Origin of the sequence: Mariniflexile sp. (assembly GCF_041583155.1) — a bacterium.
GTDB lineage: Bacteria > Bacteroidota > Bacteroidia > Flavobacteriales > Flavobacteriaceae > Mariniflexile.
The window spans coordinates 1-52,217 of the sequence record NZ_JBFHGK010000029.1 but is presented as its reverse complement, the minus strand read 5'-3'; the positions used below and the strand labels follow the sequence as shown (position 1 = coordinate 52,217).

The following is a 52,217-nucleotide window of genomic DNA, read 5'->3' as shown; positions in this document are numbered from 1 at the left end:
TAACTTAGCAGTCTTACTTTTTGCTTTTATTACGAAAAGAGGTCTTTATACTATGACTCCGGAAAAACAATGGAGTAAGAATACTAATGAGTTTGATAAAAATTTCAAATCAATTGAAGATATTGACCTTTCAAATTATAAACTAGGTTCTGGCCACGTCTATGATAACAAAAGTTAACCCCATAATATTATAAAATTTTATATAACCTACATTTTTCTATTGTTTCAAAATGTAATACCTGATGAGCAAAATATAAACCAATTAATTAGTATGTTATCTATAGGCATTATAACTTTACTTTTATTACTAATTATTAGCTTAATAAAGTAAGTAAATTAAAAAAGAAAATAAATTCTTGGAAGAAAATAATAAATAACAACAAAAGCCTGCAAATGCAGGCTTTTGTTGTTTTAGACTAGTACATAATTAACGTACTAGTTTTTTATACTTAATACGTTTCGGCATTAAATCGCCACCCAAACGTTTCTTTTTATTTTCTTCGTATTCACTAAAGCTACCTTCAAAGAAATACACTTGACTATCGCCTTCAAAAGCTAAAATGTGCGTACATATTCTATCTAGAAACCATCTATCATGCGATATTACTACCGCACAACCAGCAAAGTTTTCTAAACCTTCTTCTAATGCACGCAGCGTATTCACATCAAGGTCATTCGTAGGCTCATCCAATAACAATACGTTTCCTTCTTCCTTTAGTGTCATAGCTAAATGCAAGCGGTTACGCTCACCACCGGAAAGCAGTTTCACTTTTTTATTTTGCTCACCTCCAGAAAAATTAAAGCGACTTAAATAAGCACGAGAATTTACTTCGCGTCCGCCCATCAAAATAAGCTCTTGCTCATCACTAAAGTTTTGCCATATTGTTTTTTCAGGATCAATATTTGAATGAGACTGATCAACGTAAGCTATTTTTGCAGTTTCACCAACAATAAACTCTCCTTTATCAGGCGTTTCTTCACCCATTATCATTCTGAAAATAGTTGTTTTACCAGCACCATTCGGCCCAATAACCCCAACAATACCTGCTTGTGGCAATTTGAAATTTAAATCTTCATATAATAATTTATCTTCAAACCCTTTGCTTACACCAACAGCTTCAATTACGTTCGTTCCCAAACGTGGACCGTTAGGAATGTAAATCTCCAGCTTCTCATCTAATTGTTTTTGGTCCTGACTCAATAACTTATCATAATTCTGTAAACGTGCTTTTTGCTTGGTTTGACGTCCTTTAGCTCCTTGACGAACCCATTCTAACTCGCGTTCTAAGGTTTTCTGACGTTTAGAGGCAGTTTTACTTTCTTGTGCTAATCGCTTCGATTTTTGATCTAACCAAGACGAATAATTCCCTTTCCAAGGAATACCTTCTCCTCTATCTAATTCTAAAATCCAACCCGCTACATTATCTAAAAAATACCTATCATGCGTTACTGCAATTACGGTTCCTTTATATTGTGCTAAATGCTGCTCCAACCAATGTACAGATTCTGCATCCAAGTGGTTGGTTGGCTCATCTAATAATAATACGTCTGGTTCTTGCAACAATAGTCTACATAATGCTACACGTCTGCGTTCACCACCAGATAACACGCTAATTTTCTTATCGCCATCTGGTGTTCTAAGGGCATCCATTGCTATTTCTAGCTTAGTATCTAATTCCCATGCATTACTAGCGTCAATTTTATCTTGAAGCTCTGCCTGGCGTGCCATTAGTTTATCCATTTTATCTGGGTTAGAATATACTTCCTCCAAACCAAACATATCATTTATTTTGTTGTATTCATCAAGAATAGCAACGGTTTCCGCAGCACCTTCCTTTACAATTTCCAAAACGGTTTTAGTCTCATCAAGATTTGGTTCTTGCTCCAAATAGCCAACGGAATAATCTTTTAAAAAGGTAACATCACCCTGAAAATTCTTTTCAACACCAGCTATAATTTTAAGCAAAGTAGATTTCCCTGAACCGTTTAATCCTAGGATACCAATTTTAGCTCCGTAAAAAAAGCTTAAATAAATATTTTTTAATACTGGGGTATTAGCTCCCGGAAATGTCTTGGTTAAACCAGACATGGAAAAGATCACTTTCTTATCGTCACTCATTTTTGTTTATTGTTAATATGTTTGTAATTAAAAAGTTTTAAACTCGCCCTTTAAGCGCATTAAAAACCCATGCAATAGCAAAAAAACCAATACCAACCGAGGCAAACCCCCAACCTGCTACATCATTATATCTAAATGCTCCAAGAGCTATTAAAATTAATCCTACTACAATCATAATCCATGTAGCCCAAGCTAATACCGTATTTTTGTTCATTGCCATAATTAAAATTTTGTTTTTTAGGGCGCACCCTTAAAAGTAAGGTCGGGCTTTTCGCTATATCTTTTTTATGTGTTCATGTTCCTAAAAAATAAAAGCAGATGTTAAGGAAACACATAAAAAAGGATGTCACTTCAATCCCTTGCGCAAATTTACAGCACAAATATCGTATTTTTATATATAAAAGCATCTTTTTAGAAATTTAAATTTTGCAAAACACTAGCGATTCATTAAATGAATTCAAAAGCATTTAATCCGAAAAAAGGTGCGTTTTATCTGTATTTTTTATACAAGGATTTAATTTCGTGTCATTATATTATTTAAATTTACGGGATTTTTTTAATTGTTTTATTTTTTGTAAATTAAAAAGCGGACTTTTTAACTACATAACAAAATTTAACCTTTTACGTTTAGACCTTATAATAAATGATTTTTAAATCTAATGAAATGAAAATAGTATTCCTTTTTCTTATGTTTATTTGTACAGCTTTACAAGCGCAAGTTAGTAAGGAGGATACACACTTAAAGTTTGCCTTAAACCAAGCCGAACAAAATACTTTCATTAGTGAACAGGAGCAATTAGCTTTTTTAAAATCAAATAACCCAACAAATACCGATATGGTAATTGGTGCCGAACTAAACAAAGCTACGCCAAAAAGAGACCTGAGAGGTGTATTTTTGCCTTCAGTTTCTAACTTGTCTTGGCCAACAAATCGAAAAGCAACACCTGCACAACAACAAGCAGAATTAATAACAATTTTTGATGATTTAAAGGCTAATGGTTACAATACAGTTTTTATGCAGGTTCGTCCAGAAAGTGATGCCTTATATGCTTCTACAATCGATCCTTGGTCCTACTGGTTAACGGGTCAACAAGGAAAAGCACCTTCTCCATTTTGGGATCCGTTAGAGTTTGCTGTTAAGGAAGCACATGCTCGTGGTTTAGATTTACATGCTTGGCTAAATCCCTACCGAGTTAAACAAACACCTAACATGGAGTTATCTCCTAATAATGTGGCAAATCTACACCCAAATTGGACGTTTCAGGCCAAAATTAATAATACCGATAAGGCGCTTTCTTTAAAAATGCTTAACCCTGGTCTTCCTGAAGTCAGAGATTATATTGTTCGTGTTGTGGAAGACATAGCCAACCGTTACGATATAGACGGTATTCATTTTGACGATTATTTTTATCCATATTCTGGAATGAATGTAATACCTCAAGATGCTAAAACTTTTATTGCACATAACCCAACTAAAATTGCAACAATTGAAGATTGGCGAAGAAATAACGTAAACCTAATGATTGGAATGGTTTATGATGCCTTACAAACCATAAATACTACTAAAAATAAAAATATTGTATTTGGTGTTAGCCCTTTTGGAATTTGGAAATCTGACACACCTGCAGGCATAAAAGGAACATCATCATATAGTTCCTTGTATTGCGACCCAATTACTTGGTTAAATACTGGAAAAGTAGATTATTTAGCACCTCAATTGTATTGGAAAATAACCAAGGCACAAGATTATGTAGCTTTATCAAAATGGTGGAACGACCAAACAAAACTGTATGGTAAGCAATTGTATGTTAGTCAAGGATATTATAGAATGGATTTTACAAATCCTTGGGATCATACTGAAATTCAGAACCAAATAAACCAAAATAGACAATCGCATATGGATGCTACTTTTGGTCAAATTGCATACAGTTATAATTCAATAAAAAACAATTCAAAAGGAGTGAATGAAGCTTTAAAAACGAATCATTTCAAATACAAGTCTTTTGCTCCACCTGTATTAGGTGTTGGTAAAGACAACATATATCCAAACAAACCAACAAATGTTCGTTTTGAATCTTCAAAAATCTTATGGGACAACCCAAAACCAGCTCCTGATGGTGATTTACCTGTAAAGTATGTTGTGTATGCATTTGATAATCCCTCTGAAGCGATTACCAATATGAATGACGGCTCAAAAATTTTAGATATTGTTGTGGGGAATGAATTATCTTTAACCAAAGAGCAATTAAACTCAAAGTTTTTTGTTGTAACCTCTTTAGATAAAAATAACAATGAAGCTGGTGATTTTACCACTACAAACAAATTTGGAGTTTCAAAAAGAAAGGTAAACGAGTTGGTAGTAAACCCAATAGTAGAAGACGTTCAAATAACTATTGAAGATCCTAATATTCAAATTAAAAAATCTATTTAAATCAAATAAATAAATATTTGAAATTCTAGGATAACTATTTCCAAAATAGCAGATAATTAAACCACTTAAGTTTTACAATGAGAAATAAAAAAGGCTGTTTCAACTAATGAAACAGCCTTTTTTGTAAAACTAAAAAGTTTAAATATTTGTCAATAAATTAATGACTGATTATTTTTATATCGGACCTTCTGTTTTCTTGATGTTTGATTTCAGAACACTTGGTGTTATCATCACACTCATTAATTAATTGCTCTTCACCAAAAGCTTTACCTTCTACCCTACTAGTTTCTACACCTTTACCAAATAAATAATCTAAAGTGCTTTTCAATCTTCGTTCAGAAAGTTTTTGATTGTAAGACGCAGCACCTCTAGAATCCGTATGTGAACTTATTTCTAATAATAATTTTGGATGTTCATTTAGAATAATAATCAAGTTATTTAACACATTCCTTGATTTACTTGATAAATAAGAAGAATTTAATGCAAAATAGATATCATCCAGGTTATCTATTTTACTTTGAATTTTATTTTTCAATTCTTGCTTTTCTTTTTCAATTGCAGCAAGTCTTTGCGCTTCTTTCTCTTTTTCTAATTTTTCTCTTTGCAATCTAGCATCCTCTGCCAATTTGTTGGCTAAAGCGATAGAATCACTCACTCGTAATTTTTCTTTTTCTTCAGCTTTAATTAGTTCTAATTTCTTCTTGCCTTCTTCATTTAATTCCTTTTCATAATTGAATCGATAAACTACTCCTATAGCATGTTGTAAATGGTTAGTGAAATTTGTATTCATAGTCCACTTTCCTGAAGAATTAACATCTAATCCTAACCTATCAGAAAACCAAGTTCTAAAACCTAAAACAGCATTATAAGTTCCACGATCGTTATCGTTTGAATGCGTATAGCCAATACCAACACCAACATAAGGATCAAACCAGCCTGTATCTCCTACAAGTTTATTTAAATCGTAGCTTAATCTAGAATCAATTGAGTAATACTGCTTGTCTTCTAGAAGAGGAAAACCATCCACTATTTTATCCTTCTTATATTTGTTATAAGCTGCAATAGCCTCTAGGCCAAATCCACTTTTAAAGTACTTTCCAACACTAATACGCGATGGAAACGGAACTACATTCCATCCGTCTTCAAAATCTAATAATCTTCTAATGCTATCGTCGGAATCATCTACCGCATTAAAGCCGATACCGAACATCCAAGTACTAACAATCGTTGAATCCTTCTTTGTAAGCTCTGGAGTTTGAGCGTTAATTGTTAAAATATTGGCAACAAGACATAGTAATAAAAACTCTTTTTTAAATATCATCTCAATTTGGGGTTTTAATTTTGGTCGAAAGTATGTTACTTCTAGCTACACTTAAAATTTTTACTTTGAATTGTTAAAATAATCGATAATAGGACTTAATTATTTTTATTCTAGAATATTTAAAACAAAAATGAATAAACGAAGCTAATAAACATCAATAAAAAAATCACCCTTTAATTGGAGTGATTTCTTAACATTATTATTTTAAAATTCTAATTAAAATTCCATGGGAACCTCTATGAATAAAAGGCTTGAGTCTTCTGTTGCAGTAATTGTAAAAACATTTGATTCAGAAATTCCGATAGCATCTCGAGGTTCTAAAATCTGATTATAGATTTCCGTTTTTCCATAAATATTCATTACATAAACACCATGATTTGAAGATTTCAGAGTGTATTCAAATTTGTTATCCTTATCTAAATCAATTCTTGAAATTACAGCATCCTGATGAATTTTCAAACTTCCTACATGCGTATCATCCAAAGATGTAACAAGTATTTGAAGTTTGTTTTTTCTTTCAGCCTCTTCAAATTGCTTTTGATCGTATCTCGGTTTAACATTTTGTTTGTCTGGAAAAATCCATATTTGAAATAAACTTAAATGTTCATCCACCGAACCATTTATTTCAGAATGCTGAACACCCGTTCCAGCGCTCATAATTTGGACTTCATTAGGTAATACGGGAATCCAAGTATCTCCCATATTATCTTTGTGTTTTAAAACACCCTTTAATGGAATAGTAATAATTTCCATATTATCATGTGGATGTGTACCAAAGCCCATTTTAGGCGCAATTATATCATCATTTAAAACACGTAAAGCTCCAAAATGTACTCTCTCTGGGTTATTATAATTAGCAAAACTGAATGAATGATTTGCTTGTAGCCATCCGTGGTTTGCATAACCTCGTTCGGAAGCTTTATGTACAATTGTTTTCATGTTGTATTTGTTTTTATGGTTAGGACTTCACCCACCATACATTAATATTTACCGCATCTTATCAAGTAAATTACTTAATTGTTCAGCTTCTTCTTCACTTATTTTTTTTAATAAATCTTTATTAAAATCTTCTGGAATAGCCTTTAAAAGATCGTTTCCTTCTTCTGTTATTGCAATTTTAACTACACGCCTATCTTGCTCGCTGGGTAAACGTTGAATATAATTTTTTGCACAAAGCTTATCCATTAATCTAGTGGCATTTGGAGAACGCTCAATCATTCTATCTTTAATAATTTGAACATTTACAGGTTTACCTGCTCCTTTTAATATCCTTAAAATATTGTACTGTTGCGGTGATATTCCGTAGGATTTAAAAAACTCATTTTGAAACCCTGAAATCCAACTAGAAGTGTACAAAATATTCAACAAGGCTTTAACCCTGTTGTTGGGGAATATTGAATTAATTTCTTTTGATAAATCTCCCATTGTTAAATAATCAATTTAATACATCAGCATATTCGGCATGTTTTTTCTTAAAAATTGCATCTGCATACGAACATTTTGGAATAACCTTCAAATTGTTTGAACGCATATAGTTTACAGAAGCTTCAATTAATTCGTAACCAATACCTTTTCCTTTGAAGTCTTCACTAACCACCGTATGTTGTAAAATTAACTTGTTAGGCTTTTCATGCGAATAGCTCAATTCAGCCACATTCCTACCTTCTACTTCAACATAAAAGGCGCCGTCTAATCCATTATCTTTTTGATTCACTTTCATTTTTATAGACTATCCTCAAATTGTTTGACTAATTTCTTTAATTGCACATCTAATTCTTGGTCGGTTATTTTATTTTCAGAAAAATGTTTTTCAAAAGATGGTAAGGAAAATACTCCCTTAATATTAGCATCGTGGTACGGAAATCGTCCTTGAGCAATTTCTAAAACCGATGCCCCACCTCTAGCACCTGGTGAAGTTGCCATTAAAAGCATTGGTTTATTTGCAAATATTTTGCTTTCAATACGCGTCATCCAATCAAATATATTTTTAAATGCTGAAGTATAAGCTCCATTATGTTCTGCCAAAGACAAAAGAATACCGTCTGATGCTTTTATTAATTCCAAAAACTTATGAGCATTTTTAGGAATTCCTTTATCATTTTCTAAATCAATTCCATAAATAGGCAACTCAAAATCATTTAAATCTAAAATTGACACTCTTCCTTTTTCAACCAAAGTTGAAGCATATGTAACCAATTGTTTATTTATAGATTTTTTACTATTTGAACCTGCAAACGCTATAATGTTTTTCATAATTTTTTTTTAAATTCAAATATACGAGAAATAAATTTATATTCCAAGGAAACTATTTCCATGTTAAATTTTTAATAAAAGATTAACAAAAGCTATCAATAATTTGAATCTTTTGTATTTTAGCTTCAAACAAAACTGTAATGGATTTAAACTTTAATAAAAACGAAGATCACAATAAACTCTTAGTATCTGAACTGAATAAACGATTAGCAAAAGTTCATCTTGGTGGCGGCAAAAGTAGTATTGAAAAGCATCGTGCTAAAGGTAAAATGACCGCCCATGAACGTATTGATTATTTATTAGATAGTAATTCAAAATCCATTGAAATTGCTGCTTTTGCAGGTGAAGGTATGTACGAATCGCATGGTGGATGCCCTTCTGCAGGTGTGGTGGTTAAAATCGGTTATGTTAAAGGAAAACAATGTATTGTGGTTGCTAATGATGCTACCGTTAAAGCTGGTGCTTGGTTTCCAATTACTGCCAAAAAGAATTTAAGAGCTCAGGAAATTGCAATTGAAAACAGGTTACCTATCATCTATTTAGTGGATAGTGCTGGTGTTTATTTGCCATTGCAAGACGAAATATTTCCTGATAAAGAACATTTCGGACGTATATTTAGAAATAACGCCATTATGAGTAGTCTTGGAATTACTCAAATAGCTGCCGTAATGGGTAGCTGTGTCGCTGGAGGTGCTTATTTACCAATAATGAGTGATGAAGCCTTAATTGTAGATAAAACGGGCAGCATCTTTTTAGCAGGGAGTTATTTAGTGAAAGCTGCTATTGGAGAAACCATTGATAATGAAACTTTAGGTGGAGCTACCACTCATTGCGAAATATCAGGTGTTACAGATTATAAGGCTAAAGATGACAATGACGCCTTAGATACCATAAAAAACATAATCGATAAGATAGGTGATTATGATAAAGCTGGCTTCAACCGAATTGATGCAATTAAGCCTAAAGAAAAACCAGAGGATATTTATGGTATTCTGCCTAAATCTAGGGCAGACCAATATGATACTTATGAAATAATAAAGCGTTTAGTGGATAACTCAGAATTTGATGAGTATAAGGCAGGCTATGGAAAAACAATAATTACTTGTTATGCCAGAATAGACGGTTGGGCAGTTGGTATTGTTGCGAATCAACGTAAATTGGTTAAAACCGCAGGTGGTGAAATGCAATTTGGTGGTGTTATTTATAATGATAGTGCAGATAAAGCAACACGTTTCATAGCAAATTGTAATCAGAAAAAAATACCCCTCGTATTTTTACAAGATGTCACCGGATTTATGGTAGGCAGTAAAAGTGAGCACGGAGGCATTATAAAAGATGGTGCTAAAATGGTTAATGCTGTTAGTAATTCGGTAGTACCTAAGTTTACAGTAATAATTGGTAACAGTTATGGCGCTGGAAATTATGCCATGTGTGGAAAAGCTTATGACCCAAGACTTATTGTGGCATGGCCTAGTGCCGAATTAGCTGTAATGAGTGGAAATTCTGCCGCTAAAGTATTATTACAAATTGAAAAAGCCTCTTTGGAAAAAAAAGGCGAAAAGATAACTGCAGAAAAAGAACAAGAACTTTATAACAAAATAAAAGACCGTTACGATGCTCAAGTATCTCCTTATTACGCTGCATCTCGTATTTGGACTGATGCCATAATAAATCCATTAGATACTAGAAAATGGCTAAGCATGGGTATAGAAGCAGCAAATCACGCACCTATTGAAAAAGCTTTTAATTTAGGTGTCTTACAAGTTTAAGTTAAATTCATATATCTTTTAAATATACTATTAAAGAGCGACCTTCGTCACTCTTTAATAGTATACAATCATGGTTACCTTTTATGTATCTTCTTTGTTAATACACTTCCATCATCATTCGTAATATTCACAAAATATACACCTGTTTTCAAAAAGGATATATTAAACTTATTTTCTTTACTAGCAAAGACATTACTTCCTAACGTATTGTAAATTTCAACTGAATTTCTTGTTCCATCAGAATTTAAAATAGTAACATCGCTTGATACGGAATCCACTATCAATCTTATGTCCTTTTTAGTAGTAATCGAATCATTTATTCCGAGTACAATTTGACTGTTATAGTTAGCTGTTGTTCTATAATTTGTACCCGATGTATAACTTTCAATTTTATTATAAAAAGGAAAATCATCTAATATAAAATCCAATCCAGTTTTATCTTTAAATGGGTGGGCATAATTAGACATAAGTTCAGTCATATCATAATAGTAAATATTTTCATTTGAACCACCATCATATGTGTAAGTTTCTTTTATCCTATTGAAGGAAGTATCTAACTCGTACTCTATTTTTTCATTTTCAACATAAGTTATACCGTTCCATTTTTGAAAAGACTTCTCTGCTAATTTATTATTAACATCATAAGTAAATACATCTCTTCCATCTGTAGTCCAACTTATACTGTTATCCATGCTTGTTTGTATTATAATACTAGAAACTCTGTTGTTTCCATTATAACTTAAGTTATAGCGTTCTTGTAAATTCCATTCTCCACCTATCCAATAATAATCTTCTGATGCTTCTATTCTATTATTATCATAAATAAAGGTGGTTTTATATTTGTTTTCCCAAGATCCATTATCCCATTCTTCTTCCTTCCATTCTATTATATTTCCGTTACCATTATACGTGTATGTGGCTCTATATTCATTTTCAAATTGTTCTGTTAGAATATTCCATTTCTTATCCGTTTCTGAAGTAACCTTGTTATTGGCATTGTAAGTGTAATTAATTGTGTAACTATTCTTCCAATTATTTTCTAAATTATCCCAGAAAAATTCCGTTTCAAAAATTAAATTATTGTTTGAATCATATTCATAATTAGAACCATAACTATTTATCCAAGTGGAACCATCAGAATACTCACTTACAGTAGACAACAACTTATTTTGCCCATGTAAGGTAACCGTAATAATAAATAATAAAAATGTAATTGTTTTCATAATGTTATAATTGAATTGGTTTATACTAATTTAAGCAAAAAATACTTACAAAAACCATTTATTATCTGATTTACAATTAGATAACAATTAAATAACAATATGTACTTTGAAGGATGAACTACAATTTTTACGAAACAAACGTGCTTAGGTTAATTTAGTTTTATTAAATCTAGAGTTTTTGCACGTTGAATTTTTCCAGATTTAGTTTCAATAAATTTAGAGACAGCAAATACGGCTTTAGGCTTTTCATATTTGTCTAGGCCATCAAAAATGCTAGAATCAATTTTATTTGTTTCATCTTCTATTATAAGCACCACTTTATTTCCTAAGGTATTATCTGGCATCGATGTTATAAAAAACTGTTTATCAATTACCTTTTTTAATTTCTTTTCTATTTGTTCAGGGTATAATTTAATACCACCCGAATTAATAACATTATCAAATCTACCTATCCATTCAAAACTAGTATCAGAATGTATTTTTACAATATCGTTGGTAACTATTTTTTCTTCTGACAGGTATGGCGCATTAATTACTAAACAATCTCTATCATCTGTAGTTACTGTAATATTTGGTAAAGTTTTAAAATGATTGAAGGTAGAACTGTCTGTATCCTTAAAATTATTTAACTTTTTTACAGCAATATGAGTAACCGTTTCAGTCATACCATACGTTTCATAAACTTCTGGTTTTTTATCTTTAATAGCTTCAATAATAGCCTCAGAAACATAACCTCCACCAACAATAACTGTTTTGATATTATTTAAATATTCAGCGAAATTTTTAAGTTGCATTGGCGTAAAGGCACAAAACGCATAGTCTTTTTCATAATCTATTTTTGGTAAAGCTGTTGGTTCTACCATATCTAGCTCTAAGCCTAAAATAATAGCTCTTACCATCATCATTTTACCTGCAATAAAATTAGCTGGCAAACAATGTAATACTTTATCACCTGGTTTTAAATTAAAAAAATCGCCTGTAGCTAGGGCTGAGTTAACCATAGCTTGCTTTTTTATTTTTATATTTTTTGGTTTTCCAGTTGATCCTGATGTTTTAGTTATTATATAATCTTTATAATCTAACCAATCAAGTAAAAAATTACCTAATTCCTGCTGATAACTTACGCCTTCTTTAACGTAGCTGTAAGCAACTTCCATAAGTTCTTCATGATTATAACTTATATTATCTAATTTAAACTTTAAGTGAACATTGGTGTAATTAGGTGTCATAACTCGTTTTCTATTTTAAGGTTAGTAGTAGATGGTTCCGTAATTTTTCCGAATAATTTTTCTTTCCAATTTGTCCATCCATAAATTTTAGATAAAATTAATAGAAGTACTGGAAAAATAATAAATACAGGTAAAATTATCTCACTTAAGGCCATTTCAGTTGGATCGGACATATCTTTTAAAATGGAGTGCGATTGAAACGCCGTCCAATCGGCAGTTACTAATAGTACTGTAAAAAGGTTATTTGCGGCATGAAACCCTAAAGAAAGCTCCATACCCTCGTCCATAAGAGTCATAATACCTAAAAATAAACCAGTACCTATGTAATAAATCATAATTATATAACCCAATTTTTCAACTTCCGGATTTGCAATATGTAGCAAACCAAAAACTAAAGACGTGGTTATTAACGGAACCCATTTATTTTTAAATATAACTCCTAATCCCTGCATTAAATAGCCTCGAAACAAATATTCCTCAAAACTTGTTTGTAATGGCACAAAGATAATGGCAATAACACAGAGAATTAAAAATGGTATTAATTTAAAATTATAAACATAATTTTCTGGAGACATTACATAATCTACAACAACAAAACTACTTGAAATGATACCCCAAACAAAAAACACAAACCAAAAGCGTTTCCAATCTATCTTTTCCCTAGAGGTTGTTAAATGAACAACAGATTGTTTATGTAAGTATTTAGCAACCAATAATAAAGTAAATAATCCTGCTGCAAATGATAAAAGCATTAAAAACAACCCCAGATTAGGTTCCAGTAAAGACATCATATTGGCTTCATTCATCCCCTTTATATTCACATCTTCTTTAAAGGATTCATAAAAAACGGCAATTGCTAATGGTATTTGCCCTATCGTAACGCCAATAATCACTAACACCACACCTACTAAATAGCGCCACCATTCGTGTAACACATTAAAAGCCTGAGCTATATACATACTTTATAAATTAAAATTCCAACTTGTTTTATTATTGTACTGCAAAGTACCATTTTTTACTTGTAATGGACAATCAAAATTATTAGTAAATAACCCACCTGTTCCTAAACCTTGAGGTAATTTACTTTGCTTTGTGTAGGTGTACTGAGCAATGGCATTTAACCCTACATTACTTTCTAAAGCACTGGTTATCCACCATCCTATCTGGTTTTGTTTAGCTATATCAATCCAAGTTTCAGTCCCTTTAAAACCACCAACCAAACTTGGTTTCAAAATAATATATTGAGGCTTTATAGTTTGTAACAACTTTTGTTTTTCCTTTATGGTAAATACACCAATTAATTCTTCATCTAAAGCAATTGGTAATGGTGTTTCGGCACAAAGTTTAGCCATAAATTCAACCTGACCTTGCTTTATGGGTTGTTCAATAGAATGAACATCTAGTTCTGATAAAATTTTAAGTTTTTCCAAGGCTTCGGGAGGATTAAAAGCCCCATTTGCATCTACGCGAAGTTCAATGTCTTTTGATGTAAACTCTTTTCTAATAGATTTCAACAGATTGATTTCAGATTGAAAATCGATAGCGCCAATTTTCATTTTGATACATGAGAACCCTGCTTCAATTTTATCCTGAATTTGTTGTTTCATGAAGGGTTCCGTTCCCATCCAAATTAAACCATTAATAGGAATAGTATCTTCACTTTGTGTAAACTTTGAAGGAAATATTTCAAAAGGATTAGTGGCTTTTAAAGATTTTAAAGCCATTTCCAAACCAATTTGTATACTTGGGTATTCTAACAATTCATCCCACAAAAAATCACCATCTAAATGAATATTATCACAAAGCCATTGTAATTTTTCTTCATAATCTGGCCTATCATCAACAGATAAACCTCTAAAAATACCACATTCACCTATCCCTACTTTTTCTTTATAATTTAAAATGAGAAAAAAAGTCTCTTTGGTATTTAAAACGCCTCGAGAAGTACCACTAGCTTGTTTAAAATTTAAAATATATTTTTTGTAAACGGCTTTCATTTACAACTCTATACTTTCACCTATTCCTAGTAACATTAAATCTTTACCTTTATCAAAAAATTTACGTTTTGCTTCTTCGTGATCTATTTCAATGTAGCCAAATGTATCAAAATGATACCCCAATACTTTATCACATTTTACAAAATCACTTGCAATTATAGCATCATCAATGCCCATAGTAAAATTGTCGCCAATTGGTAAAATGGCAAGATCCAAATCCGTTTTCATTGGAATTAATTTCATATCATAAGTCAAGGCTGTATCTCCTGCTATGTAAATGTTTTTGTGTTCTCCTTCTATTACAAATCCTCCTGGTTGACCGCCATATTTTCCGTCTGGAAATGAGGAGGTATGAATTGCATTTACATATTTCACAGTTCCAAATTCAAAATCCCAACTACCTCCATGATTCATCGGATGCCCCTCTAGTCCTAGGGCTTCAAAATGAGATACAATTTCAAAATTAGAAACAATAACAGCATTACAACGTCTTGCAATGGCCTCCACATCTACAATATGGTCTTGATGTGCATGTGTAAGCAAAATATAATCGGCTTTTAAAGATTCAATATCTATATGTGATGCTTTAGGATTTGGAGATATAAAAGGGTCTACCAAAATATGAACATCATTAACTTCAATTCCTAAACTTGCATGGCCGTAAAACGTTATTTTCATGTGGTTATATTTATTTGTTAGAACAATTACTCAATGCTTATTTTAGCAAAAATGAAAAAAATAAGCACTCATTTAATAAAATTCAAATGAAAAATTAAAATACAAAAAAATTACATTAAATACCCAATTCCCATAAAAATTGCTAAAAGAAAAGTGGTTAAAGCCACTTTTTTTAATTCAGGATCAAGCAATTTAGAATCTGTATTTTTTATAACAGTTTTTAAATGAATTATTAAAGGAATGTATGTGATAAAATAAATTAAATTAAATATCGACGCGTAATATAAAACTCCGAACAGAGCGGATAATAAAATAGCTAATAGAATAAGTACAATATGATATTTTCTAGCATTTTCAATACCCATTTTAACTACTAATGTGACTTTATTAGACTTAGAATCCGATTCTACATCTCTCATATTGTTCAAGTTCAAAACAGCCATACTTAATAAACCAATAGTACATGCTGGCAATAAAACAATATGGTGAATGGTTTTTGCATACAATACATAACAACCTATAACACTCACTAAACCAAAAAAGATAAACACATAAACATCGCCCAAGCCCTTATAACCATAAGCATTACTTCCAACAGTATATCGAATTGCCGAGACAACTGCTGCAACGCCTAATAAGAAAAAAAGAAATCCTAAAAAGAAATATTGCTCACCAAAAGCTGTAAAAATTAAAAATAAAGCTAAGCCAACAGATATTATAACATTTATTACAATAGCTTTGAACATTTGCTTAGGTGAAATTTTCCCTGATTGAATGGCGCGTTCTGGCCCAATCCGATCTTTGTTATCGGTTCCTTTTACACCATCTCCATAATCGTTAGCTAGATTTGAGAGCACTTGAAAACTGATTGTTGTTAGGATAGCTAAAACACAAATAAGCCAATTAAAAAAACCAGTAAAAGCTGCGAAACAGGATGCCAAAATAATACCGGATATCGATAAAGGTAGCGTACGTAAACGCATTGATGAAATCCAGACTGAAAAGTTTTTCATACTACGGAATCCATTTCTTTTGAAAATTAGGCTTACGCTTTTCTAAAAATGCATTTCTGCCTTCTACAGCTTCTTCTGTCATATAAGCAAGTCGTGTTGCTTCACCTGCGAATACTTGCTGACCTACCATGCCATCATCGGTTAAATTCATTGCGAATTTTAACATTTTTATTGAAGTTGGGGATTTTGCTAATATTTCCTGAGCCCATTCATAAGCAGTAGCTTCCAGTTTATTATGGGGAATAACAGCGTTTACCATACCCATTTCAAAAGCTTCTTGGGCGTTATAATTTCTTCCTAAGAAAAAAATCTCACGAGCCTTTTTCTGCCCTACCATTTTTGCCAAATATGCCGACCCATAACCACCATCAAAACTAGTTACATCTGCATCAGTTTGTTTAAAAATAGCATGTTCTTTACTGGCAAGAGTTAAATCGCAAACAACGTGTAAACTATGGCCTCCGCCAACCGCCCAACCTGGAACCACTGCTATAACAGCTTTAGGCATAAAACGAATTAAACGTTGTACTTCTAATATATTAAGGCGATGATAGCCATCTTCTCCTACATAACCTTGTTTACCTCTTGCCTTTTGATCGCCACCTGAACAAAAACTCCAAATTCCATCCTTACTTGAAGGTCCTTCAGCAGAAAGTAAAACCACTCCTATATTTACATCTTCATTTGCATCATAAAATGCATCATAAAGTTCGCTTGTTGTTTTTGGTCTAAAAGCATTACGTACATTTGGTCTGTTAAAAGCTATACGGGCCACACCATTACATTTTTTATAAGTGATGTCTTCGTACTGTTTTACGGTTACCCAATTAATTTGCTCCATATTTTGAATTTTGCTCAAAAATAAATTATAATTCAAGAACACAGCAGCCTTGGTAATAAAAAAACATGTTAAAATCGATATTTTTGAAAATGATAAAGTAATCATTACTTATCATTTTAGTAATTGCTATAGTTTCTTACAAATTTTATTTCTTAAAAAAATTTATTTAATTCAAATTTATTCCATAATAGCAAACGAATCTTTAAAAATTAATTGCCTTTCCTTAAATTTTCATAATAAGTAATAGTAGTTGTAAAACTGTAGTCTTTTATTTGTTAATTTTGCTTAAATTTAACTTATGACTGATTTTATTATACATTTCAACATTATTTAAAGTATATTGTCGGCAATTAATACCCCAATGCTTATGTTAGTTAATATTACTATTATCATTTTTTCTTTAGTATTTATTAATCTTTTGCTACTTAAATTTAGTGTCAATAAAACGGTAAAAAAACCTAGATTAAGCAAAAAACCAGTTGTTCTTAAACCTGAAGTCACCACAAAATTTGAGGAAGAAAGGCTTGCTCCAACAGGGAGTTAGTTTTACTAAAATGGCCATTTCCAAACCAAAATCCTCTATTAGCACTTAAAGGAGATGGATGTCCTGATGTTAGAATGTGATGCTTCTTATCGTCAATTAACTTGTCTTTTTGTTTGGCAAAACCACCCCACAACAAAAAAATAACTTGTTCTTTATTATTACTTATCGTTTTTATAACGGCATTTGTAAATTGTTCCCATCCTTTTTTTTGATGACTCCCAGCTTGATGAGCTCTAACGGTTAAAGTGGCATTTAGCAACAAAACCCCTTGATCTGCCCAACGCATTAAATTGCCGCTTTTCGGATAAGGAACTCCTAAGTCATTTTCTATTTCTTTAAAAATATTTATTAGTGAAGGTGGGTGTTTTATGCCATCATTCACCGAAAAACATAAACCATTGGCCTGACCAACATCATGATATGGATCCTGACCAATAATTACTACCTTTACATCATCGAAATGACAATGATTGAAAGCATTAAATATTTGGTTTTCTGGTGGAAAACAAGTGGTCGTTTCATATTCAAGTTTTAAAAAATTCACCAAAGAATTAAAATATGTTTTTTTTAATTCGTCTTCCAAATAATATTTCCAACTATCGTGAATGTTTATATTCATCTAATTATTTTAATTGTTTTTTTTTATGTTTATTTCCTGTATAAAATTATAACTATGCGTTTTCAGATTTCGATTGTGACTGTTTCATACTTATAAATTTAATACAGAACTAAAATAATATTATCTTTATTCTTAATAAAATATTTTAAGATTGAAAAAATTAAAATTCCCTACAGCACAAACCATCCTTTTAATAATTGCTGGTTTGGTAGCTATTTTGACTTGGATTATACCTTCTGGAAAATTTGATTCATTACAATACCATAAAGCTGAAAATGTTTTTATAGTAACAACTTTACAGAGCAACCAAACTTTAAGCGCAACACAAAACACGTTAGATTCCCTTTATATTAAAATTCCTTTAAATAAATTTACAAGTGGTGATATTTGGAAACCAATTAGTATTCCAAACACCTATCACAAAGTTGAAGCAAAACCTCAAGGGATAATTGCTTTTATTCAATCACCAATTAAAGGTATTATTGCTGCAGCAGATATTATTTTTTTAGTATTATTTATTGGAGGTTTGATAGGAATTATGAATTATACCGGAGCTTTTGATGCAGGTATTTCCTGGCTTGCAGAAACCTTAAAAGGCAAAGAATTTGTTTTAATAATTTTAGTAACCGTTTTAATAGCTATTGGAGGCACTACTTTTGGTTTAGCAGAAGAAACCATTGCTTTTTACCCCATTTTAATTCCTATATTTTTAGCAGCTAAGTATGATGCTATGGTGGCTTTGGCTTGTATTTATTTAGGATCTTCCATTGGAACTATGTGCTCCACCACAAATCCTTTTAGCACCATAATTGCTTCTGATGCTGCAGGTATTAATTGGACAACAGGACTAACAAGTCGTTTCATTATGTTGGTCCTTGGGACCCTTATATGTATCATCTATACGCTAAGATACGCACAACAGGTAAAAAAAGACCCTTCTAAATCTGTAATTTATAGTCAAAAAGCCGCTATTGAAACTATGTTTGGGAACTCTACCAATTCTACCGTTAAACTATCCACGCGTTTACGAATTATTCTTTTTGTTTTTGCTATGAGCTTTGTTATTATGATTTATGGCGTATCTCAATTGGAATGGTGGTTTTTAGAAATGACAGTTGTGTTTCTAGTAGGTGCCGTACTGATTGGATTTTTAGCAAAAATTGATGAATATACCTTTGTTGATCTTTTTGTTAAAGGTGCTAGCGAATTACTTGGTGTTGCCATTATTATAGGTATTGCAAGAGGTATTACGGTTTTAATGGAAGATGGTCAAATTAGTGATACCTTATTATATTATGCAAGTAACGCCACAAATGGCATGAATAAAGGTGTATTTATCAATGCCATGTTGTTTATATATAGTGGCTTATCGTTTTTTATTCCATCATCATCAGGAATGGCTGTATTAACAATGCCTATTATGTCTCCATTAGGTGATGGTATCGGAATAGGACGAGAATTAATTGTTAATGCATATCAATACGGAATGGGGTTATTTGCGTTTATTAACCCAACAGGATTGATTTTAGCCTCATTAGCTATTGTAAAAGTTGGTTATAATAAATGGTTAAAATTTGTGATGCCTTTGGTTATTATTTTATTAGCCTTTACAATGCTTGTATTAACAATTTCAGTTTATTTATAATCAATTTTATAAGCAACTACCGTATTACCATAAAAAGTTGGAATTAGAAGCATGTTTTCCTCTGGAATGATACAAATATCGGCAGCGTTTAGTTTTTCATCTTGTGTATCTAAAAGTTTTATTGCTGAAGCGCCAGGCTTATTTTTATTAACAAAAAACACTTCACCTGGCCAAGAGGACACTAAATACCCATCATTTATAGGTACAATTCCGTCTCCTTTAATAATGCCAGTAGCAATTAGGGTCTGCGCTTTTGTTTTTTTATCTATGGCTATAAAATCACCTTTACTAAACGATACTACAAGAACTCTGTCTTTTTCAACAAAAATACCATTCGGATTTAATCCTTCTAAATCTAACCATACGGATGCTTTATCATTAACTATTTTGTAAACCTTGCTGTCTCTAGAGTCTGTTACATAAACATCTCCATTAGTGTCAATATCTAAATCATTTAAAAAGATAGCATTGTCAACAACAATGGTTTTATCAACGTTACCCGATTTCATATCAATTTTAACAATGGCATCAATATCTGCTACATAAAGTTTTGATTTGTAGAAATTCGAACCTTTTGGGGCGTTCAGGCCTGTAACCCAATTCTGTGTAATTATTTTTCCTTCTGAATTTATAATGGACATGCTACCATCACCATCCTTTGCATCGGTAGGTACATTACCCATATTAGAAACATAAATAATTTTATTATTCTGATCATACCTTACCGCTTCACAGGTTTTTAATAAAGTATCTGTTTCCCATAACTTTGTTAAAACAACTTCTTTATTGGGTTGTGTAATTGAAGTCACTTCCTTTTTAATTTTACAAGAATTGAATACTAAAAGGCTTAAAATAAAAGCAAGTACATAAGATTTTATTAATGTATATTTCATAATTTTAAACTTAAAAAATAAACAATCATTGAAGTAATATAAGTTATAACAAGGTTGAAATCAGATAGAAAAACAACCAACTAATTTTATGATTACTAAGATAATATTTTTACCATTAACTCTCTAAGCAAATCGCCCTGAGAAACGGCGTTGGCACCAACCCCCTTACTTTTAACATCAAATTCTCTGAGTGTAGAAATAATTTCGCTTACCTTTTTCATGGGGTAATTTCTTGCCGCTAAAACATATTCATTTACAAAATAGGGATTTATTTTTAGAACTGAAGCCACATTTCTAGGCGATTTATCACCTAAACCATGATATTGAAGTAGTTGTGAAAAAAAACCAAACACCAATGAAACTGTTACAACAATAGGGTTGTCTTTAGGGTTCTCTGCAAAATAATTTACTATTTTAAAAGCTTTAACACTATTTTTTTCACCTATTGCTTGACGAAGTTCAAAATTATTAAAGTCCTTACTGATACCAATATTTTCCTCTATATGTTCTGGTGAAATTTGAGTGCCTTTAGGTAAAATAATTTGAAGTTTATCCAACTCGTTACTAATTTTACTTAAATCGGTACCCAAAAACTCAACTAACATTTGTGCAGCCTTAGGTGTTATGGTATAATCTTTTCCAGATAAAATACGTCGAATCCAATCAGCTACTTGATTTTCATATAGTTTTTTACTTTCATAGACTACACCTGTTTTTTGAAGTGTTTTATATAAAGCTTTACGTTTATCTAATGTTTTATATTTATAATTAAACACCAAAATTGTAGAGGGTTGTGGCTGTTTTGCATAGTCCGCCAACTTTTCAATACTGCGTGATAAATCTTGTGCTTCCTTAACAATAATTACCTGATATTTAGCCATCATAGGGTAACGTTTAGCGTTACTAACTACATCTTCTATAGTAACATCCCTTCCATAAATAACCATTTGGTCGAATCCACGATTTTCTTCGGCTAATACATTTTCTTCAATGAAATCCGAAATTTTATCAACGTAATAAGGTTCTTCACCCATTAAAAAGTAAATAGGTTTTAACTTTTCGTTTTTTATATCGGTAACTAATTGTTTTACTTCGTCCAAAGAAAAAAATTTAAAATTTAAAAAAGGTAAACACCAAAATTCAAAATAAGCAACTAATAATTTATAATTTGGTACTACTTTATTGTGTGATCAATTTTTGAACCTTAACTTTGAAAATTAAATGCATGTATGTTACCAGCCCTTAATTTTCCAAAGTTTTCATTTCGATTCAAAAATAGCGAAAATAAAATTTCTATATTCGATTGTATTCGCAAAAAATTTGTGATTTTACAACCTGAAGAATGGGTTCGTCAGCATTGTATTTTGTATTTAATGCAAATGAAACATTATCCCATTTCACTAATAAATATAGAAAAGGAACTGATTGTTAATGGCCTGAAAAAACGTTACGACATTGTAGTTTTTAATCCTAATGGAAGTATTCATTTAATTGTGGAATGTAAATCGCACGAAATAACCATAAATCAAAATACATTCGATCAAATTGCGCAGTACAACCGCACTTTACAAGCTACTTATTTAATGGTTACAAACGGTTTAAATCATTATTATTGTCAAATGGATTTTGAAGAACAACGTTACATTTTTTTAAAAGACATACCTTGCTACAATTAATAAGTATAAATTTATAATGATACGATGCCGGAATTGAAAATTGCTATAGTGATATTAAATTGGAATGGAAAAGCACTTTTAGAGCAGTTTTTACCTTCAGTTATTACTTATTCACAAGAAGCTGAAATTTATATTGCTGATAATGCTTCAACCGATAATTCTATTGAATTTTTAAAAAGCAAATACCCTTCAATAAAAATAATTAAAAATATTGAAAATGGTGGTTATGCGAAAGGGTATAATGATGCCTTAAAACATATTGATTCTGATATTTTTTGTTTATTAAATAATGATGTTGAAGTTACCCAAAATTGGCTTGTCCCTATAATAAAAACCTTTGATGAAAATCCAAAAACTGCAATAATTCAGCCGAAACTTTTAGATTTTAAAAATCGGGAGTTTTTTGAATATGCAGGCGCTGCGGGCGGATTTATAGATAAGTTTGGTTATCCTTATTGCAGAGGAAGAATATTTGATACCGTAGAAAAGGACAACGGTCAATATGATGATAAAGCGGAGGTTTTTTGGGCTTCTGGTGCTTGTTTTTTCATTAGAAGCCACATTTTTAAAAAACTCAATGGATTTGATGAGGCCTTTTTTGCCCATATGGAGGAAATTGATTTATGTTGGCGGGCAAAAAATTTAGGATATAATGCAATGTATGTTGGAACGTCTGCCATTTATCATGTTGGTGGAGCAACGCTTAACAATTCCAATCCTAAAAAAACCTATCTCAATTTTAGAAATAGTTTATTTACAATTACCAAAAATGCAAAAGGAAATTTACTTTTTATTATTTTATTCCGACTCATTTTAGACGGTGTAGCAAGTCTGAAATTTTTATTTGAACGTAAACCCAAACATATCTTAGCTATTTTGAATGCACATTTTAGTTTTTACAAGCGTTTAGGAATTCTGCTAAAACAGCGAAAATTGATAGAAAAAAAAGAAAAGTATTACGTAAAATTATCTATAGTTTATGATTATTTCGTGAAACGCAAGAAATTTTTTAATTCTTAATAAATTCTTTGCAAAAGTTTTGTTAAAATACTGCTAACAGCTGTTTTTTATATACTTTTGCATTAAGAAAAATAAAAATATTAATCCAACAAATAATTATGAGAAAAGTATTATTACTTAGCGTATCCGCCCTAGTATTATTAAGTTCATGTGTATCTAAAAAACAATTCACAGATCTTGAGGCAAAGCAAAAAGAAACACAAGATTTACTTAATTCTGCAACTGTAAAATTAAATACTTGTATTGAAGAGAGAGCAACTGCAACTGCTAGAGCAACTTCATTAGAAGAGCAAGTAGCTGATTTAAGAAAAAACAATGACAACCTACAAATTTTATCTGCAAAAGGAGCAAGTAGCATTGAAAAAACTTTAGAAAGCATCAAAGAAAAAGAAATGAAAATTACTCGTTTACAAGATGCTTTAACTAAGAAAGATAGTATTACTCTTGCTGTTGTAACTAGCTTAAAACGTGAAGTAGGTATCAATGATCCAGACATCGAAATCAATGTTGAGAAAGGTGTTGTATTCATTTCTATCGCTGATAAATTATTATTCCAAAGTGGAAGCTACAATGTGTCTTCAAGAGCTAAAGAAGTTCTTGCTAAAGTTGCAAAAGTTGTTAACAGCAAACCAGATTTTGAATGTATGGTTGAAGGTCACACAGATAACGTACCTTACAACGGTGGTGTATTAATTGACAACTGGGATTTAAGTGTTAAACGTTCTACTTCTATTATTAGAGTATTACAAACATTAGGTGTTAACCCTGCACAATTAATTGCTGCTGGACGTGCTGATTATGTGCCTTTAGTTGAAAACAATTCATCTGAAAACAGAGCTAAAAACAGACGTACTAGAATTGTAGTATTACCTAAAATTGACCAATTCTATGATATGGTTGAAAAAGAAATGAAAAATCTTTCTGTACAGAAATAATCAGATTCTTTAAAATAACAAAAGCTCAACTTTACGGTTGAGCTTTTTTTGTGTCTAAAATTCACCATTTAGTAGCTTTTAGATGCTAATTTTTGTATCTTTAAGTAAATGCTAAAACTAAAAGACTATGAAAGATTCTAATTATATTAAAATATTTACCGGTAATTTAATTAATGCCCAAATTATTACCGCTGCGCTAGAAAAAATTAATATTAGTCCTGTGGTTAAGGAGCAATCTGAATCAGGACTACTTACACCTGTTTTTGGTGGCTCCAGAGATTACCAGGAAATATTCGTTCATAAAGACGAAATTGAAAAAGCTTCTGAAATTTTAGAAGGCATAAAAAAGGAGTTACAATTGTAACTCCTTTTTTATATCTATTGCACAACACAATTAAACTGTTTGTCCATACATTTTATTTCGCATTTCCTTAATTTTCGGATCTTGCATATATTCATCAAACGTTGTGTATCTATCTATAATGCCATTTGGTGTTAACTCTACCACTCTATTAGCTACAGTTTGAGCAAACTCGTGATCATGGGTAGTGAACAAAATAGTTCCTTTGAAGTTAGTAAGTGAGTTATTAAACGCCGTAATACTTTCCAAATCCAAATGGTTTGTTGGTTCATCAAGCATCAACACGTTAGCTCTTACCATCATCATTCTACTTAACATACAACGTACCTTTTCTCCTCCAGAAAGCACATTCGATTTTTTTAAGGCTTCTTCTCCACTAAAAATCATCTTACCAAGAAACCCTCTAATATTTACTTCCTCTCGCTCCTCTTCGGTAGTTGCCCATTGGCGTAACCAATCGACCAAGGTTAAATCGTTATTGAAAAACTCGCTATTATCTAAAGGTAAATAGGATTGTGTAGTTGTTACACCCCAATCAAATTTTCCTGCATCTGGCTTTTCTTTATTATTTAATATTTCATAAAAAGCAGTAGTTGCTCTAGAATCCTTTGAAAACACAACAACTTTATCGCCTTTAGCAAGGTTTAAATCGATGTCTTTAAATAACACTTCACCATCTTCATTAGAAGACGCTGCTAAACCTTGAATATTCAATATTTGATCACCAGCTTCTCTATCACGTTCAAAAATGATAGCAGGATACCTTCTGCTTGTACGTCGAATATCAGCTATATTTAATTTTTCAATCATTTTCTTTCTACTTGTAGCCTGTTTACTTTTTGCTACGTTAGCTGAAAAACGACGAATAAACTCTTCCAATTCTTTTTTCTTCTCTTCAGCTTTTTTATTTTGTTGCGCATGTTGGCGTGCTGCTAGTTGAGAAGACTCGTACCAAAATGTATAATTTCCTGAATAATGATTAATTTTTCCGAAATCAATATCGGAAATATGTGTACAAACTGCATCTAAGAAATGTCGGTCGTGTGATACAACAATAACACAATTTTCATAATTTGCTAAGAAATTTTCTAGCCACGCGATTGTTTCATAATCCAAATCGTTAGTAGGCTCATCCATGATTAACACATCTGGATTTCCAAATAACGCTTGCGCTAAAAGCACACGTACTTTTTGTTTCCCATCCAAATCACCCATTAAAGTATAATGAAACTCTTCTTTAATACCTAAATTCGATAACATGGCAGCTGCATCGCTATCGGCATTCCAACCATTCATTTCTTCAAAAAGCACTTGAAGTTCTCCTATTCTATCGGCATTTTCATCCGAATAATCAGCATAAAGCGCATCCATTTCAGTTTTAATTTTATATAACGGTTTGTTTCCCATTAATATAGTTTCTAAAACGGTATGTTTATCATATAAATTATGGTCTTGCTCTAGAACCGACATGCGTTTTCCTGGTTCTAAATGTACATGACCCGATGTAGGTTCTTGTTTACCTGAAATAATTTTCAGAAATGTAGATTTACCAGCTCCGTTAGCGCCAATAATTCCGTAGCAATTTCCCGTATTAAAGGTTGTACTTACTTCATCGAATAGAATACGTTTGCCAAATTGAACTGATAGGTTTGATACTGATAACATAAAACTGTAAATATAAATTTTTTGCAAAAGTAAAGAATTCAAACCGTAAGACGAAACTTAGTTAGTTTATTTTAAAATAGTCCCGACATCTTGGTATTACTGGGTTTTAATGCTTCTTTATATTTACAATATTTAACAACGCATTAACAGCACATTATAATTACATCTGCTACCTTTGTAAGGTATATTATATTTCTTTTAAATATAAAAAGTTACTTTTTTTAGATGAGATTTTCTTTCTTAACCTTAATGTTATTTTTAATTCTGTTTAATTGCAAAAAAGACGGCAATAATTCAGAGGATAATTATGCGTATTTGGGAGGGGAAATTATTAATCCTAATAGCGATTTTGTAGTGATCTCAAAATCGGACGTTGTTATAGATTCTATTAAACTAGATAATAAAAATCGTTTTCTTTATAAGTTTAATGACCTTGATGCTGGACTATATAGTTTTTACCACGGTGGTGAAATACAAATGGTTTTATTAGAGCCAAAGGATAGTCTTTTTTTTAGGTTAAATACCTTTGAATTTGATGAGTCGTTGGTATTTACAGGAATTGGCGATAAAAAAAATAATTATCTTATTAATGAATTTTTAGAAAATGAAGTTCAGGAGAAAAAAATATTTAAATTCTGCCAATTAAAACCACATGTTTACGAACATAGAATTGATTCTCTAAAAGCATACAAGCTTGATAAATTAAATACGTTTAAAACGAAATACGAAACTACACCACTGTTTGATAAAATTGCTAAAGCAAATATTGATTTTCATTATTATTCAAGTAAAGAAGTTTATCCATTTGTACACCATGGTGAAAATAAAGAAGCCATTTTGAAAGCTTTACCGAAGCATTTTTACAATTACAGGAAGACCATAAATTATAATGATGCGTTTTATAAAAGTCATCAACATTACACTTCTTTTTTAAGATACACCACCAATAATATTGCTCTTAATGATCATTTAAAACATAGTAATGAAGACGAAGCTTTTAGAAGAAGTTCTTTATGCTACAATTTAGATAAATTAAGAGTAGCAGACAGTTTAGTAAAAAACGATGCCATCAAAAACGATCTTCTGTACTATTTTGCAATTAACTTTTTATCAAAAAATAAGCATACCGAAAATAATCCTGTTATTTTAAAAGATTACTTAAGTAAAAGTACTGATGAAAAAGGTAAAACGTTGGTAAAGCGTTATGTAGCTTCCCTTGATAATTTAAAAGAAGGTGCTACTTTTCCTAGTGTTAAACTAGTAGATTATAACAATAAAGAACTGGATTTAAATACTTTAATAAACACCCCAACCGTTATTAGTTTCTGGTCTAGTACCTACTACAATCATTTTAAGGAAAGTCATTATAAACTAAATGAACTTAAAACAAAATATCCTGAAGTGAAATTTATAGTAATTAATATTGATAATTATGGTTTGGAAAAACCTAAACACACTCTAAAGGAAAATAGGTTTAAGTTAAAAGATGAATATCAGTTTAAAATGCCTGAAGAATCTATTGAAGCCTTAGCTATTCAACCTATGACCAAAACAATCGTGGTAGATAAGAATCAAAAAATCGTATATAATAATACCAATATCTTTTCTATAAATTTTGAAGAGCAACTACTTGGTGCTATTAATAGAAAGTAACTATAACTTGTAGTGATTCATTAAGATTTTTTCATAAATAGTATCAGGTAAAATACGCTTTAAAACAATGGAGAATTTTTGCATAAATTCCCCTACTTTATAATGCACTTTCGGATTTTTAGTGTTTATCACTTTTAATACAGCTTTAGCCATCATGTTAGGGTCGCTTCCACTATCAACATGAGAATTCATTAATTTTAGAGTATCTCCATAAGACTTTTTATAGGGCGAATTTTCAAGTAGAGGGGCATGATATCTACCAGCAGCAATGTTAGTGGCAAAATCGCCCGGTGCTATATTAGTCATGTTAATGTTAAAGCTTTTTAGTTCCATTCTGAAGGCCTCTGTTAAAAGTTCTAAAGCACCTTTGCTAGCACTATAAATACCGCGATATGGCAACCCCATATAACCAGCAATAGACGTTATATTAATTATCAAACCCAAATGTTGTTTACGCATTTGTGGCAATACTGCTTTTATAACATTAATAGGTCCAAAAAAATTTGTTTCAAAATTTGCTTTAATTTCAGCTTCAGGAATTTCCTCAATGGCACCAGTAATACCAGCACCTGCATTATTGATTAAAACATCAAGTCTACCTTCTTTTTCAATTATAGTATTAACTGTTTGTTGAATAGTGTTTACATCCTTTACATCCAATTCTAGAATAGGAAATCTACTTTCTGGATACCTTTCTGGATTTCTACTTGTACCATAAACTATAAAACCATTATCAGTAAGATACTCTCCCACCGATTTTCCTATTCCTGAAGAACCTCCAGTAACTAAAACAACTTTATTCATACTTCAATTGACAATTCATAATTGATGATGTAAAATTAACAATCAATTAATTTAAATAACTATTTAAGTTGGAAAAGATTTAAGAAATTTAGAACCATTTCTGGTTTTGAAGACATAAAAAAAAGGCAAGCTACCTACATCACACCGCTACGACCATTTACCTTTGCTGCGTTCCCGCCCTGGAGGATTCAACAGGAGCTGGTTGTGTAGGACTTGCCCGTGCAAATATACAATCTTTTAAAAATATCACAATGATTTTTTAAACTGATTTTAAATAAATATCTTGCCTTAAATTTCACTAATCATATGACAACCTTTAAAAACCTATTAATCATTTCTTTAAGTATTATTATTATTTCTTGTGGTTCTAATACCGGACAAAATAAAAATGATTTTAATATACAAACTAACGCTATAAAAGGTAATATCACCAATAATGAGATCTTAAAAATCACCTTAGACAACAAAAAAGGACATGTTATAGACTCTATTAGTTTTACTATAAACAAGAAAAAAGTTGATGGTACTATAGACCTAACAGAATTTAAATTAGGAAAACATATTATTGAAGCAACGGTTTTTTATAACAATGAGAAAGCTGTAGTAAGCACCCCAATAACAATTTTAAACAGTGAAGCCCCAAAAGTGTACACTTATAAAATAATAAATGAATATGCACATGATAAAACGTCGTACACTCAAGGTCTGGAGTTTTACAATGGTGAACTATATGAAAGCACAGGACAACGTAAAGCTTCAAAACTTAGGAAGGTTGACTATAAAACTGGAGCTGTTTTAAAAAATATAGATTTGCCGGATGATTATTTTGGAGAAGGTTTAACCATCCTAAATGACAAAATTTATCAATTAACCTGGCAATCGGGAATTGGCTTTGTTTATGATGTAAATTCGTTTGAAAAGTTAAACAACTTTAGTTACGGAACAAGTAAAGAAGGTTGGGGTATTTGTAACGATTCAAAAAAACTTTTTAAAAGTGATGGAACAGAAAATATTTGGATTTTAAATCCAGAAACCTTGGTTGAAGAAGATTATATACAAGTTTATACAAATAAAGGTAAAATTGTTGAACTTAATGAATTAGAGTGGATTGATGGGAAAATTTATGCGAATCGTTGGCAAAAAGATGGTGTTGCTATTATAAACCCAAAAAACGGGGCAATTATTGGAGTTATTGATTTTTCTCCTTTAAAGAAATTAGTAAGTCAACACGAAAGTTTAGATGTTTTAAACGGTATAGCCTACAATCCTGAAACTAAAACCGTTTTTGTAACTGGTAAATATTGGGATAAACTTTTTGAAGTAGAAATTTTAGAAAAATAATTTCATTCTAGGACTCTTTCTTTCAATAGGATTAATTGCTAATTACAAATTATGTTTTGCTTGATATCTAAAAAATGCCTTTGAAATTGGTATAAATGATAATCCAACAAAAACAAAAAGATAAAAAGCATTTTTCAATCCCAAGGCGTGCGATAGATATCCAATTAAAGGCGGGCCAATTAACATACCTACAATGGCATAAGTGGTAATTATAGAAATAGCCATACCGGGTGAATATTTTTTTGAAGTTCCTGCTAAGGCAAAAGTCATTGGGAAAATAGCAGCTGTTCCAAACCCTACTAAGCAAAATCCTATTAAAGCTGGCCAGAAATAAGGGAAAACGATGGCTGTTAATATTCCTAATGTAACTAAAGATGCACTAAAAACATAGGTTTTTTCCAAGCCTATTTCTTGCATAAGTTTATCTGAAAAAAATCTGGAAAGTGCCATACAAGTCATAAAGGATAGATATCCATAAGTAAATATATCTTCTTTAATGACTTCTTTAAAATAAATACCACTCCAATCGAACATGCCCCCTTCACAAATAGCTGCAAAAAATATCAGTAAACCTAAATATAAAATAAAGGGGTCTGGTTTTCCTAAAACAATTTTATTTCCGGTAGTCGATTTATCTTTTTTAAGCGTAAACTGATAGGTATATATTGAAATAATTAATGTTAAAACAGAAACTACAAGTAAATGGATTTGCATAGATACATGCATCTTGATCATGAATGTTGAAAAAAGCACACCGAATAACCCACCAACACTCCACAAGCCATGAAAAGAACCCACGATGCTTTTATCGAATTTTTTCTGTAATGTTATAGATTGTGTATTAATGGAAATATTTAAAATTCGCATGCAGAACGAAAACACACAAACGGCTACAACAAACCAAAAAGGTGTAGTAGCATAACCAATAAAAAATAAAGCGATAGAAAAAACAATAAAGGAAGCTATTAAAGGTTTTCTACTATCGAATTTTGAAACCAACCAACCTGAAATAGGTAAACCTATTAGAGAGCTAATAGGCATTGCTAATAGTACCGTTCCTAATTCGGCATCGTTAAATCCAAAAAAAGCTTTTATAGTTGGTATTCTAGATGCCCAAGAAGCAAAACAAATACCCGATAAAAAAAAATATGTACTTAGTGCAATGCGTTGTTTATTTTTTAAATCCATTAAGGTTTTATTTGAGGCAATAAAACACATTTTTATACAAACTAAAAAAGATTGTTTTTCAATTTCTAATTGCTGCTATTTTGCCCAATTTTAAAAAATCAAAATTACAATCTTTTTTACAGATACAAATCAATTTTAGAATCTAATGATAAATCCTGTTTTCTGAAATTTTTATACTCCAAAAAAAATCAATTATTAACATGCTATTCCAGCAATAATTTTTGTTTGTTTTCTTTTTTAATCCCTTTAATAAGTCTAAACAACTGTTTTTTAACTGCTTTATAATTTTCAAAATAATCACTAATTAAATCATTAAATGCTCGGTGGTCACTTTTATATTTATCTTCCTTTTCAAATTCATCTACATTATCCACCATTATTTTAAGATTTTTTTCATGACTTTTTAGTGATGAAATTAGCTTATCAGTTTCCTTTTGTAAGCCAACCAACCGTTCAATAATATTTTTACATCTTTTAAAATGTTTCTCTTCTATAAGTTTAAGTGTATAGGTTTTTATTAAATCATCAAAAAACAACTGTTCATCTTTAGCAAATAATAACTCAGACAGCCAGTTTCGTGTTGCGCTATGCATAACATCCGCCCCAAACCATTCTACATACTTAACATCTGTTTTTCTTGTTTTCATGACTATAATGTTTTTAATTTATGTATTATTTTACCATAAAATTTAAATATTTATAAAGTTATAACCAATGATATATGTCAGGTTTCTTCAAAATAATGCAGATTAATTTTAAAAAGATTTGGGTTGCTTAAACTATTAAATCTACCACATCATACAGTTTAGGAATAGTAACATTCCAATTATAGGTATATTTAATCTTTACCTTAAAAGCATCTAGCGCACCTGGTTCACCATGAATGAGAAACACATTTTCTGGAATATTTTTAATACCATCCATCCAATTAATCAAATCTTCCTGATCGGCATGCGCAGATAAACTTTCTATGGATTTAATTTTAGCACGTACCGGATAATATTTACCATAAAAATGTATTTCGTGAGCACCATCAAGTAACTGTCTGCCACGAGTACCTTCTGCTTGATAACCAACTAACAAAACAGTTGTTGTGGGTTCATCGATGAGTTGCTGCAAATAGGTTAATACCCTACCCCCTGTAACCATACCACTTCCGGCAATAATGATTTTAGATCTTTTATCATCAATTGTACGCCATGTGTCTTTGTAATTTTGAATAATATTGATATGCTCGCACATGGCATTGTATTCCTGATCTGATAATTTATGCCATTTAGGAAACCTCCTAAATATTTCTAAAACATTGTTTCCCATTGGGCTATCTACAAAAATAGGAATGTTTGGTATTTTATTTTTCTTATATAATTTCCATAATAAATACATTAATGTTTGCAAACGTTCTACAGCAAAACTTGGTATTATTAAATTTCCATTCTCATTAATGGTATTGATAATCAATTCTGACAAAATAGTTTCAACATCTTCTTGGGGATGCAATTTATTACCATAGGTGCTTTCAATGAACAAAAAATCGGCCCATTCTGGTTTTTTTGGATCTTCCAGAAGCAAATCATTTCGTCTACCAATATCGCCAGAGAACACAAAACGTTTTCCCAAAATATCTAACTCAATGAAGGTGGCTCCAATAATATGTCCGTTATATTGAAAACGGTAAGAAATAGTCTCATTAAGCTTATTCCATTTACTATGCATTTCTACCTCAAATAACTTAATGGTTTTCTCAACGTCCTTTACTGTATAAAATGGCAAAGCCGGATTATGTTTTGTGAATTTTTCTTTATTGGCTTTTTCTGCTTCCTCCTCGTGTATTTTAGCACTATCGCGTAAAATAACTTCTGCAATGGCTAATGTTGGAGCTGTTCCTAATATTTTGCCGTTAAAACCTTGTTTTAATAATCTTGGCAAATACCCTACATGGTCTAAATGTCCATGTGTAAGTATTACAAAATCAATCTCCTCTACATTAACAGGTAAGTTTTCCCAATTTAGTTGTCTTAGCTCCTTTAAGCCCTGAAACATGCCACAATCTATCAGAATGTTTAATTCTGAAGTTGCAATTAGATACTTTGAACCTGTTACAGTTCCTGAGGCACCCAAAAATTGTATAGTAACTGAATGTTCCATTTTATATTTTTTCAGAATTACAAATCTGTTTTATTTCTTTCAGGATTCTTTCTTTTCTTACTTGCGAAATTCCTAAATGATCCAAATAAAAAGCATCACCTATCAAGTCCCTAATTAATACCACATCCCTACTTAATAAAAACTGCTTTTCTCGGTTAGTTAGTAATGTAGATACGGTAACTGGGTAAAGCCCTAACCTATCAATTCTGTCTTTTAACCCATCATTTTTAGGATAATCCCAACTTAACAGATATAAACCACAGCAATTACCATATTGTAAGGCATCGGAAGTAAACCTTGTATTAGTCACTACCCATCCTTTTGTTAAAACCCGATCAGTATTATTATTATTCCAATTGGTTTTAACATCTTCGTAGCGCGAATGAATATACAAAGGCACCTTTACATTGCAATTGGAACCTTCTTCACTATGAAATTTACATTCTATTATTGAGGTTTCACCATTTTTCTTAGCTACAACGTCAATTTCATGTGTGACGCATTTTCCTTGAAAAATTTTACCAACCTCTGTTTTATATCCAGAATATTTTAAAATGGCTGCAATAAACTTTTCAAAAGGAAAACCAGTTGGTCCTAGTTCATAAATAGCCCTTTTAAGTTTGTATTTTGATGCAAAATGACTCTTTTTCTTTTTTAATAATGCAAAAGCTCTGTTATATATTTCTTTTGTTGAAATACCTTCATAGAGTTCATTTTTTACCAATTCCAAAATATGGTTTACAATCTCATCTTCAGCACCAGTTCGTTTTAATGATTTTTGTAATTTTTCAAATGAAAATTTCACTTTTTCGCCTGATGATTTTATGATAAAAATAGATTCTTCTTTCATAATTCTGAAGTCTTTAACTAAGTTCGATTTTGTAAAAAATATTAATCCGGAATTACTAAAAACGGAATTTTAAGACGGTGCCCTATCTTTGTTATTACGGGCTCATGCATTAGGTCTTCAATAAAACTATGTTTGTAATTAACCATGGCTAATACATCAATTTTTAATTCCTCAATAAAATCATTAATTTCTTCAGTTAAATTAGTATAGTGAGGCATCCAGTGGAAACTAACTTCAAACTCTTCTAAAGCATTTTTAAGGTTTTGCACATTATTTTGTTGAACCGCACTTAATTCTTTACTTTTTTCAATATGTACAACCCTTATTTTTGAATCGTGAACTAGCGCTAAACTCTTTAAGGTGTTTAATTCTATTTTGTTATATGCACGATTAAAATTAGTTGGGAAAGCAATTTGTTTAGGTGTAACAAAATCGAATTCTTCGGGTATAATTATTACGGGACAAACTCGCATTTTTTTAATAGCATTAACGGTGTTACTACCAAAAAGCACTTCTTTTGCTCCGGTAGCTCCTTTTGTACCCATAACAACTAAATCTATATTATACTTTTTAACGCAAAATTCAATAGCACTGTTTAAAGTATCGTTACTTAAAACAGTTTCAAAACTATGATTATCGTTAGCATTTGATGTTTCTGCCAAACTTTTTAAGTCTTTTAGTTCTTCTTTTGCAGTATTACTTAGTACTTCGGTTAATTTACCAGAGTTTAAGGTTGTTTTTGGCGCAGCCATTTTTACGGAATGTAAAAAGTAGAAGGTGCAAACATATTCTTCGTAAAACTTTAAAATATATACGACTGCATTCCAGGCGTTGTCTGAAAAATCTGTTGGGATTAGAATATTTAATTTTCTTGTTTTCATGATGTTTTATGTATTTGTGATGGTATAACTAAAAATGGAATATTTAAATGAAAGCCTATATGATTTATAGTAGATCTGAAAAATAAATTTTCAAAAAAGGAGTGTTTATTATTAATCATAATTAATAAATTAATGCGATGTTTTAGTTGAAATTTAGAAATAGCATCTTCAACTGTCTGATTACTTACGTCATGAAAAAGACTTGTAATACCTTTAAAATGATCGTCTAATAATTTTTTATTGCTTTTTTGAAAGGTTGACAATTCATATCCGAAAGTTGCGTTTAAAACATTCACTCTAGATTTATACTTGGTTGCTAAATCCACAATGGGCTGAATATGTTCTTCTTTAAATTCAATCTGATAATCGGATGGGAATAATACTTCAACTGGTTTTTCAAATTCAAATTCACTAGGTATTGCTAATACAGGGCATTTAGCATTTTTAATAACATGCATGGTGTTGGATCCAAAAAGTATCTCAACAGCTCCTGTTGCTCCTTTAGTTCCCATTACAACATAATCAATCTTATCTTCATTAATTCGATGACTAATTTCTGCTGTGAGGGTATTAAAAGATGCTATGGAAGTAAACGTGTGTTTTGAATTAATAAATTCTTCATCAATTTGTTTTTGAATTTTCTTTAAGCCTGTTTGTGCAGCTTCCTTCATAGCATCAATAAGTCCAAATTGCGCTGCGCCAACTTCCATGTACTCTACCTGATAAACCACTGGTGTATAGGTATGAATTAAATAAAAATGACATACATCTTCTTTAAAAAAGTTTAGTGCATATTTTATAGCATTCCAGGAATTATTGGAAAAATCTGTGGGTAATAATATTTTCTTCATGACTAAAGATTTTAAGTTAATAATGCGAAATTTCTCGTTTTACGTTTTGTAAAACCAAAAACGGAATATTTATGGATAAGCCAATTTTATCAATAGTAGATTGAAAAAGGATGTCCTCTAAATACGTGTGTCTGTTATTTACCATAACCAACATATCAATATTAGATTGATTTATGTAGTTATTTATGGTAGTAGTAATTTCTTTGTTATTAATGGTAATAAACTCGACTTCGCTTTTACATAACTCATCTTTAATGAAATCTTTATTATCCTGCTGCCTTAAGGATAGCTTTTTAGTGGTAGATATATATAGTACATCTATTTTAGCTCGATATGGACATGCCATTTCGCATAATAATTTTAACTCTCTACGCTTGTATGGAATTAAATAGTCCGTAGGGAAAGCAATATGCTTTGGTTGTTTATATTGATATTCTTCTGGTATTACTAAAACTGGGCACGACACGTACTTTAAAACCTGTAGTGTGTGACTACCAAATGTAATTTTTGGGTTATTGGTAAATCCTTTCGTTCCCATTACTATAAGATCTATATTTTCTCTATCTACGATCTTATCGGCTTCATCAACCAAAATATTATTCGCTGATATTATATTATAAGTGTGTTTGGGGTTGGGTGATATTTGTTTAATTTGTTGCAATACGGCTTCTAGTTTTTTTTCTGAAGCCTCAGCCACCATTTTGGTAACATCCATCAAAGTACTTTTAGTAACATTTAACTCATCAGCATAAATATCATCTTCATAAGCATGCATTATAAAAAACTCACTTATTTCATATTTAAATAGGTCAATAGCATACCTCAATGCGTTATTAGCATTTTCTGAAAAATCGATTGGTATCAGTATCTTTCTCATCAGTATTTCCCTTTAAATAAACTACTTAAATTTAAGTAAATGTTAAAAATTAAAATATGATAATTGTCAGTAGCATTAAACTGTAATGTAACCAACCCTACTTCCAAATAAGTAGGGTTTTATAGTAAAAATTGCTTTGTAACACAAAATATCATAATGTAAATAAAAACACTATTAATTTAATAATTTTTAATAAAAAAACCAAATAATGATTAAAATCATAAAATATATGTTAATTATTTATTAAATTTAAAGTAAACCAAACACTTAAAAGCCATGTTTAAAAATTTAAATTTAAGTTTCTACCAAAATGTAGCCAAGTTGTTTTATGCCATTGCTGCTGCCGATAAATTTGTACACCCAAAGGAGTACACAGCCTTAAAAGAAATTGTTAGTAAGGAATGGTTATCGGTGGATGACACGGAGGATGAATACAAAACAGATGCAGCCTACCAAATTGAAATTGTTTTTGATTGGTTGGTTACTCAGGATAAAGACGCAGAAACTTGTTTTCAGGAATTCATTATCTATAAAAATGAACATGAATACTTTTTTACTGGAAAAATGAATTCACTAATACTGAAAACAGCTGCTTCAATCACCTCGGCTTTTTCTGGACAGAATAAATCGGAATTAATTATGCTATCCAAACTAAGTCTTGAATTGAATGATTAATATTTCATATTAAATAGCAATTGAAAATCAAATATTTAAGTCTAATGACTTGACAATTATCATGTTTTATTTACCATCAAAGTGGTAACTTATAGCGTATCAACTAAAACTAATTTAAAACTTCTCATAATGAAAAAACAACTATCTCTTTTCAGTATGCTGGTGGTTTTTAGTCTTTTGACATTCGCCCAGCAAAGAGTTGCTTTACATAGCAACGGAACCACAACTATTTTTAGTTCTGAAACACCTCTTATAGAAGCTTACAATGCCGCCATAACTGGCGATACCTTATATGTTTCTGGCGGTAGTTTTGTAATGCCCACGCTTAATAAAGGATTAGTAATTATAGGTGCTGGCTTTTACCCAGAATATACAGAAGCCACCTTGCCTACAGTTATTACTAATGACTTCTATATACGTGAAGATGCCGATAATTTATATCTAGAAGGTTTGCAAATTCAAAATTTATTCAAATATAGAAATGTAAACACAGATAATTTCACATTGATTCGCTGTATGATTTTAGGTCGTATTGATTCAAGTGTATATACCAGTAGTGGAAGTGTTAATAGTGTAAATGCTTCTATTATTCAATGTCTTGTAACTGGTGATATTAATATGTATGGATTTGTAAATTCCAATATTATTAATTCTATTTTGGATAATAGAATTACTGGTTCAAACAGTAATGTTATTTTAAATAATATCTTCTTATACTCCTTTGTTGGCAACAATGCGCCATTATATGATAGTGACAATAATACAGTAGAAAACAATATTTTTCATACTTCAGGTTATATAACTTACAACTCCGTTGGAAATATATTTAGAAATAACATTTTTACACAAGCTGCACCTAATTTAGGTGGTGCTAGCTATGATTTTAATAACTATAAGGGTATTGATTTAGCAACAGTACATATCAATCAAAGTGGAAATGCCTTTAGTTATACAGACAATTATAAGCTTCAGGAGAATGCCAAAACTACGTATTTAGGTACAGATTCGCCCGCTACGCAAGTTGGCATTTATGGCGGCATTAGTCCATACAAAGATGGTGCCTTACCAGTAAACCCGCATATTAGTGCCAAATCCATATCGAATTCAACAGATAATAATGGATACCTAAACATAGAATTTACAGTTAACGCACAACAAAATTAATTATGAAAAACAAGGCCTTTTTTTGGTTTGTGTTTTTCATAGTTATTATAAATACAAAAGCACAAACCTATATAAACAGTTACCAATATTGGTTTGATAACGATTTTTCTAATGCCATTAAAAGTCCAGTTACACCACTTGACCAAGACTTTATTTTAAACGAAAATATAGATGGCACTGCATTACAAAACGGGATGCATGTATTAAACATCCGTTTTAAAGACGATGGTGGTTTATGGAGTGCAATAGCTTCGCAGTATTTTTACAAACTACCTATACATGCTACAGCAAATAAGTTAATTACTGGCTACCAATACTGGTTCGATAACGATTATACTAACGCTATAGAAACGCAGGCTGAAACGCCCTTGCAGGAATATGTTTTATTAAAAGATTTGGATGCTACTGTATTACAAAACGGGATGCATGTATTAAACATCCGGTTTAAAGACGATGGTGGCTTATGGAGTAATATTACCACTCAGTATTTTTTAAAATTACCGATACATGCAAATAGCGATAAAAAAATAACCGAGTATCAGTATTGGTTTGATAACGATTTTTTAAATGCTGATGGAGAAACCTTAAACAACGAACAAAATCTAGTTTTGATTAAAAGCATTGATGCAAATGCCCTTTCTAATGGCATGCATACCTTTAATATAAGGTTTAAAGATGATGGCGGTCAATGGAGTTCCTTTATTAGTAAAACATTCTTAAAAGCATCCGCTGATGTTGCAAATAACCAAGTAATAGCCTATCGCTATTGGTTAGATGAAGATTTTACGAATGCTAAATACATAGATATTGATACACCAGCAACGTTAATCAATTTGGATGAATCCTTAGATTTTTCTAATATATCTATAGGTGATTATACTTTTAATATACAATTTAAAGATACATTTGGTAAATGGAGTGCAATCGTTTCTAGCGACTTTTCATTAAATGCTTTAAACGTTCTGGAGAATGATTTTAAAAATAGCATTGCTTATTACCCAAATCCAACCAAGGGTATGCTTAATATTAACCTAGGAGTAAACTATGATAAAGTAACAATTCAAATTTTTAATGTCAATGGACAACTTATCAAAAAGGAAATTCTACTCAATATGCAAAAAACAATATTGCATCTAGATTACGATGCTGGATTCTATTTTATCACGATAAAAGCTGAAGAAAAAAATGCAACTTTAAAGGTTTTAAAACAGTAATGAATTGGTCTCAAAACACCGTAAACTCATTTTTTTACGGTGTTTTTTATAACCATCATTATTGTATTTAACGATTTAATTGTGTAATTTAATATCTTAATAACATCATGAATGTTTTTATAATTTTACTATTCAAAAATCTATCCTTATGGCATTCTTAGATTATTATAACATATTAGGTCTGTCTAAAACCGCTTCAGAACAGGAGATTAAAAAGGCTTATAGAAAATTGGCGCGAAAATATCATCCCGATTTAAACCCAAACAACAAAGAAGCTGAAAAAAAATTTAAAGAAATTAATGAAGCACACGAAGTTTTAAGCAACCCAGATAATCGTAAAAAATACGATGAATACGGAGAACATTGGCAACATGCTGATGCTTATAAGGAAGCTGAAAAACAGCAAAAGCAACAGCGTTCTCAGTACCGAACTCAAGACCAATTTTCTAGTAGTGATTATTCAGACTTTTTTGAATCGATGTTCGGAGGAGCAGCCTCGGGCGCAAGTAACAGACAGGTAAAGTTTAGAGGACAAGATTATAATGCTGAACTGCAGCTGGATTTAAAAGACGTTTTCAAAACACATAAGCGTACCCTTACTGTAAACAACAAAAACATTCGTATTACAATCCCCGCCGGAATAGAAAACGGCCAAGTTATAAAAATTAAAGGTCATGGTGGAGAAGGTATCAATGGCGGACCGAAGGGCGATTTATACATTCATTTTGCAATTATAAATACAACCAAATTTAAAAGAGATGGCGATGATTTGTATGTAGATGTTAATATAGATTTATACAAAGCCTTACTTGGTGGAGAACAATTGGTTGACACTTTTGATGGCCAAGTTAAATTAACAATAAAACCAGAAACCGAAGGTGGAACAACCGTGAAATTAAGAAACAAAGGTTTTCCAAAATATAAAAAAGAAGGCGTTTTTGGAGATTTATATGTAACCTATAGAATAAAAATTCCTAAAAACCTCTCAGTTAAAGAAAAAGAATTATTTACCGAATTACAAAAACTTCGTTAAGCATGGAAACACAAAACTATATATCAATAAAACAATTTTGTACAAATCATTGCGTTCCCATATCCTTTGTTTATGAGCTTTACGATTTTCAACTTATAGAAATAGTAACCGTTGAAGATGATGCCTATTTGTACGAAACCCAAATTAAAGACTTAGAAAAACTGGTTCGTTTGCACTTCGACTTAAAAATAAATCTAGAGGGATTAGATGCTATTCATAATTTATTATCACAGGTTGAATCATTAAAAAGTGACATTATAAAATTAGAAAACAAACTTAAACGCTTTGAGGATTATTAAATTGAAATTCTACAGAAGCTGTTTACTAATCGTGTACCGGACTTTGTGTACAGGGGCAATTACTAATACCTTGTAAAAATTCTAAGCCAATAGTAACCACGTGTGTGCCAGAATTAAATCCAGAAAGTTCGTTTGTTGTTACCTGATAAGCATATCCAAAATATAATATGTTCTTTTTAAAACCTACCATTGGACCAATATTTAAAGGCTTCAAAAACTGGTCGTTTAAATAGCGGTATGATATACCAGCCCAATAATAATCTTCATCTCTATTAAATTTTCTGAATTTAAAATTCAAATCCGTACTAGAACGTTTATCACTACTAAACATTTGATAAAACACTGATGGTTCAAATTCTAAACCACTCTTTTTTGGACCTCTAAAAGTGTAACCAGAATAAATTTGATAATTTAAAATTAAACGAGGTTCTGCCTTTCTAATATTCTCATCTATATTTTTCTCTAAAAGATTATTTGCATTAAAACTAGCGAAAAAACCTTTGTTTCTGTACAACACGCCAACATCAAAGTTATTGTTTGAAACTCGTCTATCATCTGTAACACCAGGATCAAAATAAGGAGAACCATCACTTAAATTGTAACTTTCAAATTTACTGGTATCAATTCTGAAATTATTCAAATTATAAGAAATACCAAAAGATAAATATTGTTTTGAATAATAATCTAAAATAAGATGATGTGCAAAAGAAAACTTGGCTCCAGTTTGAAGTGTGGCCCCATTTTTATCATTATAAAAAGACAAACCTACTCCAGTTCTATCGGCAATTCTAATATCTGCATAAACCGATTGATTATCTGGTGCATCTTTTATACCAACCCATTGTGTTAGTGCATTACCTCTAATTTTTAAATTATCACCAATACCAGCATAGGTTGGTGATATTACAAAATTATTATCCGCCAAATACTGAGTAAAAACCGGTAAATTCAATTCCTGCCCAAAGCTTTTTGCTAGAGTTAAGAATAGTAGATATATGATTAACTTCTTCATATTTATTATTTTACTTAGTGGTTAATTCACTAATTATCATCTATATAGGGTAAAATGTCCCACAAACTCTTTATTGTATTTTTTATCATTCAATTTTACAACATACCAATAATCACCTGTTGGTAATTCCTTTCCTTCATATTTACCATTCCATTTTTGACCTTTAGTTAATGTTGCCACCTTACGACCATATCTATCAAAAATATTGAATGTTAAGTTTCCATATTGTGAATCGCATCCTGGCCCCCATTCTTCTTGAATATTATCACCATTTGGAGTAAAATAATTTGGGATACATAAATCAATAAATTCAAAATACCCTGAGGCAGTTGCGAAACATCCATATTCATCTGTAACTGTTACGGTATAAGTACCAGACTCATAAATAAAGAAAGCATTTGTACTTCCGTAAGATTCACCATTAAGGGTAAATTCATAATCACCAAAACCACCAGTTGCCGTTGCAATAATTTCATTTAAATCACCACTATTAAGAACTAAACTTAAATTACTATAAGGTGCAATATCGAAAGGCAAGGTTTGTTTTTCACACCCATTACTATGTCTAACAGTAACCACATGATTTGAGCCAGCTGGAACATCTATAAACACATTATTTGTTTGAAATGAGCCACCATTTAATGAATAATCTAAATCTGATAAATTAACAGTTGCCTCATCAACCGTTACGGTAACCGTGTTAGAAGACATATTATTAACACAATCAAATTCTACAGCTACCTCTGCTTCAATTAGCACCGACTCAGGAAATGTAATATTCCATTCGGTTTCACAACCAAGAGCATCACGCACATAAACTATATGGTCGCCACCCACAAGGTTTGAAAAATCAAACTGAGTTTGTGTAGCCAAACCGGTAACGTAGCTGCCATTAATATCATCTAGAGCAACACTATAAGGCATATTACCACCCGAAATTTCAATACTAAATTCACCATCCATATCGCCAGAACAAATTTCTGGAATCATTGAATTTGGAGTTATTGAAACCATAACTGGTAAAGGTTCAACGATAACAAAAGTATCAAGGACGTAACAACCTAATTCATCTTGTGCAATGGCTTGATAATTACCCGGAGATAAATTTTCAAAAATTGAAGTTTCAAAAAATTGGTCTAATCGTGGAGAAATGGCGTATTTTATTGTACCTGTACCACCCGAAGCTGTAATTTCTAATCGACCATTATTGGTACCTGGACAGGTAATATTTGTTGCAACGAAATTAGCAGTTAATGGTGCTGAAGGTTCTGTAATACTTACTTGATTACTTGTAAATAAACAATCACCACTAGTAACATATACTTGATATGTTCCCGCAGATAGTTCTGTAAAAACACCTGGACTATTTTGAGTCGCTCCAGGAATAGCTACTCCAAAACTGTTTTGTAAAGTATATACATAACTTCCCAAACCACCTTGCGCTGTTGCAATGATAACTCCTGTATTATCGCCTGCACAATTAATGGTTGCATTGGCTACATTTAGATTAACTGTTAAAGCTGGTAATGGATCTATCGTTATGTCGTTTGAAACAGAAGCTGAACAACCATTAGCATCTCTAACATAATATTTATAACTCCCTGGTGAAACAGGAAAAGTTGTAGAAGAAGCAAACGTTCCCAATATTGTGCTAAATGAAGCTGTTTCGCTATAAGCATATAATCCCGTTCCTCCTGAAGCACTAAGGGTTAACGTACTATTAGTGGTACATGTTTGTGAACTGGCTTTCACTAAAGCTGATTGTATTAGCGAAGGCTGTGTAATCACGATATTTGGGGATGTAAATTCACAATTATATCCATCTGTAACTACCACATAATAAGTACCAACGCCTAAACCACTAAAAACTGGTGATGATTGAGGACCAGAAACTGACGCTGTTGGTGAAACCGTATGGAGTGTAAATGAATAATTACTCCCTTCGCCTCCAAAAACTGCATTTGCTGTAATGACGGCATTAGTATCTCCAAAACAAGATAACACAGTTGTATTAGCAGTAACAGTGGCATTTATAGGTGTTGGAAGACTTAATGTAATAACATCTGTTACAATACATCCTGCAGCATCTCTTGCCGTTACTGTATAGGTTCCTGCTGATAAATTCCTAAAAGTACCATTAGTAGAAAATGATATTGATGCAGCTCCGGATAACTCATATTCAAAACCGCCATAACCACCATTAGCAATGGCTGTAATTGTCCCTTTATCATTATCACAAGTTACATTAGAAGTTTCTGAGACTGTTAACCCTAGTGGATTTAATGGTGATGAAATCGTAATAATATTTGAAGTAGCAGAACAAAACGGAGTCGTTGTTTCTGTTATAACAACAGTATAATTTCCTGCTGGAATTCCACTTACTAACTCCGGATTAACTGCTGTATTTGCTGAAACAACACCAATAATTGAAACACCAGAACTATTAAAAACTTCATAATTATACGAGCCTGAATATCCATTTACAGTCATTTCAAAAGTGCCATTAGCATCTCCAAAACATGTAATAGCAGTTGGTGAACCTAAAGATACTGTTGGTAGTGTAGCAGCTGGTACAAATACCGAAACATCTGCTGTACATGAGGTGTTTACATCGGTCATTGTTACTGTATACGTTCCAGTAGGAATACCAGAAATAATGTTTCCACTAATGCTAATTGAAGCTGGACTCGGACTAATTGCAAATGTATAAGTACCAGAACCACCCGATCCAGCGATGCTTATAACACCATCATCATCATTACAAGTTACAACTGCTGTAACCGTTGGAGTTAATGTTATTGGAGCAACGATATCCACCGAAACTATATTACCACAGTTATTGGAATCACGTACTTCAACAGTATGTGTGCCCGACGCTAAATTTGAAATAGTAAATGGCGCTGATCGTGTTTGAAACGCACCACCATCAATACTATAGCTATATGGTGCTACACCTGTTGTAGTTAATGTAACATCTATAGCAAAATTACCTTCTGTTGCTGTACATTGGTTTATTACAGCAGCAGTAACTACAGGTGTTGGGTCTGATGATAACGTTACCACTGGGGTCGATTTTACACAACCATAAGCATCTTTTACATGCACATAATAGTTTCCGGCATCCACATTAAATGTATTAGCAGTTCCCCAAGAAGAATCAGTTGCTAAAGGCGCAATTGCCGATGTTGTCAATTGGAATGTATATGAAGGTGTTCCATCTTTTGCAATGGCGGTAATTACTCCTGAATTAGGGTTACAATTAGCATTTTTTACAACAGAAGCTGTAACACTTAAATCGATAGCGGATTCTGTTATATTAAATGGAATAGTAATCACACTACAACCCGCATTCGGGCCTGATGTTTCAGTTACCAGAACAAAATAAGTTCCAAAGGGTAACGGACCTAAATTTGATACAGATAAAGAGCTACCTGCTGGAACCACACCGGTACCTGTAATACCAGTTCCAGTTGTTGCTAGAGAATCCCAGATTTCATAGTTTACAGTTGTTGCTAAGCCATAGGTGCTATTAATTGAAAAAGACACATTACCATCAGCACTTCCTACACAAGTAATATTATTGGACGTTAATGCTGAAGTTGTTAATGTTGAATTTGTTGGGATTGCGGTTGTAGCTGTTTCATAATGGGTACAATTCGTAGCATCGTCATATACTATAAAGGTATAGGTTACTCCAGGTATTAATCCTGTAAAGGTTGCCTTTTTGCTTCCAAAAGCATCTTCAGGAATCCAAGTTCCTGCAGGATTAGGGTATACTGATGTTGGTCCTCGATAAATACTGAAATAAAAAGGTCCGGCGCTAGCTAATGCGGTTCCAATACTTACCTCTGCTTCACCTCCAGTAAGACAATCTGCGGTAGTTTCAATAAAAATATCTAGATTATCTGGTGGTGAGGCTACTAAAACATCTTGAATTAAAACCGAACAACCATTAGCATCCACTACATTAATTTGATACAAACCAAAATCTACAACATCAAAAGTAACTGAAGTTGTACCCGTTGAATTTAGTTCAGATGCGGCATATCCATTGGTTCCTGTAACAAAATAATTATAAGGAGCAGTTCCACCAGAAACAGCATCGATAATAACCGAACCTTTAGAAATACCAAAAACAGGGTCACAACTAATATCAACTGCGTGTTGCGTAACCATGATTGGTGTTGGTTCTGAAATCACAATTGTTTCTGTATCAGTACATGATTTAGAATCAGTTAAAGTAACCGTATAAGTTCCGGCTGGTAAGCCAGATGTTTGTGTACCATAATTTATTCCAGAAGTATCATTGTTAATGTTAATAGAAAAAGGAGCGGTTCCAACAGTGTTATTAATAGTAACATTAATTGTACCATTAGATTCCCCATAACATAAATTTGGAGTGGATGTAACCAAACTTATTTCTGGCAAGGAAATTACATTAACTGTTTGCACCGTTGATTCTGCTGAACAACCATTAACATCTGTGATTCTAAACTTATATGAACCATCATTTGGTGTGGTATAGGTAAAAGGAGAACTTGTAGTTCCTAAAGATGTATACGTACCTCCATTAATCGAAACTGCATAAGTAAAGGGGGCTACACCACCAGAAAAACTTCCCGAAATAATAGCATCTGGAGATGCAGTACAATCTAAATCTTTTGTTAGAACTGTATTAACCGAAATTGGAACCAAAGGTGCAATAGTGAAAGATTCAGTATATAAACAGTTATTGGCATCTCTAACTCTAAAAGTATATGTATTTGGACTTAACCCTGAAAACACATTAGAAGTTTGATAGGTAGTTGCTGAAGCTGCTGGTGCTATTATTTGATATTCTAAAGTTCCAAAACCGCCTGTGCTTGTTAAAGTAACTGTTGAAGTTACTGATGGGCAACTCAAAGCTGTGTTACTAAAACTTAAATCTGTTGGTGGGTTTAACGGATCAATAGTAATTGGAGACGTAGCAAAAGTACAATCACTGGCATCTTTTATGGTGATATTATATGTACCACTACCCAAACCAGAAAAAGTTAATCCTGTTTGAAAGTTTAAGCCATCAATGCTATAGGTATAAGGTGCGGTACCTCCAGAAACATTGGAAACTGTAATTTCGCCATTAGTAGTACAAGTATAAGGTGTTGTTAATGCTGTTGTTCCAGAAATAGCTGTTGCAATGTTAATGGTTACCGGTTGCGGAGTTGTGGTACAAACATCAGTTCCCATAGTGTATTGAACTACTGCTTCATAGGTTCCTGCTGACAATCCTGTAAAAGCGGAAGAATTAAAAAACGTTACACCATTATCTATACTATACATCAAACTGTTACCATTACTGTTGGTTATATTAAAGTTTATGGTTCCTACATCTCCAGCATCTGAACACAAAATATCTGTTTTTGTAACATTAAATTCTGGTGCTGGTGTTGCTCCAACAGTAATAGAAGTTTCTGCAGAACAATTATTTGAATCTACTACCGTAATGTTATAAACACCCGCGGTAGTTACTGTTATTATTGGTGTACTTTGAAATTCCGTTGTACTATTTACAAAGTAATAATAAGGAGCTGTGCCTCCTACTGGGTACACGGTTATTTCGCCATCAGTACATGTTAAAGGTTTTGTAAGTGCTGAAGTAGCGCTTAATAAAGGTGGATTAATTATTTCGATACTACCAGTATATACACAACCATCTTCAGTTGATACATTCACCGTATAAGTACCTGGATTTAAATTTGCAAACGTATAGTCACTTTCCATTACCGGCCCTACACTATTAATTAACGTAGCACCTTGGTATATGGAATAAAAATATTGTGGACGCACATCATTAGCTGCTATTTTCACACTACCTTTTTCATTGTTACAAAATGGTTGTGTAATTACTGTTGAAACCGTAAAATCTCTTTGTCTTACTTGAACATCAGGCACTGAAAATATACAAGGATTTGGGGTAACTCCTATTTGTCTTATATAAACGGAATATAAATTAGGAGAGGTGATAGAAAACACATTACTTGTTTGGTAATTTACATTATCTATACTGTATTCATAACCACTTGGAACACCTCCAACGGTTATTTCACCAGGTGTATTACAATAAATATCTCGAGAGGTTACTGTTGGCACTAGTAAATTTTCATAAACATTAAAGTAAAACCGATTATAACACCCACCGGTGTAATTCATAGTTAAACGGTACTGCCCTGCGGTATCTGCTGTAAAATTAGGTCCTGTTGTTACCTGGTTCCAAGTACAGGAAGTATTTTCATTGGCGCAATCTTTTTCAGTTAAAGCTGCACAACTTGTTTCATCCAATTTCTCCCAAATCATAGAAGAGGTATCGTTAATATTTGTTTGAATAAAACGAGAATCGTTGGCACCGCACAAGAATATATTAGGTAATAACTTTCCATCATTCGGACAGGTAACTACCTGATCTGCAAAAGGAATTACAGGATTTGTTACATTGGCTCCAAAAGTTATCACATTAAACACTTGGTCGGTTGATTGGCATGGGGCTAAAGCACTATTATGCACATAATAAGTGCCAGGACTCGTTACTGTAATGGATTGAGTTGTGCCTATAACCGGAGTTCCAGTAGGGCTAGTAGACCAAGAATAGGAATCATAACCACTACCTGATGTTAACACCGTACTAGCACCACATAAAATAACCTCCTCTTCAAATACACAATCATTTAAATCGGCTAAAAAGTTTGTGGCTCCGGGGGTTAGCAAGCAGCCTGTATTTGTATTATAACTTGGATCATCCGAAATAATAAAATCTGGATTTATAGTTCCTTTATAAGTAGCAAAAGCCTGATTATCAATATTATTTGAACAAGCATCATTTAATAAACTACATGAAGCAACTACAGTCACTTTAAAACGAATTTCTTTAACAGGATCATTTTCCTCAACAATAGAAGGATCTATTCTAAAAATAAGCTCTCTGGTACTAGCATTATAACTTTCAACCGTAATACCAGCTGGTAATAAGTCTATATCCGAAGGATAATTAAATACTACATTTGTTGGAAGTATGTCCCTAATAATTAAATCGGTAGCATCATCGTTTCCTGTATTTTGTATACCAATTGTGTAATAAAGTTCATCACCTAAATCAACAACTTGTCCTCCTATATCGTTACCTAATACATCTTCTACAACTTTAGTAAGCACAATCTTGGGTGCGATAATTTCAATAGCAAAGGCACTAAAAAAGAAATAATAAATATCCACATTAGTACCTAACCTGATATTAGCCGAGGTGTCCCCATTTGCTATTAATTTATTACCAGCGTTAGGTATATTAATAATACCTGCATCAAAACCTAAGGTATTACTACTAGATGGATTCCTATCATTAAAAAGTACTGGCGAATTCGTAATGGGGTCTATAATTGATATGGTACTGTTAAAAAAGTTATTATTCGGCCTAATGGTAGTACCTCCCGCATTAGTGGCGCTAATTTTTGTGCCATTAATTTCTAAATAATCTTGCGTCCATCCCCTATCACCTTCCAGAGCACTAAATGCATATTTTGCTCTAACCGGCCCTGTTGGAATGGTTTTGAATCCGCTAATAACAAAATTTTGCTGGTTATTAGGTGCTTGGTTATTAATTTTTGTAAACCCATCAAAAGAAGTTATGTATTTACTTGGTAAAAGCGGATCTTCATAAATTACAAAAAGTGACCAACCTGCCGATAAACCTTCGGTATTATTCCCAGTTGTCATCATTGCGGAAGTCATAGAAGAAATATTGGCAACGGTATATGTTCCTTCAGGATTACTTAAACCTGCTAAAACAGTTGTTACATCGCTGTAATAAACATAAGTATTTGAATTTCTATTGTTTGATGAATTTTGATAGTATACTTCGGTTCCTGTAATATCAAGATAACTACTACTACCCGGTGTTTTAAATTTTACCTCGGCCATAGGTGTATCCCCTTTAATAACAGACGTCCAATATAATCCGGCATATACAATTTTATAACAGTTTACATCGTTTGGAACCTCTAAATCAGCACTGCTGGAATTAAATGTATTGCCATCGGAATCAATGTCAACATATACCATTCTATCCCTATTAGTACTACTCTCATTATTACTTGTTCCTGTATAAGGATTTGAAGCATGAACACCAATGTTACTATTTCCAATTAAAAGAATGTCTCCTTTAATGGCCTCATCGTACCTTGGAGTAAATGGGATATAATTTTGCCCCATTACATTACCAAAGGATAATAAAACAACTACAATTATAAGCAGGTTTTTAAAAGTAATTTTTTTCATAGACGATTATTTTTTCATTTCTTTCCTTAGGGTGTAGAAAGAAATATTAATCACATTCTCAACACAAAAAACAATCATATTCTTACATAAAAAACATTTTGTCTTTAATAATTGTTTTTAAGCGGTATAAATATCGTGAATTTTTTGAAAGAATAGGCTTTAACTACAATAAATATGGAGTATTATCGATGAAATTTAACTTTAAACTAAGATGAATGGATTATTTGTAGTAATAAATATACATTCTACATGGAAAATCGGCATGTATACCTATGAAAAAATAAAAATTTGAAAAGACTATTTTTAAAACATTTTAAATTTAAAATGCTTATGCACAAAATTTTACATATAACTTTTCAGGTATTCAGATTTTAAATTTGAACTTAATTAAGTAACTTAATTTTCTATTTTGAACATAGACATTTTAGCGTTGTAAGCGGTATTTCCTTTAGATTGCATGGCATTTCTTGCCTCATTTATATCCTCAAATTTTTGATAGTAAATGTAATATTTATTGGTTGCCACATCAAAGAAGAAGTCTATATTTTTTTGTCCAGCAGCTACTGCTTTTCTTAAAAAATCATCTCTTTTTGAACTATCACTATGTACCGCAAGTACCAGATAATAACCACTTTCAATATTTCTAACATCCTTAATTATCTGAATATTATAGGATTGTTCTTCACCAAAATCAAAATCCTCGACACTAAGAGATGCGTTACTTATTTCTGTAGATTGTTTAATTTGATTTAATGTGGCTCTATCCTTATTATATCGATCCTGTTCATTATCGTAGGCGGCACGTTTTATACGTCGTTTACGCTCTATTTCTGTAGCTATTTTAATACTTTCTAATTCTGAAACTAAACTTTCTTTAGAACGCTTAGCCTTAGCCTGCGCTTGCTTAAGGATTAATATTTCATTTAAATAGATCATGTTTACATTATCCTCAGGGTCTGGAATATTCTTAAGTCGTTTTTTATATAAGTTTTCTAATTCCGTAATTTTTGAATCTTGTGCCTTAATAAGGTCATCTATTTGAACTTTTAATGACTCCAATGAAGCATTTTCTGCCGAAACACTTTTAAATGGTTTTGGTTCTGAATAAATACCTTGTTCACTTAAATCGTTTTCTTGTTTTAAATCTTTTAAATCCTTTTCTCTATTGGCAACAGTTTCATTAAGTTTAATTAACAATTGCTCCTGCACTAATTTACTATCAGTCGCTAATTTAGTTAAACTACTCATTTCCATTCCTATAGCATCTGTAGGTAATAAAATTAATGCCGCGTCTAATTCTTCTTGTTTTATTCTGGCTTCTTGCTCTATTTTTCGTTTCGCCTCCACGGCTGCTGCATTAGCCTTGGCTTCATCCGCTTGTTTTTGTTTTGCTAATGCTTCAGATTTGGATTTAGCCTCCTCTACAAGTTTAAGTCTAGCGGCTTCTTCGGCTGCTGCTTTAGCTTTTGCTTCATCCGCTTGTTTTTGTTTTGCTAATGCTTCAGATTTGGCCTTAGCCTCCTCAACAAGTTTAAGTCTGGCGGCTTCTTCGGCTTCTGCTTTAGCCTTGGCTTCATCCGCTTGTTTTTGCTTTGCTAATGCTTCAGATTTGGCTTTAGCCTCCTCTACAAGTTTAAGTCTGGCGGCTTCTTCGGCTGCTGCTTTAGCCTTGGCTTCATCCGCTTGTTTTT

General features: G+C 31.8%; 42 protein-coding genes, 1 other RNA gene and 1 pseudogene. 14 read left to right on the top strand and 30 right to left on the bottom strand.

Annotated features, from left to right (window positions below; translation table 11 throughout):
- Positions 1 to 427 precede the first annotated feature (427 nt).
- Positions 428 to 2,119 (bottom strand): energy-dependent translational throttle protein EttA, encoded by a 1,692-nt coding sequence (ettA, locus tag ABYI63_RS11510; RefSeq protein ID WP_372756496.1) that lies wholly within the window; start codon positions 2,117 to 2,119, stop codon positions 428 to 430.
- A gap of 37 nt (positions 2,120 to 2,156) precedes the next feature.
- Positions 2,157 to 2,339: a CAL67264 family membrane protein gene (locus tag ABYI63_RS11505; protein ID WP_372756495.1), complete on the bottom strand. Its 183-nt coding sequence runs from the start codon at positions 2,337 to 2,339 to the stop codon at positions 2,157 to 2,159.
- 444 nt (positions 2,340 to 2,783) lie between these two features.
- Here ABYI63_RS11505 and ABYI63_RS11500 point away from each other — a divergent pair, with 444 nt between their 5' ends.
- A complete protein-coding gene (locus ABYI63_RS11500) occupies positions 2,784 to 4,550 on the top strand; it encodes a glycoside hydrolase family 10 protein (RefSeq protein WP_372756494.1) in 1,767 nt (588 codons plus the stop codon).
- Positions 4,551 to 4,707: 157 nt separating this feature from the next.
- Here ABYI63_RS11500 and ABYI63_RS11495 read toward each other — a convergent pair whose 3' ends face one another.
- The 5 genes from ABYI63_RS11495 to ABYI63_RS11475 all read right to left on the bottom strand — a co-directional run bounded on the left by ABYI63_RS11495 (position 4,708) and on the right by ABYI63_RS11475 (position 8,124).
- Complete coding sequence (locus ABYI63_RS11495; RefSeq protein ID WP_372756493.1) at positions 4,708 to 5,871, bottom strand: OmpA family protein; 1,164 nt, start codon at positions 5,869 to 5,871, stop codon at positions 4,708 to 4,710.
- 216 nt (positions 5,872 to 6,087) lie between these two features.
- Complete coding sequence (locus ABYI63_RS11490) at positions 6,088 to 6,810, bottom strand: pirin family protein (protein ID WP_372756492.1); 723 nt, start codon at positions 6,808 to 6,810, stop codon at positions 6,088 to 6,090.
- A 48-nt stretch (positions 6,811 to 6,858) separates the two neighbouring features.
- Positions 6,859 to 7,296 carry a MarR family winged helix-turn-helix transcriptional regulator gene (locus ABYI63_RS11485; RefSeq protein WP_372756491.1) on the bottom strand — a complete coding sequence of 146 codons (438 nt, stop codon included), beginning with the start codon at positions 7,294 to 7,296 and terminating at the stop codon, positions 6,859 to 6,861.
- A gap of 10 nt (positions 7,297 to 7,306) precedes the next feature.
- Entirely contained in the window at positions 7,307 to 7,591 is a 285-nt protein-coding gene (locus tag ABYI63_RS11480) for a GNAT family N-acetyltransferase (protein ID WP_372756490.1), read from the bottom strand.
- A gap of 2 nt (positions 7,592 to 7,593) precedes the next feature.
- Positions 7,594 to 8,124, bottom strand: a complete 531-nt coding sequence (locus ABYI63_RS11475; RefSeq protein WP_372756489.1) for an NADPH-dependent FMN reductase — start codon at positions 8,122 to 8,124, stop codon at positions 7,594 to 7,596.
- Between the two features lie 140 nt (positions 8,125 to 8,264).
- On the opposite strand from ABYI63_RS11475, the gene ABYI63_RS11470 reads away from it, so the two are divergent.
- Positions 8,265 to 9,893: an acyl-CoA carboxylase subunit beta gene (locus tag ABYI63_RS11470; protein ID WP_372756488.1), complete on the top strand. Its 1,629-nt coding sequence runs from the start codon at positions 8,265 to 8,267 to the stop codon at positions 9,891 to 9,893.
- Positions 9,894 to 9,967: 74 nt separating this feature from the next.
- On the opposite strand, the gene ABYI63_RS11465 is transcribed toward ABYI63_RS11470, so the two are convergent.
- The 8 genes from ABYI63_RS11465 to ABYI63_RS11430 all read right to left on the bottom strand — a co-directional run bounded on the left by ABYI63_RS11465 (position 9,968) and on the right by ABYI63_RS11430 (position 18,037).
- A complete protein-coding gene (locus ABYI63_RS11465; protein WP_372756487.1) occupies positions 9,968 to 11,116 on the bottom strand; it encodes a T9SS type A sorting domain-containing protein in 1,149 nt (382 codons plus the stop codon).
- A gap of 149 nt (positions 11,117 to 11,265) precedes the next feature.
- Positions 11,266 to 12,345 carry an AMP-binding protein gene (locus ABYI63_RS11460; RefSeq protein WP_372756486.1) on the bottom strand — a complete coding sequence of 360 codons (1,080 nt, stop codon included), beginning with the start codon at positions 12,343 to 12,345 and terminating at the stop codon, positions 11,266 to 11,268.
- Entirely contained in the window at positions 12,342 to 13,304 is a 963-nt protein-coding gene (locus ABYI63_RS11455; protein WP_372756485.1) for a lysostaphin resistance A-like protein, read from the bottom strand. The genes ABYI63_RS11460 and ABYI63_RS11455 overlap by 4 nt, the downstream gene beginning before the upstream one ends.
- A gap of 3 nt (positions 13,305 to 13,307) precedes the next feature.
- The gene (locus ABYI63_RS11450; protein WP_372756484.1) at positions 13,308 to 14,342 is read right to left on the bottom strand and encodes an o-succinylbenzoate synthase; all 1,035 of its coding nucleotides are present in this window, start codon (positions 14,340 to 14,342) and stop codon (positions 13,308 to 13,310) included.
- Positions 14,343 to 15,020: a metal-dependent hydrolase gene (locus ABYI63_RS11445; protein WP_372756483.1), complete on the bottom strand. Its 678-nt coding sequence runs from the start codon at positions 15,018 to 15,020 to the stop codon at positions 14,343 to 14,345.
- 110 nt (positions 15,021 to 15,130) lie between these two features.
- The gene (gene menA, locus ABYI63_RS11440) at positions 15,131 to 16,033 is read right to left on the bottom strand and encodes a 1,4-dihydroxy-2-naphthoate octaprenyltransferase (RefSeq protein ID WP_372756482.1); all 903 of its coding nucleotides are present in this window, start codon (positions 16,031 to 16,033) and stop codon (positions 15,131 to 15,133) included.
- Between the two features lies 1 nt (position 16,034).
- Positions 16,035 to 16,874, bottom strand: coding sequence for a 1,4-dihydroxy-2-naphthoyl-CoA synthase (locus ABYI63_RS11435; RefSeq protein ID WP_372756481.1), 840 nt, complete (start codon positions 16,872 to 16,874; stop codon positions 16,035 to 16,037).
- A gap of 497 nt (positions 16,875 to 17,371) precedes the next feature.
- The gene (locus ABYI63_RS11430) at positions 17,372 to 18,037 is read right to left on the bottom strand and encodes a uracil-DNA glycosylase (RefSeq protein WP_372756480.1); all 666 of its coding nucleotides are present in this window, start codon (positions 18,035 to 18,037) and stop codon (positions 17,372 to 17,374) included.
- Between the two features lie 151 nt (positions 18,038 to 18,188).
- Between ABYI63_RS11430 and ABYI63_RS11425 the strand changes: the two genes are divergently transcribed.
- Entirely contained in the window at positions 18,189 to 19,682 is a 1,494-nt protein-coding gene (locus tag ABYI63_RS11425) for a YfcC family protein (RefSeq protein WP_372756479.1), read from the top strand.
- On the opposite strand, the gene ABYI63_RS11420 is transcribed toward ABYI63_RS11425, so the two are convergent.
- Together ABYI63_RS11420 and holA are read right to left on the bottom strand one after the other, a co-directional pair.
- A complete protein-coding gene (locus ABYI63_RS11420; protein WP_372756478.1) occupies positions 19,673 to 20,575 on the bottom strand; it encodes a hypothetical protein in 903 nt (300 codons plus the stop codon). The genes ABYI63_RS11425 and ABYI63_RS11420 overlap by 10 nt on opposite strands.
- Before the next feature lie 95 nt (positions 20,576 to 20,670).
- A complete protein-coding gene (gene holA / locus ABYI63_RS11415) occupies positions 20,671 to 21,675 on the bottom strand; it encodes a DNA polymerase III subunit delta (protein WP_372756477.1) in 1,005 nt (334 codons plus the stop codon).
- A 129-nt stretch (positions 21,676 to 21,804) separates the two neighbouring features.
- Here holA and ABYI63_RS11410 point away from each other — a divergent pair, with 129 nt between their 5' ends.
- From ABYI63_RS11410 to ABYI63_RS11395, 4 genes are all read left to right on the top strand, one after another.
- On the top strand, positions 21,805 to 22,251 hold the full coding sequence (locus tag ABYI63_RS11410; RefSeq protein WP_372756476.1) for a type I restriction enzyme HsdR N-terminal domain-containing protein: 447 nt from the start codon (positions 21,805 to 21,807) through the stop codon (positions 22,249 to 22,251).
- Positions 22,252 to 22,284: 33 nt separating this feature from the next.
- Positions 22,285 to 23,271, top strand: a complete 987-nt coding sequence (locus tag ABYI63_RS11405) for a glycosyltransferase family 2 protein (protein ID WP_372756497.1) — start codon at positions 22,285 to 22,287, stop codon at positions 23,269 to 23,271.
- 98 nt (positions 23,272 to 23,369) lie between these two features.
- Positions 23,370 to 24,206, top strand: a complete 837-nt coding sequence (locus ABYI63_RS11400; protein WP_372756475.1) for a flagellar motor protein MotB — start codon at positions 23,370 to 23,372, stop codon at positions 24,204 to 24,206.
- A 127-nt stretch (positions 24,207 to 24,333) separates the two neighbouring features.
- Positions 24,334 to 24,570, top strand: a complete 237-nt coding sequence (locus tag ABYI63_RS11395; RefSeq protein ID WP_372756474.1) for a putative signal transducing protein — start codon at positions 24,334 to 24,336, stop codon at positions 24,568 to 24,570.
- A gap of 30 nt (positions 24,571 to 24,600) precedes the next feature.
- Here ABYI63_RS11395 and ABYI63_RS11390 read toward each other — a convergent pair whose 3' ends face one another.
- The gene (locus tag ABYI63_RS11390) at positions 24,601 to 26,232 is read right to left on the bottom strand and encodes an ABC-F family ATP-binding cassette domain-containing protein (protein ID WP_372756473.1); all 1,632 of its coding nucleotides are present in this window, start codon (positions 26,230 to 26,232) and stop codon (positions 24,601 to 24,603) included.
- A 249-nt stretch (positions 26,233 to 26,481) separates the two neighbouring features.
- Between ABYI63_RS11390 and ABYI63_RS11385 the strand changes: the two genes are divergently transcribed.
- Positions 26,482 to 27,885 (top strand): TlpA family protein disulfide reductase, encoded by a 1,404-nt coding sequence (locus tag ABYI63_RS11385; protein WP_372756472.1) that lies wholly within the window; start codon positions 26,482 to 26,484, stop codon positions 27,883 to 27,885.
- Here the strand turns inward: ABYI63_RS11385 and ABYI63_RS11380 are convergent, their stop codons facing one another.
- Both ABYI63_RS11380 and ffs read right to left on the bottom strand, forming a co-directional pair.
- A complete protein-coding gene (locus ABYI63_RS11380; protein ID WP_372756471.1) occupies positions 27,886 to 28,689 on the bottom strand; it encodes an SDR family oxidoreductase in 804 nt (267 codons plus the stop codon).
- 120 nt (positions 28,690 to 28,809) lie between these two features.
- Positions 28,810 to 28,908: signal recognition particle sRNA small type (gene ffs / locus ABYI63_RS11375), an RNA gene on the bottom strand.
- Between the two features lie 87 nt (positions 28,909 to 28,995).
- Here ffs and ABYI63_RS11370 point away from each other — a divergent pair.
- A complete protein-coding gene (locus tag ABYI63_RS11370) occupies positions 28,996 to 30,030 on the top strand; it encodes a glutaminyl-peptide cyclotransferase (RefSeq protein WP_372756470.1) in 1,035 nt (344 codons plus the stop codon).
- Positions 30,031 to 30,072: 42 nt separating this feature from the next.
- Here the strand turns inward: ABYI63_RS11370 and ABYI63_RS11365 are convergent, their stop codons facing one another.
- The 7 genes from ABYI63_RS11365 to ABYI63_RS11335 all read right to left on the bottom strand — a co-directional run bounded on the left by ABYI63_RS11365 (position 30,073) and on the right by ABYI63_RS11335 (position 36,825).
- Positions 30,073 to 31,218: an MFS transporter gene (locus ABYI63_RS11365; protein ID WP_372756469.1), complete on the bottom strand. Its 1,146-nt coding sequence runs from the start codon at positions 31,216 to 31,218 to the stop codon at positions 30,073 to 30,075.
- A 203-nt stretch (positions 31,219 to 31,421) separates the two neighbouring features.
- On the bottom strand, positions 31,422 to 31,865 hold the full coding sequence (locus ABYI63_RS11360) for a hypothetical protein (protein ID WP_372756468.1): 444 nt from the start codon (positions 31,863 to 31,865) through the stop codon (positions 31,422 to 31,424).
- Between the two features lie 127 nt (positions 31,866 to 31,992).
- Positions 31,993 to 33,366: an MBL fold metallo-hydrolase RNA specificity domain-containing protein gene (locus ABYI63_RS11355; RefSeq protein ID WP_372756467.1), complete on the bottom strand. Its 1,374-nt coding sequence runs from the start codon at positions 33,364 to 33,366 to the stop codon at positions 31,993 to 31,995.
- A gap of 1 nt (position 33,367) precedes the next feature.
- Positions 33,368 to 34,216, bottom strand: coding sequence for an ATP cone domain-containing protein (locus ABYI63_RS11350; protein ID WP_372756466.1), 849 nt, complete (start codon positions 34,214 to 34,216; stop codon positions 33,368 to 33,370).
- 41 nt (positions 34,217 to 34,257) lie between these two features.
- Positions 34,258 to 35,097: a universal stress protein gene (locus tag ABYI63_RS11345; RefSeq protein WP_372756465.1), complete on the bottom strand. Its 840-nt coding sequence runs from the start codon at positions 35,095 to 35,097 to the stop codon at positions 34,258 to 34,260.
- Entirely contained in the window at positions 35,094 to 35,948 is an 855-nt protein-coding gene (locus ABYI63_RS11340; RefSeq protein ID WP_372756464.1) for a universal stress protein, read from the bottom strand. The genes ABYI63_RS11345 and ABYI63_RS11340 overlap by 4 nt, the downstream gene beginning before the upstream one ends.
- 16 nt (positions 35,949 to 35,964) lie before the next feature.
- Entirely contained in the window at positions 35,965 to 36,825 is an 861-nt protein-coding gene (locus ABYI63_RS11335; RefSeq protein ID WP_372756463.1) for a universal stress protein, read from the bottom strand.
- Between the two features lie 276 nt (positions 36,826 to 37,101).
- On the opposite strand from ABYI63_RS11335, the gene ABYI63_RS11330 reads away from it, so the two are divergent.
- From ABYI63_RS11330 to ABYI63_RS11310, 5 genes are all read left to right on the top strand, one after another.
- Entirely contained in the window at positions 37,102 to 37,500 is a 399-nt protein-coding gene (locus ABYI63_RS11330) for a hypothetical protein (protein WP_372756462.1), read from the top strand.
- 129 nt (positions 37,501 to 37,629) lie between these two features.
- On the top strand, positions 37,630 to 38,664 hold the full coding sequence (locus ABYI63_RS11325) for a hypothetical protein (protein WP_372756461.1): 1,035 nt from the start codon (positions 37,630 to 37,632) through the stop codon (positions 38,662 to 38,664).
- A 2-nt stretch (positions 38,665 to 38,666) separates the two neighbouring features.
- Positions 38,667 to 39,878 carry a T9SS type A sorting domain-containing protein gene (locus ABYI63_RS11320; RefSeq protein ID WP_372756460.1) on the top strand — a complete coding sequence of 404 codons (1,212 nt, stop codon included), beginning with the start codon at positions 38,667 to 38,669 and terminating at the stop codon, positions 39,876 to 39,878.
- A gap of 148 nt (positions 39,879 to 40,026) precedes the next feature.
- Complete coding sequence (locus tag ABYI63_RS11315; protein WP_372756459.1) at positions 40,027 to 40,911, top strand: DnaJ C-terminal domain-containing protein; 885 nt, start codon at positions 40,027 to 40,029, stop codon at positions 40,909 to 40,911.
- Between the two features lie 2 nt (positions 40,912 to 40,913).
- Positions 40,914 to 41,210 carry a chaperone modulator CbpM gene (locus ABYI63_RS11310; protein ID WP_372756458.1) on the top strand — a complete coding sequence of 99 codons (297 nt, stop codon included), beginning with the start codon at positions 40,914 to 40,916 and terminating at the stop codon, positions 41,208 to 41,210.
- A 25-nt stretch (positions 41,211 to 41,235) separates the two neighbouring features.
- On the opposite strand, the gene ABYI63_RS11305 is transcribed toward ABYI63_RS11310, so the two are convergent.
- The 3 genes and pseudogenes from ABYI63_RS11305 to ABYI63_RS11295 all read right to left on the bottom strand — a co-directional run.
- Entirely contained in the window at positions 41,236 to 42,222 is a 987-nt protein-coding gene (locus tag ABYI63_RS11305; protein WP_372756457.1) for a type IX secretion system membrane protein PorP/SprF, read from the bottom strand.
- A 36-nt stretch (positions 42,223 to 42,258) separates the two neighbouring features.
- Positions 42,259 to 50,526 (bottom strand): T9SS type B sorting domain-containing protein, encoded by an 8,268-nt coding sequence (locus ABYI63_RS11300; RefSeq protein WP_372756456.1) that lies wholly within the window; start codon positions 50,524 to 50,526, stop codon positions 42,259 to 42,261.
- Between the two features lie 396 nt (positions 50,527 to 50,922).
- Positions 50,923 to 52,217, bottom strand: a pseudogene (locus ABYI63_RS11295) (hypothetical protein); the annotation flags it as partial.

Coding starts and splice junctions, on each gene's coding strand:
- ABYI63_RS11435 (WP_372756481.1), bottom strand. CDS start 16,874: ATGGAGCAAATTAATTGGGTAACCGTAAAACAGTACGAAGACATCACT.
- ABYI63_RS11385 (WP_372756472.1), top strand. CDS start 26,482: ATGTTATTTTTAATTCTGTTTAATTGCAAAAAAGACGGCAATAATTCA.
- ABYI63_RS11455 (WP_372756485.1), bottom strand. CDS start 13,304: ATGTATATAGCTCAGGCTTTTAATGTGTTACACGAATGGTGGCGCTAT.
- ABYI63_RS11380 (WP_372756471.1), bottom strand. CDS start 28,689: ATGAATAAAGTTGTTTTAGTTACTGGAGGTTCTTCAGGAATAGGAAAA.
- ABYI63_RS11355 (WP_372756467.1), bottom strand. CDS start 33,366: ATGGAACATTCAGTTACTATACAATTTTTGGGTGCCTCAGGAACTGTA.
- ABYI63_RS11325 (WP_372756461.1), top strand. CDS start 37,630: ATGAAAAAACAACTATCTCTTTTCAGTATGCTGGTGGTTTTTAGTCTT.
- ABYI63_RS11410 (WP_372756476.1), top strand. CDS start 21,805: ATGTTACCAGCCCTTAATTTTCCAAAGTTTTCATTTCGATTCAAAAAT.
- ABYI63_RS11300 (WP_372756456.1), bottom strand. CDS start 50,526: ATGAAAAAAATTACTTTTAAAAACCTGCTTATAATTGTAGTTGTTTTA.
- ABYI63_RS11360 (WP_372756468.1), bottom strand. CDS start 31,865: ATGAAAACAAGAAAAACAGATGTTAAGTATGTAGAATGGTTTGGGGCG.
- ABYI63_RS11345 (WP_372756465.1), bottom strand. CDS start 35,097: ATGAAAACAAGAAAATTAAATATTCTAATCCCAACAGATTTTTCAGAC.
- ABYI63_RS11365 (WP_372756469.1), bottom strand. CDS start 31,218: ATGGATTTAAAAAATAAACAACGCATTGCACTAAGTACATATTTTTTT.
- ABYI63_RS11465 (WP_372756487.1), bottom strand. CDS start 11,116: ATGAAAACAATTACATTTTTATTATTTATTATTACGGTTACCTTACAT.
- ABYI63_RS11470 (WP_372756488.1), top strand. CDS start 8,265: ATGGATTTAAACTTTAATAAAAACGAAGATCACAATAAACTCTTAGTA.
- ABYI63_RS11480 (WP_372756490.1), bottom strand. CDS start 7,591: ATGAAAGTGAATCAAAAAGATAATGGATTAGACGGCGCCTTTTATGTT.
- ABYI63_RS11495 (WP_372756493.1), bottom strand. CDS start 5,871: ATGATATTTAAAAAAGAGTTTTTATTACTATGTCTTGTTGCCAATATT.
- ABYI63_RS11500 (WP_372756494.1), top strand. CDS start 2,784: ATGAAAATAGTATTCCTTTTTCTTATGTTTATTTGTACAGCTTTACAA.
- ABYI63_RS11420 (WP_372756478.1), bottom strand. CDS start 20,575: ATGAAATATACATTAATAAAATCTTATGTACTTGCTTTTATTTTAAGC.
- menA (WP_372756482.1), bottom strand. CDS start 16,033: ATGAAAAACTTTTCAGTCTGGATTTCATCAATGCGTTTACGTACGCTA.
- ABYI63_RS11395 (WP_372756474.1), top strand. CDS start 24,334: ATGAAAGATTCTAATTATATTAAAATATTTACCGGTAATTTAATTAAT.
- ABYI63_RS11445 (WP_372756483.1), bottom strand. CDS start 15,020: ATGAAAATAACGTTTTACGGCCATGCAAGTTTAGGAATTGAAGTTAAT.
- ettA (WP_372756496.1), bottom strand. CDS start 2,119: ATGAGTGACGATAAGAAAGTGATCTTTTCCATGTCTGGTTTAACCAAG.
- ABYI63_RS11330 (WP_372756462.1), top strand. CDS start 37,102: ATGTTTAAAAATTTAAATTTAAGTTTCTACCAAAATGTAGCCAAGTTG.
- ABYI63_RS11320 (WP_372756460.1), top strand. CDS start 38,667: ATGAAAAACAAGGCCTTTTTTTGGTTTGTGTTTTTCATAGTTATTATA.
- ABYI63_RS11430 (WP_372756480.1), bottom strand. CDS start 18,037: ATGAATATAAACATTCACGATAGTTGGAAATATTATTTGGAAGACGAA.
- ABYI63_RS11310 (WP_372756458.1), top strand. CDS start 40,914: ATGGAAACACAAAACTATATATCAATAAAACAATTTTGTACAAATCAT.
- ABYI63_RS11390 (WP_372756473.1), bottom strand. CDS start 26,232: ATGTTATCAGTATCAAACCTATCAGTTCAATTTGGCAAACGTATTCTA.
- ABYI63_RS11340 (WP_372756464.1), bottom strand. CDS start 35,948: ATGAAGAAAATATTATTACCCACAGATTTTTCCAATAATTCCTGGAAT.
- ABYI63_RS11350 (WP_372756466.1), bottom strand. CDS start 34,216: ATGAAAGAAGAATCTATTTTTATCATAAAATCATCAGGCGAAAAAGTG.
- ABYI63_RS11305 (WP_372756457.1), bottom strand. CDS start 42,222: ATGAAGAAGTTAATCATATATCTACTATTCTTAACTCTAGCAAAAAGC.
- ABYI63_RS11450 (WP_372756484.1), bottom strand. CDS start 14,342: ATGAAAGCCGTTTACAAAAAATATATTTTAAATTTTAAACAAGCTAGT.
- ABYI63_RS11370 (WP_372756470.1), top strand. CDS start 28,996: ATGACAACCTTTAAAAACCTATTAATCATTTCTTTAAGTATTATTATT.
- ABYI63_RS11505 (WP_372756495.1), bottom strand. CDS start 2,339: ATGGCAATGAACAAAAATACGGTATTAGCTTGGGCTACATGGATTATG.
- ABYI63_RS11315 (WP_372756459.1), top strand. CDS start 40,027: ATGGCATTCTTAGATTATTATAACATATTAGGTCTGTCTAAAACCGCT.
- ABYI63_RS11475 (WP_372756489.1), bottom strand. CDS start 8,124: ATGAAAAACATTATAGCGTTTGCAGGTTCAAATAGTAAAAAATCTATA.
- ABYI63_RS11485 (WP_372756491.1), bottom strand. CDS start 7,296: ATGGGAGATTTATCAAAAGAAATTAATTCAATATTCCCCAACAACAGG.
- ABYI63_RS11460 (WP_372756486.1), bottom strand. CDS start 12,345: ATGACACCTAATTACACCAATGTTCACTTAAAGTTTAAATTAGATAAT.
- ABYI63_RS11490 (WP_372756492.1), bottom strand. CDS start 6,810: ATGAAAACAATTGTACATAAAGCTTCCGAACGAGGTTATGCAAACCAC.
- ABYI63_RS11400 (WP_372756475.1), top strand. CDS start 23,370: ATGAGAAAAGTATTATTACTTAGCGTATCCGCCCTAGTATTATTAAGT.
- ABYI63_RS11335 (WP_372756463.1), bottom strand. CDS start 36,825: ATGAGAAAGATACTGATACCAATCGATTTTTCAGAAAATGCTAATAAC.